At 31.7% G+C, this 57,671-nt stretch carries 55 protein-coding genes and 1 tRNA gene (2 of these 56 running past the window's edge); 38 read left to right on the top strand and 18 right to left on the bottom strand.

Annotation, left to right across the window (positions count from 1 at the left end; all coding sequences use genetic code 11):
- From EAH81_RS03570 to EAH81_RS03535, 8 genes are all read left to right on the top strand, one after another.
- Positions 1-979: the 3' portion of an arabinan endo-1,5-alpha-L-arabinosidase gene (locus tag EAH81_RS03570; protein WP_140503834.1), read on the top strand. The gene continues 5 nt to the left of window position 1, outside the view; only the last 979 of its 984 coding nucleotides appear in the window; its start codon lies beyond the left edge, outside the window; it ends in the stop codon at positions 977-979.
- 13 nt (positions 980-992) lie between these two features.
- Complete coding sequence (locus EAH81_RS03565) at positions 993-2,978, top strand: glycoside hydrolase family 127 protein (RefSeq protein ID WP_140503831.1); 1,986 nt, start codon at positions 993-995, stop codon at positions 2,976-2,978.
- Between the two features lie 392 nt (positions 2,979-3,370).
- Positions 3,371-5,356 (top strand): alpha-L-arabinofuranosidase C-terminal domain-containing protein, encoded by a 1,986-nt coding sequence (locus tag EAH81_RS03560; RefSeq protein WP_140503829.1) that lies wholly within the window; start codon positions 3,371-3,373, stop codon positions 5,354-5,356.
- 168 nt (positions 5,357-5,524) lie between these two features.
- Positions 5,525-7,216: a ribulokinase gene (locus tag EAH81_RS03555; RefSeq protein WP_140503827.1), complete on the top strand. Its 1,692-nt coding sequence runs from the start codon at positions 5,525-5,527 to the stop codon at positions 7,214-7,216.
- Entirely contained in the window at positions 7,200-7,901 is a 702-nt protein-coding gene (locus EAH81_RS03550) for an L-ribulose-5-phosphate 4-epimerase (RefSeq protein ID WP_140503825.1), read from the top strand. Before EAH81_RS03555 ends, EAH81_RS03550 begins: the two co-directional genes overlap by 17 nt.
- A gap of 147 nt (positions 7,902-8,048) precedes the next feature.
- Complete coding sequence (gene araA, locus EAH81_RS03545; protein WP_140503822.1) at positions 8,049-9,557, top strand: L-arabinose isomerase; 1,509 nt, start codon at positions 8,049-8,051, stop codon at positions 9,555-9,557.
- A 112-nt stretch (positions 9,558-9,669) separates the two neighbouring features.
- A complete protein-coding gene (locus EAH81_RS03540; protein ID WP_140503820.1) occupies positions 9,670-10,854 on the top strand; it encodes an aldose epimerase family protein in 1,185 nt (394 codons plus the stop codon).
- Between the two features lie 177 nt (positions 10,855-11,031).
- A complete protein-coding gene (locus EAH81_RS03535; protein ID WP_140503818.1) occupies positions 11,032-11,508 on the top strand; it encodes an OsmC family protein in 477 nt (158 codons plus the stop codon).
- Positions 11,509-11,672: 164 nt separating this feature from the next.
- Here the strand turns inward: EAH81_RS03535 and EAH81_RS03530 are convergent, their stop codons facing one another.
- Together EAH81_RS03530 and EAH81_RS03525 are read right to left on the bottom strand one after the other, a co-directional pair.
- Complete coding sequence (locus EAH81_RS03530) at positions 11,673-13,592, bottom strand: glycoside hydrolase family 97 protein (protein WP_140503815.1); 1,920 nt, start codon at positions 13,590-13,592, stop codon at positions 11,673-11,675.
- 704 nt (positions 13,593-14,296) lie between these two features.
- On the bottom strand, positions 14,297-14,725 hold the full coding sequence (locus tag EAH81_RS03525) for an SRPBCC family protein (RefSeq protein WP_140503813.1): 429 nt from the start codon (positions 14,723-14,725) through the stop codon (positions 14,297-14,299).
- A gap of 455 nt (positions 14,726-15,180) precedes the next feature.
- Here EAH81_RS03525 and EAH81_RS03520 point away from each other — a divergent pair, with 455 nt between their 5' ends.
- From EAH81_RS03520 to EAH81_RS03505, 4 genes are all read left to right on the top strand, one after another.
- Positions 15,181-16,029: a hypothetical protein gene (locus tag EAH81_RS03520; RefSeq protein WP_140503810.1), complete on the top strand. Its 849-nt coding sequence runs from the start codon at positions 15,181-15,183 to the stop codon at positions 16,027-16,029.
- A gap of 629 nt (positions 16,030-16,658) precedes the next feature.
- Complete coding sequence (locus EAH81_RS03515; protein ID WP_140503808.1) at positions 16,659-17,582, top strand: sce7726 family protein; 924 nt, start codon at positions 16,659-16,661, stop codon at positions 17,580-17,582.
- A 4-nt stretch (positions 17,583-17,586) separates the two neighbouring features.
- A complete protein-coding gene (locus tag EAH81_RS03510; RefSeq protein ID WP_140503806.1) occupies positions 17,587-18,510 on the top strand; it encodes a sce7725 family protein in 924 nt (307 codons plus the stop codon).
- Positions 18,511-18,523: 13 nt separating this feature from the next.
- Positions 18,524-19,543, top strand: a complete 1,020-nt coding sequence (locus tag EAH81_RS03505; RefSeq protein ID WP_140503804.1) for an RES family NAD+ phosphorylase — start codon at positions 18,524-18,526, stop codon at positions 19,541-19,543.
- Positions 19,544-19,634: 91 nt separating this feature from the next.
- Here the strand turns inward: EAH81_RS03505 and EAH81_RS03500 are convergent, their stop codons facing one another.
- Positions 19,635-20,582 (bottom strand): hypothetical protein, encoded by a 948-nt coding sequence (locus EAH81_RS03500; RefSeq protein WP_140503801.1) that lies wholly within the window; start codon positions 20,580-20,582, stop codon positions 19,635-19,637.
- A gap of 86 nt (positions 20,583-20,668) precedes the next feature.
- Between EAH81_RS03500 and EAH81_RS03495 the strand changes: the two genes are divergently transcribed.
- From EAH81_RS03495 to EAH81_RS03485, 3 genes are read left to right on the top strand one after another with little or no spacing between them, the layout of a single operon-like run.
- Complete coding sequence (locus EAH81_RS03495) at positions 20,669-21,598, top strand: hypothetical protein (protein WP_140503799.1); 930 nt, start codon at positions 20,669-20,671, stop codon at positions 21,596-21,598.
- 2 nt (positions 21,599-21,600) lie between these two features.
- Entirely contained in the window at positions 21,601-22,080 is a 480-nt protein-coding gene (locus tag EAH81_RS03490; protein ID WP_140503796.1) for a hypothetical protein, read from the top strand.
- A complete protein-coding gene (locus tag EAH81_RS03485) occupies positions 22,067-24,124 on the top strand; it encodes an AAA family ATPase (protein WP_140503794.1) in 2,058 nt (685 codons plus the stop codon). The genes EAH81_RS03490 and EAH81_RS03485 overlap by 14 nt, the downstream gene beginning before the upstream one ends.
- An 8-nt stretch (positions 24,125-24,132) precedes the next feature.
- Here EAH81_RS03485 and EAH81_RS03480 read toward each other — a convergent pair whose 3' ends face one another.
- Positions 24,133-25,062 carry an HNH endonuclease gene (locus EAH81_RS03480; RefSeq protein ID WP_140503791.1) on the bottom strand — a complete coding sequence of 310 codons (930 nt, stop codon included), beginning with the start codon at positions 25,060-25,062 and terminating at the stop codon, positions 24,133-24,135.
- A 163-nt stretch (positions 25,063-25,225) separates the two neighbouring features.
- Here EAH81_RS03480 and EAH81_RS03475 point away from each other — a divergent pair, with 163 nt between their 5' ends.
- From EAH81_RS03475 to EAH81_RS03455, 5 genes are all read left to right on the top strand, one after another.
- The gene (locus EAH81_RS03475; protein WP_140503788.1) at positions 25,226-25,981 is read left to right on the top strand and encodes a LytR/AlgR family response regulator transcription factor; all 756 of its coding nucleotides are present in this window, start codon (positions 25,226-25,228) and stop codon (positions 25,979-25,981) included.
- Positions 25,959-28,997 carry a histidine kinase gene (locus EAH81_RS03470; RefSeq protein WP_140503786.1) on the top strand — a complete coding sequence of 1,013 codons (3,039 nt, stop codon included), beginning with the start codon at positions 25,959-25,961 and terminating at the stop codon, positions 28,995-28,997. The genes EAH81_RS03475 and EAH81_RS03470 overlap by 23 nt, the downstream gene beginning before the upstream one ends.
- Before the next feature lie 108 nt (positions 28,998-29,105).
- Positions 29,106-29,672 (top strand): hypothetical protein, encoded by a 567-nt coding sequence (locus EAH81_RS03465; protein WP_140503784.1) that lies wholly within the window; start codon positions 29,106-29,108, stop codon positions 29,670-29,672.
- Between the two features lie 175 nt (positions 29,673-29,847).
- Positions 29,848-30,438: a hypothetical protein gene (locus EAH81_RS03460; protein WP_140503781.1), complete on the top strand. Its 591-nt coding sequence runs from the start codon at positions 29,848-29,850 to the stop codon at positions 30,436-30,438.
- 5 nt (positions 30,439-30,443) lie between these two features.
- Entirely contained in the window at positions 30,444-30,653 is a 210-nt protein-coding gene (locus tag EAH81_RS03455; protein ID WP_140503779.1) for a hypothetical protein, read from the top strand.
- 76 nt (positions 30,654-30,729) lie between these two features.
- On the opposite strand, the gene EAH81_RS03450 is transcribed toward EAH81_RS03455, so the two are convergent.
- Entirely contained in the window at positions 30,730-31,002 is a 273-nt protein-coding gene (locus EAH81_RS03450; RefSeq protein WP_140503776.1) for a helix-turn-helix transcriptional regulator, read from the bottom strand.
- Between the two features lie 111 nt (positions 31,003-31,113).
- Between EAH81_RS03450 and EAH81_RS03445 the strand changes: the two genes are divergently transcribed.
- A complete protein-coding gene (locus EAH81_RS03445; protein WP_140503774.1) occupies positions 31,114-31,674 on the top strand; it encodes a hypothetical protein in 561 nt (186 codons plus the stop codon).
- A 73-nt stretch (positions 31,675-31,747) separates the two neighbouring features.
- Here EAH81_RS03445 and EAH81_RS03440 read toward each other — a convergent pair whose 3' ends face one another.
- Positions 31,748-32,647, bottom strand: a complete 900-nt coding sequence (locus EAH81_RS03440; RefSeq protein WP_140503772.1) for a hypothetical protein — start codon at positions 32,645-32,647, stop codon at positions 31,748-31,750.
- 129 nt (positions 32,648-32,776) lie between these two features.
- Here EAH81_RS03440 and EAH81_RS03435 point away from each other — a divergent pair, with 129 nt between their 5' ends.
- Both EAH81_RS03435 and EAH81_RS03430 read left to right on the top strand, forming a co-directional pair.
- A complete protein-coding gene (locus EAH81_RS03435) occupies positions 32,777-33,880 on the top strand; it encodes an IS3 family transposase (RefSeq protein ID WP_140503769.1) in 1,104 nt (367 codons plus the stop codon).
- A gap of 27 nt (positions 33,881-33,907) precedes the next feature.
- Entirely contained in the window at positions 33,908-35,065 is a 1,158-nt protein-coding gene (locus EAH81_RS03430) for an IS3 family transposase (RefSeq protein ID WP_140503766.1), read from the top strand.
- Between the two features lie 54 nt (positions 35,066-35,119).
- Here EAH81_RS03430 and EAH81_RS03425 read toward each other — a convergent pair whose 3' ends face one another.
- The 3 genes from EAH81_RS03425 to EAH81_RS03415 all read right to left on the bottom strand — a co-directional run bounded on the left by EAH81_RS03425 (position 35,120) and on the right by EAH81_RS03415 (position 36,537).
- On the bottom strand, positions 35,120-35,746 hold the full coding sequence (locus tag EAH81_RS03425) for a recombinase family protein (protein ID WP_140503764.1): 627 nt from the start codon (positions 35,744-35,746) through the stop codon (positions 35,120-35,122).
- Between the two features lie 138 nt (positions 35,747-35,884).
- Positions 35,885-36,196: a hypothetical protein gene (locus tag EAH81_RS03420; protein WP_140503762.1), complete on the bottom strand. Its 312-nt coding sequence runs from the start codon at positions 36,194-36,196 to the stop codon at positions 35,885-35,887.
- A gap of 17 nt (positions 36,197-36,213) precedes the next feature.
- Positions 36,214-36,537, bottom strand: a complete 324-nt coding sequence (locus EAH81_RS03415) for a hypothetical protein (protein WP_140503760.1) — start codon at positions 36,535-36,537, stop codon at positions 36,214-36,216.
- A 137-nt stretch (positions 36,538-36,674) separates the two neighbouring features.
- On the opposite strand from EAH81_RS03415, the gene EAH81_RS03410 reads away from it, so the two are divergent.
- From EAH81_RS03410 to EAH81_RS28100, 4 genes are all read left to right on the top strand, one after another.
- Complete coding sequence (locus EAH81_RS03410; protein ID WP_140503758.1) at positions 36,675-36,992, top strand: helix-turn-helix transcriptional regulator; 318 nt, start codon at positions 36,675-36,677, stop codon at positions 36,990-36,992.
- Between the two features lie 1,093 nt (positions 36,993-38,085).
- A complete protein-coding gene (locus EAH81_RS03405) occupies positions 38,086-38,811 on the top strand; it encodes a hypothetical protein (protein WP_140503756.1) in 726 nt (241 codons plus the stop codon).
- Positions 38,812-39,061: 250 nt separating this feature from the next.
- A complete protein-coding gene (locus EAH81_RS03400; protein WP_140503754.1) occupies positions 39,062-39,745 on the top strand; it encodes a recombinase family protein in 684 nt (227 codons plus the stop codon).
- Positions 39,721-40,626 (top strand): recombinase family protein, encoded by a 906-nt coding sequence (locus EAH81_RS28100; RefSeq protein WP_140504168.1) that lies wholly within the window; start codon positions 39,721-39,723, stop codon positions 40,624-40,626. Before EAH81_RS03400 ends, EAH81_RS28100 begins: the two co-directional genes overlap by 25 nt.
- Here EAH81_RS28100 and EAH81_RS03390 read toward each other — a convergent pair.
- A tRNA-Leu gene (locus EAH81_RS03390) sits at positions 40,580-40,659 on the bottom strand. The genes EAH81_RS28100 and EAH81_RS03390 overlap by 47 nt on opposite strands.
- 299 nt (positions 40,660-40,958) lie before the next feature.
- On the opposite strand from EAH81_RS03390, the gene EAH81_RS03385 reads away from it, so the two are divergent.
- From EAH81_RS03385 to EAH81_RS03370, 4 genes are all read left to right on the top strand, one after another.
- Positions 40,959-41,900: a ribose-phosphate pyrophosphokinase gene (locus EAH81_RS03385; protein ID WP_140503753.1), complete on the top strand. Its 942-nt coding sequence runs from the start codon at positions 40,959-40,961 to the stop codon at positions 41,898-41,900.
- A 125-nt stretch (positions 41,901-42,025) separates the two neighbouring features.
- The gene (locus tag EAH81_RS03380; protein WP_140503752.1) at positions 42,026-42,637 is read left to right on the top strand and encodes a 50S ribosomal protein L25/general stress protein Ctc; all 612 of its coding nucleotides are present in this window, start codon (positions 42,026-42,028) and stop codon (positions 42,635-42,637) included.
- A 520-nt stretch (positions 42,638-43,157) separates the two neighbouring features.
- The gene (gene pth / locus EAH81_RS03375) at positions 43,158-43,781 is read left to right on the top strand and encodes an aminoacyl-tRNA hydrolase (protein WP_140503750.1); all 624 of its coding nucleotides are present in this window, start codon (positions 43,158-43,160) and stop codon (positions 43,779-43,781) included.
- Between the two features lie 138 nt (positions 43,782-43,919).
- The gene (locus EAH81_RS03370; RefSeq protein ID WP_140503748.1) at positions 43,920-44,531 is read left to right on the top strand and encodes a superoxide dismutase; all 612 of its coding nucleotides are present in this window, start codon (positions 43,920-43,922) and stop codon (positions 44,529-44,531) included.
- Positions 44,532-45,096: 565 nt separating this feature from the next.
- On the opposite strand, the gene EAH81_RS03365 is transcribed toward EAH81_RS03370, so the two are convergent.
- From EAH81_RS03365 to EAH81_RS03340, 6 genes are all read right to left on the bottom strand, one after another.
- Positions 45,097-46,995 (bottom strand): amidophosphoribosyltransferase, encoded by a 1,899-nt coding sequence (locus EAH81_RS03365; protein ID WP_140503746.1) that lies wholly within the window; start codon positions 46,993-46,995, stop codon positions 45,097-45,099.
- 84 nt (positions 46,996-47,079) lie between these two features.
- Positions 47,080-48,003 carry a PfkB family carbohydrate kinase gene (locus EAH81_RS03360; protein WP_140503744.1) on the bottom strand — a complete coding sequence of 308 codons (924 nt, stop codon included), beginning with the start codon at positions 48,001-48,003 and terminating at the stop codon, positions 47,080-47,082.
- Between the two features lie 211 nt (positions 48,004-48,214).
- Positions 48,215-48,556 carry a type II toxin-antitoxin system RelE/ParE family toxin gene (locus EAH81_RS03355; RefSeq protein WP_140503742.1) on the bottom strand — a complete coding sequence of 114 codons (342 nt, stop codon included), beginning with the start codon at positions 48,554-48,556 and terminating at the stop codon, positions 48,215-48,217.
- Positions 48,514-48,768 (bottom strand): hypothetical protein, encoded by a 255-nt coding sequence (locus EAH81_RS03350; protein ID WP_140503739.1) that lies wholly within the window; start codon positions 48,766-48,768, stop codon positions 48,514-48,516. Before EAH81_RS03350 ends, EAH81_RS03355 begins: the two co-directional genes overlap by 43 nt.
- A 73-nt stretch (positions 48,769-48,841) precedes the next feature.
- Positions 48,842-49,237, bottom strand: coding sequence for a hypothetical protein (locus tag EAH81_RS03345; protein WP_140503737.1), 396 nt, complete (start codon positions 49,235-49,237; stop codon positions 48,842-48,844).
- Entirely contained in the window at positions 49,221-49,808 is a 588-nt protein-coding gene (locus tag EAH81_RS03340; RefSeq protein WP_140503735.1) for an RNA polymerase sigma factor, read from the bottom strand. The genes EAH81_RS03345 and EAH81_RS03340 overlap by 17 nt, the downstream gene beginning before the upstream one ends.
- 448 nt (positions 49,809-50,256) lie before the next feature.
- Between EAH81_RS03340 and EAH81_RS03335 the strand changes: the two genes are divergently transcribed.
- Positions 50,257-50,604 carry a DUF6249 domain-containing protein gene (locus EAH81_RS03335; protein WP_140503733.1) on the top strand — a complete coding sequence of 116 codons (348 nt, stop codon included), beginning with the start codon at positions 50,257-50,259 and terminating at the stop codon, positions 50,602-50,604.
- Positions 50,605-50,673: 69 nt separating this feature from the next.
- On the opposite strand, the gene rnhA is transcribed toward EAH81_RS03335, so the two are convergent.
- Both rnhA and purN read right to left on the bottom strand, forming a co-directional pair.
- Positions 50,674-51,150 (bottom strand): ribonuclease HI, encoded by a 477-nt coding sequence (rnhA, locus tag EAH81_RS03330; RefSeq protein WP_140503731.1) that lies wholly within the window; start codon positions 51,148-51,150, stop codon positions 50,674-50,676.
- A 134-nt stretch (positions 51,151-51,284) separates the two neighbouring features.
- The gene (purN, locus tag EAH81_RS03325; protein WP_140503729.1) at positions 51,285-51,845 is read right to left on the bottom strand and encodes a phosphoribosylglycinamide formyltransferase; all 561 of its coding nucleotides are present in this window, start codon (positions 51,843-51,845) and stop codon (positions 51,285-51,287) included.
- A gap of 175 nt (positions 51,846-52,020) precedes the next feature.
- Here purN and EAH81_RS03320 point away from each other — a divergent pair, with 175 nt between their 5' ends.
- From EAH81_RS03320 to EAH81_RS03295, 6 genes are all read left to right on the top strand, one after another.
- Positions 52,021-52,257 carry an acyl carrier protein gene (locus EAH81_RS03320; protein ID WP_007137004.1) on the top strand — a complete coding sequence of 79 codons (237 nt, stop codon included), beginning with the start codon at positions 52,021-52,023 and terminating at the stop codon, positions 52,255-52,257.
- 240 nt (positions 52,258-52,497) lie between these two features.
- A complete protein-coding gene (gene fabF, locus EAH81_RS03315) occupies positions 52,498-53,751 on the top strand; it encodes a beta-ketoacyl-ACP synthase II (protein WP_140503727.1) in 1,254 nt (417 codons plus the stop codon).
- Between the two features lie 9 nt (positions 53,752-53,760).
- The gene (rnc, locus tag EAH81_RS03310) at positions 53,761-54,501 is read left to right on the top strand and encodes a ribonuclease III (protein ID WP_140503725.1); all 741 of its coding nucleotides are present in this window, start codon (positions 53,761-53,763) and stop codon (positions 54,499-54,501) included.
- Positions 54,502-54,626: 125 nt separating this feature from the next.
- Entirely contained in the window at positions 54,627-55,115 is a 489-nt protein-coding gene (locus EAH81_RS03305; protein WP_140503723.1) for an IPExxxVDY family protein, read from the top strand.
- Between the two features lie 5 nt (positions 55,116-55,120).
- A complete protein-coding gene (gene pyk, locus EAH81_RS03300) occupies positions 55,121-56,551 on the top strand; it encodes a pyruvate kinase (protein ID WP_140503721.1) in 1,431 nt (476 codons plus the stop codon).
- A 649-nt stretch (positions 56,552-57,200) separates the two neighbouring features.
- Positions 57,201-57,671, top strand: partial view of an arylsulfatase gene (locus EAH81_RS03295; RefSeq protein WP_140503720.1) — the 5' end (the start) only. It continues 1,185 nt past the right edge of the window; only the first 471 of its 1,656 coding nucleotides appear in the window; it begins with the start codon at positions 57,201-57,203; its stop codon lies beyond the right edge, outside the window.

Below are 57,671 nucleotides of genomic sequence, written 5' to 3'. Positions count from 1 at the left end.
ATTTTATAATAACATAAAACATATATTTTCTGCTCTTATGATGCTGATTGCTTCAGTTTCTTTTGCGCAGGAAATTGTCGTTCACGATCCGGTAGTAATCAAACAAAAAGACACTTATTATTTGTATTGCACAGGTAATGGAATCAGCGTTTTTAGTTCGAAAGATTTAAAAAACTGGAATAAAGAACCACAAGTTTTTGCAGAAAAACCCGTTTGGGCAGATGGCGTTGCGGCCGATTTCAAAAATCATATTTGGGCACCGGATATTTCGTTACATAACAATGTCTATTATCTGTATTATTCCGTTTCGGCTTTCGCCAAAAACACATCGGCAATTGGTGTGGCAACCAATACAACATTAGATCCAAAAGATAAAAATTACAAATGGGTCGATCAGGGAATTGTTATTCAATCGCAACCAAACCGAGATATGTGGAATGCAATAGATCCTAATTTAATCTTCGATGAAAACAATACACCGTGGTTGTCTTTTGGTTCTTTTTGGGAAGGATTGAAAATGGTAAAACTAAACCCGGATTTAAAATCAATCGCACAGCCACAGGAATGGCATACAATTTCAAAACGAAAAAGAACCTTCGAATTACCAGATTCAGATCCGGGCGATGGCGCACTTGAAGCACCTTTTATCTTTAAGAAAAACGGATATTATTACCAATTTCTTTCTTGGGATTTATGCTGTCGCGGAGAAAAAAGCACCTATAAAGTTGTTATTGGAAGATCTAAAAACGTAACCGGACCTTATGTAGATAAAGAAGGAAAATTATTAACAGAAGGTGGTGGAAGTATTGTAGTTCTGGGCGATGAAAATTATTTTGGCGTAGGCCATAACAGCGCTTATACGTTTGATGGAAAAGATTATATTTTTTATCACGCTTACGAAAAGAAAACCAACGGAACACCAAGATTAGTAGTCAAAGAAATGATTTGGGACAATGATTTATGGCCCGTTTTAAAATAGAATATTCCATATAATGAAAAAATATACTTTCCCGATATTAACAATTTTCTTGTCACTTGTAATCCTTATTTCCTGTAAAGAAACGAAGAACAATGTCGTGCAATCGAATAAAACTTCGGCATTAAAAGCGGGTTACGAAATTGAACCGGTAAACATTCAAAATGTAAAATTAACCGATTCTTTTTGGTTGCCTATTATTAAAAGAGTGCAGGAAATCACGATTGCTTATGGCATTCAGAAATGTAATGAAGAAGGACGTTTTGAGAATTTTTTAATCGCAGGAAAACAAAAAACAGGAACAGTAAGAGGAGAAATGCCTTTTGATGACACCGATGTTTATAAGATTATCGAAGGCGCATCGAATACTTTGATCAGCGCACCAAACCCGAAACTGGATCGTGTTCTGGATTCGTTGATTGCGATTGTAAAAATTGGTCAGGAAAAAGACGGTTACTTAACCACCTGGAGAACTATAAATCCAGCAAAACCACCAGCGCCGTGGGTTCCGGTTATTGAAGGAAAACGTTGGGAATCTTTACAAATCAGTCACGAATGCTACAATTCAGGACATTTAATAGAAGCTGCCGTTGTGCATTATGAAGCTACGGGAAAAAGAAATTTCCTTGACATTGCCATCAAAAATGCAGACTTATTAGTAAAAACTTTTGGCGACAAACCAGGTCAGGTAAAAGGAGTTCCCGGACATCAGATTGTAGAAACGGGCTTGATAAAATTGTATCAAATTACCGGAAAAGAAGATTATCTAAAACTGGCGAAATACTTTTTAGACAATCGTGGAAATCCGAACAATCATAAATTATATGGCGAATATGCACAAGATCATATTCCGGTGGTGCAGCAAAATGAAGTTGTAGGTCACGCCGTAAGAGCCGTTTATATGTATGCAGGAATGACAGATATTGCTGCAATGACAAAAGACAAAGGTTATACCGATGCCGTAAATAATTTATGGAGCAATATGGTCAACAAAAAAATGTACATCACTGGCGGAATTGGTTCAAGACACGATGGAGAAGCTTTTGGAGCCAATTACGAATTGCCAAATCTAACCGCTTATAACGAAACCTGCGCTGCAATTGGAGATGTATATTGGAACCACAGATTGCATAATTTAACCGGAAAATCACAATATTTTGATGTGATCGAAAGAACGATGTACAACGGATTAATCTCGGGAGTATCCTTAGACGGAAAAGAATTTTTCTATCCAAATGCCTTAGAATCCGATGGCGTTTTCAAATCAAACAGAGGATCTTGTACACGTCAGGCTTGGTTTGATTGTTCTTGTTGTCCGACTAATTTAATTCGATTTATTCCTTCGATTCCGGGATTAATTTATTCAAAATCAAAAGACGCACTTTATGTGAATTTATACGCTTCAAACAACGCAGCCTTCACTTTAGGAAAAACCGATTTACAGATTTCGCAACAAACCGGATATCCTTGGAACGGAAAAGTAAATATTTCGGTTAACCCGAAAAAAGAAAGCCGATTCACCATTAAATTGAGAGTTCCGGGTTGGGCAAGAAATGAAGTTTTGCCGGGAGATTTATATTCTTATAAAAAAGCTTCGAGTCAAAAAGCAACAATTAATATAAACGGAGAAACTTTAACAATTCAACCAGAAGATGGTTATTTCACCATTACAAGAAATTGGAAAAAAGGAGATAAAATCAATCTTAATTTTCCAATGGAAGTTCAGGAAGTAGAAACAAATGCAAAAGTAGAAACGAACAAAAACAAAGTCTCTTTAGAATACGGTCCAATCGTTTATGCCGTAGAAGAAATTGACAACAAAACCAATTTCGATAAAATAGATGTAACCGCCGGAGATACTTTCAAAGTAAAAAAAGAACCTAATTTATTGCAAGGCGTAAATGTCATAGAAAATTCAAAATTCAAAGCAATTCCGTATTACAGCTGGTCAAATAGAGGAGTAGGGAAAATGAAAGTTTGGTTGGATTATAAAGAGAAGTAAGAGTAAAGAAAATAGAGCAAAGAAGAAAGAATCAAGATTTAGCAATAGATTAAAGGATTAAAAAAAATCTGCTTGATCTGCCAAATCTGCGAGAAAAAATATTTAAACACATAGAGACATAGATTTTAAAATGAATAAAAAGAGTATAAAACAAATCTAGATTTGCATACATAGTCCCGAAGTTTCGGGATGAATTTAAAAAAATGAAATGCCTTTTTTCAGAATCAAAATCTATGATTCTATGTGTTTAAACCGTCAAAGATTAGAAAATAAATCTGCTCAGATCTGCAAAAATCTGCGTGAAACAAAAAAATAAAAATCCGTTTTTATCCGCGTTTTCACTTTAGTGAATCAGTATCATCCGCGTGCCATTAAAACACAAAAAAAATAAAATGAAGTCCAATTTAATTACCAAAATGACCCTTTGCGGTTTATTGCTGAACGGCTTTTTAGCTTCGGCACAAAAAAATAATCTTCAGGTAGATGCCTTAAAATCAATTACTAAAATCGAACCAACAATGTACGGAGTCTTTTTTGAAGATATCAATTTTGCTGCTGATGGAGGATTATATGCCGAAATGATCAAAAACAGATCATTCGAATTCGAAACCCCAATGATGGGATGGAACGAACCAAACAGCGACCGACACAAACTAAACCTACAATCCGGAATTGCCAATATTATTCAGTATTCGCAAAAAGGAACGAATCATAATTATTGCCGAGTGACAATCAACGATGCAAGCGGTTATGAAATGATCAACGAAGGTTTCAGAGGTATGGGAATCAAGAAAGATTTGAAATATAATTTATCACTGAAAGCTTCAAAAGTTTCAGGAGATATTTCTAAGATTAAAATCCAATTTATTGATAAAAACAAAAAGGTTTTAGGCGAAACTTCGATTGTTCCAACATCAAAAGACTGGACCAATTATACGGCACAATTAACAGTAACGGCAACGGAAGCAAAAGCACAAATCAGAATCACTTTTGAAGGAACAGGAGTAATAGATCTAGATGCGATTTCATTGTTTCCGGAAGATACCTGGAAAGGCAGAAAAAACGGAATGCGTGCTGATTTAGTACAATTATTATACGACTTGAAACCAGGATTTTTACGTTTCCCGGGAGGTTGTATTGTAGAAGGAAAAACACTGGCATTGCGTTACCAATGGAAAAAATCAATTGGAAATGTTGAGGATAGAGAAACGATGATTAACCGTTGGAATACCGAGTTTGCACATAAATTGGCACCGGATTATTTTCAGAGTTTTGGTTTAGGATTCTTCGAATATTTCCAGCTTGCGGAAGATATCGGAGCTTCACCGTTACCAATTTTAAGTTGCGGAATGGCTTGTCAGTTCAATACAGGAGAATTAGTTCCGATGGATCAAATCGACCCTTATGTACAAGATGCTTTAGATTTAATTGAATTTGCAAACGGTGATCAAACGACAGCTTGGGGAAAAGTCAGATCCGATATGGGACATCCAAAACCTTTTAATTTAAAACATATTGGAGTTGGAAATGAGCAATGGGGACCTGATTATATCGAGCGTTTCAAAGTATTTCAAAAAGCCATCAAAGCAAAATATCCAAACATCATAATTGTTTCGGGAACAGGACCATATCCTGACGGAGATTATTTTGATTACGGCATGGCCGAACTTAAAAAACTGAACGCAGAAATCGTTGACGAACATTATTATAAAGATCCGGCATGGTTCCGTAAAAATGTAACACGTTACGACAATTACGACCGTAAAGGACCAAAGATTTTTGCAGGAGAATATGCAGCACAAAGTGTAGCGATTGCAAGTCCGGATAACAAAAACAACTGGGAATGTGCTTTCTCAGAAGCCGCTTTCATGACCGGAATGGAGCGTAATGCTGAGGTTGTTCACTTGACTTCTTATGCACCGTTATTGGCTCACGTTGAAGGCTGGCAATGGACACCGGATATGATTTGGTTCAATAATTTGCAATCTTATGGAACGCCCAATTATTATGTTCAGAAATTATTCTCTAACAATAAAGGAACCGATTTAATCAACATTACAAAAGACGGAAAAGCAGTTACCGGTCAAAACGATTTGTTTGCATCTGCGGTAAAAGATCTTAATTCTAAAGAAGTAATCCTGAAAATTGTAAACGCTGCAGCAACAACTCAAAATGTTTCAATTGATGTAAAAGGAGCAAAATTAGATTCAAAAGGAACTGCTATAACTTTAAAAGGAGACGGAATAAATGATGAGAATTCTTTTGAGGCTCCAACCAAAATTAGCCCTAAAGAAAGTGAGTTTAAAGTAAACGGAGGTAAAATTCAATATGATTTTCCGGCATACTCAGTTACCGTTTTGAAAATTAAGATGAAATAATCGCAACAGAATAAATGTAAAACAAACGTTTATTTTTTGTTTTGAGTCCAAATCCCTGTTTTGATGCATTATTTGCAAAAATTAGGTGGTCTGTTTTTATTAAGTGTTTTTTATACACTTATAAATTAATTATATTTATATTTGTCATTATTATAAAATGAATTTCGAATGAAAAATTACGTTATAGGATTGGACTACGGAACAGATTCTGTTCGAGCGATGCTAATAGATACTGAAAATGGGCAAGAACTGGCGTCAAATGTTTCTCATTATAAAAGATGGAAAAACAAGCAATATTGTGACGCATCCATAAATCAATTTCGTCAACATCCATTAGATCATATTGAAGGATTGGAAATCACGATTCAAACCGTTATAAAAGAAAGCAAAGTTGATCCGTCGCAAGTACGCGCAATCTGTATCGATACAACGGGATCTTCTCCTGTTCCTGTAACTAAAGAAGGAATTCCACTGGCTTTGACAAAAGGTTTTGAGGAAAATCCGAATGCGATGATGGTACTTTGGAAAGATCATACTTCTATAAATGAAGCAAACGAAATCAACGAACTGGCAGTAAGCTGGGGCGGAGAAAACGTAACAAAATATGTAGGCGGAATTTATTCATCAGAATGGTTTTGGGCAAAAATTCTGCACATTGCGAGAGAAGATGAAGCTGTTCGAAATGCAGCGCACACCTGGATGGAACACTGCGATTTAATGACCTATTTATTAATTGAAGATAAAGATTTAAAAACTTTTAAAAGAAGTCGTTGCGCCGCGGGTCACAAAGCCATGTGGCACGAAGACTGGAATGGTTTGCCGCCGGCAGAATTTTTAGGAAAACTGCATCCGTATTTGGCAACACTTCGCGGAAATTTATATGATGAAACCTATACATCTGATTTAGTTGCCGGAAATTTAAGCAAAGAATGGGCAGATCGTTTAGGGCTTTCTACAGATACCGTTATCGCCGTAGGAACTTTCGATGCACATTCAGGAGCTGTTGGAGCAAAAATTGGAGAAAATACTTTGGTTCGCGTTATGGGAACTTCAACCTGTGATATTTTGGTTGGTTCTTATGATGAAGTAGGCACAAAAACAGTACGCGGAATCTGCGGACAAGTTGATGGATCTGTAATTCCGGGATTTATTGGTTTAGAAGCCGGACAATCTGCTTTTGGAGATTTATTGGCTTGGTACAAAGAATTATTGCTTTGGCCAACAGATCATTTATTAACAGCTTCAACAGTTTTAAATGATGCTCAAAAAGAACAATTAAGAGAAGAATTCAGCGATAAATTAATTGTGGAATTAACAAAAGAAGCTGATAAAATTCCAGTGTCAGACAGTCTTCCAATTGCTTTAGACTGGATCAACGGACGCAGAACTCCGGATGCTAATCAGGAATTAAAAAGTGCGATTTCGAATTTATCATTAGGAACAAAAGCACCACATATTTTCAAAGCTTTAGTAAATGCAATTTGTTTTGGAGCGAAGAAAATCGTAGATCGTTTTGAAGAAGAAGGTGTAAAAATCGACAGCGTTATCGGAATTGGTGGTGTTGCCAGAAAATCACCTTTTATCATGCAGACTTTGGCTAACGTTTTAAACAAGCCAATTAAAATTGCAGCTTCAGATCAGACTCCTGCTTTGGGAGCGGCAATTTATGCAGCAGTTGCAGCCGGAATTTATCCAAATGTAATTGAAGCAAGCCAAAAAATAGGAAGTGATTTTGACGGAGAATATTTTCCTCAATTAGATAAAGTAGCGGCGTATCATAAACTGTTACTCGCGTACGATCAATTAAGTGCTTACGAAGATCCAACTATTAAAATAACACAACATGAGTTCTCTTTATAAAGATTTAAAACAAGAATGTTACGAAGCCAATATGCAGTTAAATGCATTGAATTTGGTCGTATATACTTTTGGGAATGTGAGTGCAGTCGACAGAAAAAATAGTGTTTTTGCCATTAAACCAAGCGGCGTTCCGTATGAAGATTTAAAACCGGAAGATATCGTAATTGTCGATTTTGACAATAATATTATTGAAGGTTCTATGCGTCCTTCTTCGGACACAAAAACGCATGCTTACCTTTATAAAAATTGGCCAAATATTGGTGGAGTTGCTCATACGCACGCAACTTATTCAGTTGCCTGGGCGCAGTCACAGCGAGATATTCCAATCTTCGGAACTACGCATGCCGATCATTTAACAGCTGATATTCCGTGTGCGCCACCGATGGCAGATTCGCTTATCGAAGGAAACTATGAACACAATACCGGAATTCAGATTTTGGATTGTTTCAAAGAAAAAAACCTTTCCTACGAAGAAGTAGAAATGGTTTTAATTGGAAATCACGGTCCATTTGCCTGGGGAAAAAACGCAGCGAAAGCCGTCTACAACAGTAAGGTTTTAGAAGTCGTAGCCGAAATGGCGTATCTGACTTTACAAATAAACCCAAACGCACCAAGATTAAAAGATTCCCTAATAAAAAAACATTACAACCGTAAACACGGAAAAGATTCGTACTACGGACAATAGTGAATTTTAGATTTTAGATTAACGATTTTAGATTTAGGATTCAACTTCAAACTTGAACAAAAATAACAAAATAATATTCAACAAAGATTTTCGACGGTTTCAGAACTTGAAACTTGAAACAAAGAAAACTTGAAACAAAATAAAGAAATGATAGATATATCTCAAAAAGAAGTTTGGTTTGTAGTAGGAAGCCAGGAATTATACGGACCAGAAACATTAAAATTAGTGGCGGAACATGCTGCGATTATGGCAAAAGGTTTAGATGCTTCATCACACATTCCGGTAAAAATTGTTTGCAAAGACACTTTAAAATCGCCTAAGCAAATTCTGGATTTATGTTTAGAAGCAAACTCGACAAAAAACTGTATTGGGATTATTGCCTGGATGCACACTTTTTCTCCGGCTAAAATGTGGATTGGCGGATTAAGTATTTTAAAGAAACCATTATGCCATTTGCATACACAATACAATGCCGAAATTCCGTGGGGAACTATCGATATGGATTTCATGAACCTGAATCAATCGGCGCACGGAGATCGTGAGTTTGGTTTTATCATGTCAAGAATGCGTAAAAAACGTAAAGTAGTTGTAGGACATTGGGAAGATCCTCGCGTTTTAAATAAACTAGGCGTTTGGACAAGAGTAGCTTTGGGTTGGGATGAACTTCAAAACTTAAAAGTAGCCCGTATTGGAGACAATATGCGTGAAGTTGCCGTTACGGAAGGTGATAAAGTAGAAGCTCAGATTCGTTTCGGAATGTCTGTTAATGGATATGATTCTTCGGATGTGACGAAACATATCGAGAAAGTTACGGATCAACAATTAAATGCTTTATTGGCAGTTTATGAATCTTCTTATTCATTAACTGATTCTTTAAAAGAAGGCGGAGCGCAAAGAAGTTCATTAGTAGAAGCAGCAAAAATAGAATTAGGCTTAAGAGCTTTCCTTGAAGAAGGAGGTTTTGGAGCCTTTACAGATACGTTTGAAAACCTTGGAGTTTGGAAGCAACTTCCGGGAATTGCAACACAAAGATTAATGGCCGATGGTTATGGTTTTGGTGGCGAAGGCGACTGGAAAACCGCTGCAATGGTTCGTGCATTAAAAGTAATGAATGTTGGTCTTGAAGGAGGAACTTCTTTCATGGAAGATTACACCTACCATTTCACGCCACAAAAATCGTATGTTTTAGGATCTCATATGTTAGAAATTTGTCCATCAATTGCAGAGGCAAAACCTTCTTGCGAAGTGCATCCGTTAGGAATTGGAGGAAAAGAAGATCCTGCACGTTTGGTATTTAATTCTCCTGCAGGAGCTGCAATCAATGTTTCGTTGATTGATATGGGGAATCGTTTCCGTTTGATCGTAAACGAAGTTGAAGCGGTTAAACCAATGGCTGATTTACCAAAATTACCGGTGGCGAGAGTTTTATGGGATTGTAAACCAAACCTTGATATCGCAGCAACAGCCTGGATTTTAGCAGGAGGAGCACATCATACCGTTTACAGTCAAGCGATCACAACAGAATATATGGAAGATTTTGCAGATATCGCTGGAATCGAATTATTGGTTATTGACGAAAAAACAACCGTTAGAGACTTTAAAGATAAAATCAATGCCAATGAAGCGTATTATCATTTGTTTCAACATGGACTTTAGTTGAAGGTACAAAGGTTCAAAGAGGCAGAGGTTTAGAGGTCTTAAAATTTTGTCGCTTTTAATTTTTTTATATCTTACATTTCACTTTTCACAATACTAAAAACTATTATTTATGAATGTATTAAAACGTTGCATTTTCGGAATCAGTCTTATGAGTTTGGCGGCAATTTCAGTTCAATGCAAAAGCGATAAAAAAATGGATGCTACAACAGTTTCTTCGGATGAAAAAGCTACAGTTACAATCGAAAAATCTTCTTATGGAACTACTGCAAAAGGAGAAAAGGTAGATAGTTATAAGTTGAAAAACCAAAATGGGATGGAAGTTGATATCATCACTTTTGGAGGAAGAATTACAGATTTGAAAGTACCTAATAAAGAAGGTGTTTCGGAAAATGTAGTAATTGGATTCAATTCTTTGGGACAATACGAAAAAGAAAATCCATTCTTTGGAGCTTTGATAGGAAGATACGGAAACCGAATTGCTAAAGGAAAATTTTCGCTTGACGGAAAAGAATATCAATTAGCAATTAATAATGCGCCAAATGCTTTGCACGGTGGACCGCAGGGATATTTTAACGTTGTTTGGAAAGCTGATGAGGTTAAATCAGGAAACACGGCTTCTTTGAAATTATCTTATTTAAGTAAAGATATGGAAGAAGGTTATCCGGGAAATCTACAAGTTTTTGTGACTTATACTTTGACAAACGATAATCAGTTAGAAGTACTTTATGAAGCAACGACTGATAAGAAAACAGTGGTGAATTTGACTCAGCATTCTTATTTCAATTTATCAGGAGATTTCTCAAAAACAATCTTAGATCACGAATTGACTTTAAATGCTGATAAATTAGTTCCTGTAGATGCTACTCTTATTCCAACAGGAAAATTAGAAGATGTAGCCAATACGCCTTTCGATTTCAGAACACCAAAATTAATTGGAAAAGACATCGAGGTTAAAAACGAACAATTAGAAAGAGGAAAAGGTTACGATCATTGCTGGGTATTGAACAATCCTGAAAAAGGAAAAACAATCATAGCAAAAGTGTATCACGCAGCAAGCGGAAGAGTTATGGAAATGACAACTGATGAACCCGGAATTCAGTTTTACTCCGGAAATTTCCTTGACGGAACTTTACCAACGCGTGATGGAAAAACATACGCTCACAGAACTGGACTTTGTCTGGAAACAGAACATTATCCGGATTCTCCAAACCAGAAAAACTTTCCAACAACGGTTTTAAACCCGGGAGAAAAATATAAGACTAAAACTGTTTTTAAGTTCTCAGTAAAAAAATAGTTTTAGAATTTGTTTAGTAATTTTAGTAATTCTCTACGAAACCTCGAAAGTTATGCTTTCGAGGTTTTTTGTTTGTAGTTAATTTTGCCACAAATTTCACGAATTAGCACGAATTTTTTTTAACCCATCGATTTGCGTAAATTCGTGGAATTCGTGGCGAAAAAAACAATAATAATTATGGCAATTAAACATCAATTTCAAGCAGAAGCAAACTGGGTATCAAGGCAAATTCAAGAAAATTCAGCAAAGAGATTTTATAGTAAAAGCCATCAAATTAATATAGAAGGAAAACCTATTTTAAATGTGTCAGCAGCAAAAGCCTTCAAAGGCGATCCAGAATTATACAATCCCGAAGATTTATTGTTAAGCAGTTTGGTTTCCTGCCATATGATGTCATACTTATATGTCTGCTATCAAAACGGAATCGAAGTTTTGGAATATTCAGACAATGCCGAAGCAACGCTCGAAGTTTCTCCTGACGGAAGTGGACGTTTTACAGAAGTGCGGTTAAATCCTAAAGTAAAGATTTCAAGTCACGATAAGATTGAGTTAGCAATAGAGTTACACACAAAAGCAAATCAATTGTGTTTTATCGCGAACTCTTGCAATTTTCCTATTTCGCACAATGCGACATGTGAAATTTTTACCATATAAGTTATATAGTTCATTTAATTGCTTTGTCTTAAATTATCGATTCCTAAAATCGTTTGTTTTTGCGCAATCTTGTCATCCTTATGAAGGAAGATCTCTTGGTTACTCACATCCTAAAGCACGACAAATTAAATGAACTTATATAACTTATATGGTAGAAAAAAACTTTATATTTTTACCACAAACCCACCATTTGGCTTCAGTTTTACAGTCAGTTTTTGATTTTTAGAAATAAATTCTTGTTTAAAACCTTTTTCATCTTCCAGAATAATAAAGCCTTTTTGGTTTTTTACAAAAGACAAATCAACTTTGATTTCTTTCGGGGAATTTTCGCCATTAATACCCACAATGTGCCAAGTGTTTCCACTTCTTCTTGCCATTATAATATATTTTCCCGGAAATCCACTAATGAATTTTGAATCGTCCCAATTCGTTGGAATATCTTTTAAATAATCGACAACGTAAGACGGCATTTTAGCCATTCCTTCCGGTATTTCTGCAATATGTTGAATACCCGATAAAAATAAAACCGGCAAAGCCAATTCAAAAGCAGGAGTTGTTTTTCTATTAATATTCGGAATTTTATCTAAAGCCATCGGAGTGAAATCCATTGGGTCAAAAGCATTTCTGGCAAAAGGTAACATGGCACAATGACTCGGTTCTAAATCTGCAATTTCCTGGAAAAAGGTAATGTATTCATATCCTTTTACAGCTTCGGTAGTCACTAAATTCGGATAAGTTCGTTGCCATCCGCGAGGCAAAGTTGCACCGTGCAAATTGATCATTAGTTTATAATCGGCAGCATCTTTTAGCATATCATGGTAATATGCAATCATCGATTGTCCGTCGCCTCCAAAAAAGTCAACTTTAATTCCAGCTATGCCTAAATCGTTGAGTCTTTTAAATTCGAAAGCTCTGTTTTCATGGGTCAATAATTTATTCTTTGGGTGATATTCGGTGCTATTCCAGGAACCGGATGAATTGTACCAAACCAATAATTTTACATTTTTAGTTTTTCCAAAAGCTACTAATTCCTTCATTTTCTCATCACCAATTCTCGTATCCCAATCAGCATCAATCAAACAATAAGGCCAATTCATTTTCGATGCATATTCAATAAACTGATGCGTGGTTTCATAGTTTACAGAATCATCTTTTAATAAAACCCAGCTCCAGGATGAAAGACCGCCTTTAATAAAAGAAGTATCCATTTTTATAGCAGGATCGGCAAGGTCGGTTCCTAAAGTACTTTCAGTAATCGTATTCAAAGAACCAATCGTTATAATGCGCCACGGTGTAATCCAAGGTAATTCCGATTCTGGATTTAACGCGCCATTTGGGAAAATTTCTTCTTTTTGAGGAAAAGTAACCTGCATGGCTTTTGCATTTTCATTATACACCAATCTTGTTCCGCAATATTTATTGTGTAAACCAGTTTCGGTGATCAAAACCCAATTGTTGTTAGTTTCGAAAAGTGCGGGATAAACCCAACCTTCGCCAATTGCCGGTTTCGTATTTACAGGAACACCCATTGCATAATGTTCTTCGTAAGCCGGATTTGTTTCTTTCCAACCAGTTTTGGCTTTAGACATAGGTTGTAGCCAGGCTTTCGCCGAAGAGTCAAAGTTATAAGTCGTTTTTTCTTCAACTATTTTTTTGAGTTCTTTTGATGCTGAAGGGAAGTTATATCGAAGCGCAACACCATCTTTAGAAAGCTGGAAAATAATTTCCATCGGTTCATCTTTAGAATTCTGAAGGCTGACAATATATTGATTGGCTGAGTACGAAATATCTTTTCGTTTTCCCTGAAGCATCGAGTAGTGGTCCGTTACTTTTTTTGGTTCAGAGATTTTAATCAGTTTTAAATCGGAATAGAAATTAGCGTCTTCACGAATAATTCCAAGTTCAGAAGTATTAAGAACAATTTTGTCATTATATAATATGGTGTAAGTTGGAGTGTTTTTCGAATTCATTTCGAAGCCTATTTTTATAGTCTTCTCAGAATTTGTGAAAAATGAATTTGGTTTTTTTTGAGCAAATGAATTGAGAAATATCCCAAAAATGGTTAGTAATAATAGTCGTTTCATAATTAAGTGTTTATTTTACACTTACAAACATAGCAAAATAATTTTAATATAAATTGGTTGTTGAGAATAATTTAATAGGTTGGGAATGAAAGGGAATATTGTCTTATTATAGTATTAGATGTGTTGCGCAAAGCGTATTATTGTGAAAAGATTAATTATGAAAAAAGTTAACGAAAAAGATTTTGAAGATAGTTTGAAAAAATATGAGGTTAGTGAACTTGTAAAAAAAGCAATTGATGAAGCTTTATAAGATATTGCTAATGGAAGAGTTTATTCTCATGAAGATGTTATGAAAGAAACTAAAAAACGCTTTCCTCATTTATTTAATAGATACTATTGAATTGCAAAATTTATTTGTTGATTATGGTTTTGCGTATTAACAGGATGTTTTTATTAATGTTATTTGTTGGTAATACATAGACTTATCATAGGTCTTGTAGAAAATAATATTTAACTTAGAAACACTTGTTATGGGAAAAATTGAAGCAATTAAACTAGGCCCGAAGCCTAACACACCTGATGGAACTCCAGATGAAAGAAGGCGAGTTACTCCACCAAATCAGCCAAAGCATCCTGATTTGAAACCTCATATCCATAAGCCAAAGGATTAAGAGATTAATTTTAAAACAAAAAGAGACAGATTTTGAGCTATCTCTTTTAATTTATCTTAGAAATAGAATAGTTTTTTGTAGTATTTACCAAACCTAAAATTTCCGCTTTTGATAAGGTGTTCCTTTACCATCTTCGCAATAACTTTTGAGGCTTAAAAGGAACATTGCCCAATTGTAATTACACCATTGGTAAAATTCGGTTAGTTCGCGCCAATCGAAATGTTTTAGAACAACTGCCGTTACTCCGTCTTTCTCTCTTAGATCGAATGAAATGCCAGTTCCAATCCATTCCGGATCAGAATCTACACATTCCCATAGTATTCTTTTGTTTGGGGACAATTCCAATATTTTCATTTTTGTAAGATCATTATCTCCAAAACCAAATTCATTGATAAACCCCAGTTCTGGTTTAACAAGCAATTCCTCTGTCCAAACAGCACCAAGTCCTTCTTGCGTTGTTAGTGCCTTATAGACATCTGCGATAGGAGATTTGATATAATTGATGTGTTCTATTTTTTCCATTTTATAACTGTTATAATTTGTAAATACAAAGTTAGCAACTTTTATGTTGCTATAACAAAGAGGTTTAAAACGAAAAAAAGGGATGAATTTAGTTTTATAAAAAGGTTTAAAACCAAAAAAACCTCTTCTTTCGAAGAGGTTTTTGTACCCTTTACAGTTGAATTGTCGAATTTATTTATTGAGGATTTGAAAAAATTATCTTACGCGTATAAAAAATTATTGATTAGTAAGTTTTAGAAATAGCTTTTTATAGGGTCATTTTCAGTTATCGAGTATTATTGAAAAAGGAGTATAAATACGTATTGTTTGGTATTGCGTAATTCATTACTCTTGTTAGCCATGATTAATATTTTGTTTAAATATGGTTTTCCGTAAAAGGATGATGAATATATTTAAGTTATTTGCTTTAAAGATTGGAATAACTTATTTGTAGTAAAAAAGAAAAAAACCTTAATATGCCTCGAAAAAAAAGAAAAATAGGATTTTATTATTTATGTCTTATTAATGAAGATTTAAATTTAAATGAATCCTTTAAGAATGTCATTAACTATATTAATGGCTTAGACAAAACTCATAAAAATTTCAGTTTGGGCAATAATAAGTTTTGTATTCTTGATAGTGTTGTTTTTTATCAGAATGATAATCAGACAAATGTAATTTTTAAAAGTGCTACTCATAGTTACAGACCAAATTTAATTCATAAAGAAACTGTTGATGAAAGAGAAAGTCCTAAGGATATAGCAGAAGGTGAAATTGAGAAAACACATTTAGTAACTAATTTTGTCAATAATGATTTGATTCTTTTGTTAGAAAAGCATTTACATGGCATCTCTATTAGTCAGTTCGTAAGATATTTGAACCATTACGGAGCTCAATTGGATGAACCAATTCAATTTAAGTTTGAAACTGTAGTAAAAGATAACTTTTTAGAAGAAATTAACAATTTATCTCGCGTTACATGTGCAGATATATATGTCGATAAACAGATGTTGGGAGGTGAAGCATTGAATTATTCAGATAATTTGAATGAAGTTAAGCATGAAGTTATTTTATCTGTTAAATCTAAAAAAATGGAATCAATTGCAGATTTTGCAAGAGATACTTTTGCTTTTTTAAATGGAGGTAATAATAGTGTCAGAAGAATAAGGCTAGTAGGTCGTAATATGGATAATAATGAAGTTATTATTAATACAGATTTTATTGAGCGTCAAGAATATATTTCACCAGAAATAAATGAAATAACAGGTGAACCAGTAACCCACGAAGTTTTTAATGAAATGAATCTTGCAATCCAAAACTTTTAAAGTATGTATTTAGAGTTTATACTTTTATTTCTTGATTATTTTAAAACTTTAAACAAAAGGATAATAATTTATGAATGGTTTTTTCCCATTCTATTTTGTTTACTACTATTTTTTTTTAACTGTAAATATGATTTATCAGCTTATAAAATGTTTAAAGACAACTCTATAAATATTTTGGGAGTTCTATTAGGTTTTTCGATTGCGGTAATTACTATAATTACTACGGGAGGTGGTAAAAATCTCGAAGAAATAAAGAGGATTATTACAAACTTTAAAAAAGGAAGGAAAAACATAACATTATATGAATTAATTCTAATTAATTTTACATACTCAGTTATTTTAGAGATATTAATAATAATTGGCTGTCTACTAATGCCTTTGATTTCTAATTTGTTTCAAATTAATCATAGTGTTAAATTAGTAATATATTCCATAATGGTTTTTTTAGTTGTACATATTCTGCTTGTGACAATGAGAAATTTGACAGATTTTTATTTAATAATTACAAAAAACAATAATGAGTAATTTAATTACTTAATTTATTTATCCATTCACAATAAATACATTTCAGTAAAATTGTTTGCTTTTTTCTATAGCATATCCAATACATTAAATTGTCTTTAAAGCAAATGATTAAATTACCTTTGCAAAAACAATCTGCAAGTAGAGAGAAAATGAAAAATAAAAATAAAAATATAGAATTGAATAGAATGAGGAGCTATTCTTCAATCTTTTCAAGTACATATTTTTTAAAGTTATTACGGAATGATGATTATTCGTTTATAAATTCTAAAATCGCTATGTACGACCAATTAAAGGTTGGAAATGGTATTAGTACTTATTATGATTATATCCGTTTTGTTTATAAAGAGTTAAGTAAACAATATAGAAATGAGTATGTATATAAAAATACTTTTATAAATGAATTGCTTATAAACTCTTATGGGGTAAAAGATACTATTGCAATAAATGAGTTTAGAGTAGGAGGCTCTATAGCAGATATTGTTTTATTTAATGGAACAAGTAAAGCTTTCGAAATTAAAACGGAATTAGATTCAAATAAAAGGCTTAATGGGCAACTATCAGATTATCGTAAGATTTTTAAAGAATCTTATATTGTTACTCATGAAGCATTAATTGATAAATACTTAAAAGAGGATGATTCCGTCGGAATAATTGCTTTAAATAACTATCCAAGGTCTCTAAAAATGACTGAAATAAGACCTGCAAAAATAAATTTAGACATAGACCCAGAAAGCATTATCCGTTCAATAAGAACGAATGAGTATAAATCAATTATTAATCAATATTATGGAGAACTACCTAAAATGAATAGTTTTAATATGTTTGATATTTGTAGTGCTTTAATAAAACAAATTCCTTTAGAAGACTTAAATATATTGTTTATTGAACAATTAAAGAAGCGTAAATCTAATACCATAAATATAAAATCTTTTTTTAAAGAATTAAGACAGATTGGATTAGCATTGAATATTGATGACAGAACTTATCAGATTTTAGTTGAAAAATTAAATAAACCAATACAAATTTAGAACTATGTATTATCCATATTTAAGAGGAAGGCAATTTGAGTTAATTGCATTAAGAGAATTTGCAGGTTGTCGAGGAGGGCGTAACAATGTGATTCCAATAATCGAACCCGTCAAAAAAACTTTCAATAGCATGAAGATTGCCTTGCCGATTCTAAGAGATGCAAATGTAAAGTTTGCCTTAATACTAAATCCCCAAGTAGGAGAAATTGATAATTATAGTCAAATAGTTGAGGGTTTAGGGGATTGTTTAATAGGAGAAGACAGTTGGATTCCTGCCTTTGTTGTTTCAAATAATTATTATGAAATAGAGAAACTGATTATTGAAACGGGTTATTCAAATGTAATGATAATCTGCAATGGATTAACGGATACAAGTAATCATAGTTTTAATCAGTTAATTTTTTCTGAAAATGTGAAATATATAGTTCTTTCTCAAGAGAACAGGACTTTAAAAAGAACTCTGTTAGGACAGGATAAGCATCTTATTAGATTAGATGATAAATTTAGTGGACAAAAACGAAATAGTGATTATTTAGAAATGTCTGCGGAAAAATTCTCTGAAGAACATTTATTTTATAAAGAAGAAGGGTATTCGGGCTTTTCAGACTATACAGTCCTTGTTAGTGACTTTATTGAAGGAGGGAGCGCTCCCTTTGCAGTTGCCATACACTTAACTTATAAAAAAGACAATAATGAGGTTTGGATAAGACATTTTACATCTACGAGTAATTTTGATAGGGCTGATATACAAGGTAAATTTAAAGAAGCTTTGGAAAAAGCTGTTAAATTTATTGATTCAAATAATATTCATAACGAAGCAACAAATGAGTTGAGAAATTATCTTAAAGAGTCTAAATATCCAGGGCTTGGAATGGTAAAAAAGATTGCTATAAAAAACCACCTAGAATTAATGAATCAGATTATTTAATTTTACTAAAATTATGAATGTTTGTAGTAATTGTTTCAATGATAGTGATTTAAAAAGATTTATAGAGTCAAATTCATCTTCAAGAGGTAATTGTAATTTTTGTGAAATCAAAGTTGATTCCGAGCTAATAAGTATTGATGAACTATTAGATTTTTTTGCAGAATTTTTAAATTCTTTTGAAGAATCTGATGACGGAGTTTCTTTACTGCAATTAATAGATAATGATTGGGGGCTATTTGCAAATAAAGATAAAGGACATAGTATTTTAGCAGAAGTTCTATCCAAATTAGGTTCTACAATTGATATTCCAACCAAAAATGTTGTTTATGAGCACGAGATAATTGAAAGTACTTCCTTTTGGACATTATTAAAAGAAGATTTGAAATGGGAAAGGCGTTTTTTAACAAACTTGAATTTATTTGAAGAGTTGCGATGGGATAAATTTTTTGCACGGAATAACTCTCTACCTGATGGAGAAATACTTTTTCGGGCAAGAATTCATTCCAATGATGCACAAGTTGCTTATAATTTAAATGAAATGGGAAGTCCGTCAAAGGAAAAATCTAGTGCAGGAAGAGCTAACCCACAAGGAATTCCATATCTGTATTTAAGTACTTCGGAAAGTACAACTTTCTATGAGACCAGAGCCACTTATCTAGATGAAGTAAGTGTCGCTAAATTTGTTGCAAAAAAAGGGGAGGTCATTTCGTTAGTTGATTTTACAGAAAGTTTGAGCCTTTTTTTAAATATTGAGAACATAAAAGAATATGTTAAAAGCGTATTATTAAAGAAAAGCATAAGTGCTGACCTATCCAAACCATTAAGAAGATATGATTCTGAATTAGAGTATATTCCAACACAATTTATTTGTGAGTTTATAAGAAGTCTTTCTGATGCTGATGGAATAATGTTTAATAGTTCATTACATGTTGGCGGAAAAAATATTGTTCTTTTTAAAGAGAATAAAATGGAATGTATAGAAGTCCTAACTTATAGAGTAACAGATGTTAAAATTGCTCATCAATTAATTTAAATCAAATGATTTTGCAGATTGTATTAACCGCTTCATTTTCTAAAATTTCATGGTAGTGTCTCACTTACACAGTTAGTGAAACACTACAAAATTATTTTTTTGTCTCTTCGTTCCAGCAAGTTAAGCATACCCATATTTCTTCGTCTCCTAAATCTTCGTCTTCAAGCAAGTATTTTACATTGCCTTTGCAATCTTCCTTAATACAATCCTCTCTTATTACTCCAAAATCCGTTCGACAAATAATACAAGACATATCTGTTGAATTTGGTTGATTAGGGTTTAGAAATGCCCATTTACTATCGGGTCTTAGAATTCCTTCTTCGGTTATTTCTTCAGCTTTTTCAATGCAAAATGGACATAAATATTCTCTTGCAGTTATGTTAACAGAAAAATGTTTTTTTAATTCTCCTTTTCCTAAGAAAACATTTAGATATTCTATTCTCATATATTGATTGGAGTCTTGCCATTCAACATGAGAATCATCATGTTCAAATCCCGGATGTTCATAAAACTTATTCAATACCGAATCCCAAAAGCTATCTTTTCCTAGCAGATAAGTAAATGAATTTAAAATTAATTTTAATACATATTCAGGCGTTAGATTTTCTGTGCCTAATCCATGAACAATCTTATTACGCTTAATTCTTATATCTTCATAGTGGGTTGGAAAATCATCATGTATTTCTTTTAAATTAACACAAGCATAGAATGTTTTTAATAAGTCATCTCCACCAATTGTATTGAAATCAGAAAAAGACTCATCTCCGCTATTTGGTAAAGTTTTCCAATCACTTCTTTTTCTATCAATTAAAAGTAGGGGAGATTTTTTGCAAATTTCAGATTTTAGTAATCCTTCAATTCCTTGATGAATTAGTACAAGAGAGGTTCTTAAAACAATCTGATTATAATTCCAAATTTTATCGCGAGGAGTTTCGGGACTTAATGCATTATCTACATTGCAAATATTATCATAGGCTTGAAGTAAACATTCGATGCCTACATTTTGATATTCACTTGAATTAGGTATATCTTTTATCACTTGATAACATGTTTTTTAATTGCTTACAATATAAACATATTCTTGATAAAATTTTATTAATTTTAGAACCTAATTAATTTCAAAGAATGATAAAAACTGAATTCGGAACATTTGATGGAGACAAATGGGAATATATTTGTCAAATTTGTTTTAAGCAGAATTTTAGAGAAGAAGTTTATATCGAAGTTAAAGCAACGCCTGGCGATTATGGAATAGAAGGCTTTACTCGTACTGGTAAAGTTTTTCAATGTTATTGCCCTGATGAAACATATTCAAGCTCTGATTTATATGAAAAACACAGGGATAAAATAACTAAAGATTTGAAAAAGCTTAAAACCTATGAGAAACAGTTAAAGACTTTTTTAGGAGACACTAAAATCAACAAATGGTATTTTGTTACTCCTCTTCATAGCAAGAATGACATAGTTGCGCATTGTACATCAAAGAGAGATGAAGTTAAATCTTGGCAGTTATCTATTGTTGATAATGAAAATTTTGAAATTATTTTTGAAGATATTAATTTTCTTCACCCACACCTAGCACTAGCTTTAGATTCTACGAATCAAAAAATTAATTTATCTCCGAATGATGAAATCACTGAGGGAGAAAAGTTAAAATGGAAAGATAGTGAAATATCATTAGTTGAAAATGCTCAGAAAAAACATTTATCAAGGTTTGATAGCAGTGCAAATAATGTCGATGAAAGAGTAGATATATTAACTGAAAAAACAATTGCATCTTTTTTAGGAGGAAATATATTATTGAGAACGTGGGAAAACCAATATCCTACCGAATATGAAAAATTTTTAGCAATTGTTAGTCTAGTTGAAAATGAGGTAGTCGAAAAATGTATGTTTCCTGTGGAAGATAAAAATCAGTTATATTTTAGCTTTAAAGATTTAGTTACTGATAAACTTAATATTGCGTTTCCAAAATTAGAACAGGAAATGATTATCAATCTAACAAATCAAGTAATGGCAGACTGGATTTTGAGATGTCCAATAAATTTTGAATAATTATGAGTGATTTTGAAATTAAAAGTTTGAAATTTTCTAAAAAGCCAATTTCTATTCCTGCAGATTATAGACCAATGTATAAAATTGCCCAAATTGTAATGATTTTAAGCCTTACTTGTACTGGAAATAAGTCTAGTTTATTGAAATTGCACCTATTGAGTTGGGCATTAAAAAATGATAAAAATAAAGATGAAGTATTAGAGCTGATTAAGAATAATTATGTTGCAGAAATGACAGTGTGGGGTATAGAACCTGCACTCAACAGAGCGTTATTATTTTGTGTAGCAGAAGAGATTTGCAAAATTGAAGGGGGTAAGTATTTATTGATAGAAAAAGGTAAAGAATTTTTTAAACTGATTAAAAAAAACGATGTTTTTCATGAAGAATTAGAGTTTTTGAATTTTGTTGGGAAAAGAAAAATAACAGATAATAGAATAGAATCTATTTCAAATAAATGGTCATTATTCAATGTTGAAAATTAATAAAATTAAGTTTGAAATAAATACAATATCAGGATTGTATGGCTCACAATATCAGTTTACGGAAGGATTGAATATTGTTAGAGCTAATAATACCAGTGGTAAAAGTAGTCTCTTTCAGGCAATAACATATTGTTTAGGTTTTGAAGAGATTATTGGAGGAAAGAATGAAAAGACTATGCAGTCGGTTTTTAGAGACCAAGTAGAATTTCCTGAAGGTTCTTTCCATCAAGTAATACAGTCCTTCGTTTATCTTGAAATTGAAAATGACAAACAAGATGTTATCACTGTCAAGCGAAGTGTAGCAAGCAATTCAGGTAGGAAACCACAACTTGTAGATGTTTATTTTGGTAAATATATTGATGAAAGTGAAGGTAACATTGTTGATTTTAAACCTATGTACATTCATGACAAGGGTGGTGCAACGGATGAAATTTATGGGTTTCATTTATTTTTGGAGAACTTTTTAAATTGGAATCTTCCTAATGTTTTAAGTAATTCTGGAGATTCAAGAAAGCTTTATATACAGCAGATAGCTTCATCTTTTATGATTGAGCAAAAATCAGGCTGGTCTGATTTTTTTGCAACAATGCCATATTACAGTTTAACAAATAAAGAAGCTAGAGCAATAGAGTTTTTATTAAAATTAGATGTAACAGAAAATAAAAAGAGAAAACAAAGAATTGCTTTTACAAAAAGATTAATTGAAGAAAAATGGATATCACTAAATAATCAATTCGTTAGGCATGCTGAAAAAGGAGGAGGAAAAATAATTGGTATTGAACAAAAACCTATTATTATAAACGATTACAGTAAAATTAATGTTTTGCTGACTAAAGACGAAGTTGATTATTCAATCTCAGATTACATTGATTTACAAATAGAAGAATTAAAAGCGACTGAAAATAAATCTATTTATTCTGTGGGGCAAAATATTTCCAATGATGAATCTCAATTAGAGAAATTAAATCTTTTTATAAATAAACTGTCGTTAAATTTTGAATTATTATCAACGGAATTAAATTTTGATGTAGATAAACTTCGTAGTTATAGAAATCAGTTAGACTTGCTTAAGGATGATTTACGAAAAAACAAGGGAGCTTTAAAAGTTAAAAATCTAGGCTCAGATTTTAATTTACAAATTGCTAATAATAACTGTCCAACTTGTAATCAAGATTTAAAAGATTCGCTATTACCTTTGGAAGTAGAACAAATTCCAATGCGCTTGGATGAAAATATTGATTTTATCGATGCTCAAATAAAAATGATTTCAGTTTATATTGATGGTCAGAAGAGAACAATCAAAGAAAAAGAAAAAAAGTTGGATGCTTATAGGGCAAAGTTATCAGAAGCCAGAGCCAATGTAAGACAAATTAAAAAAGAATTAATTTCTGATGAAAGACTTCCATCCATTATTGAAATTGAAAATCGTCTTAACCTAAAAAAAAGAATAGAGTTTTATAGTAAATATCTGGAAGATTTCAATCTTTTACTAGAAGATTTAAAAAAACTTTCTAAAGAATGGGAAAAAATTATCTCAGACGAAAATGGATTGCCTAGAAATTATTTCTCAAGTTTGGACAATGAAAAATTAAACTTCTTAGAACAGAATTTTAAAATTTTACTTAAGGAATTTAGCTATACAAGCCAACAAAGTGAGGTAATTCATTTGTCTAGGGAAAACTATTTACCTGTTATACGTAAACCATTTGGTGACGAAACAAAAGATTATGATATAAGATTCGATTCGTCTGGGAGTGACTTTATTAGATGTATTTGGGCTTACACATTTAGTTTGTTAAATACTTCTATAAAATTCAATGGTAACCATCCAAGATTGATTATGATGGATGAGCMGAAGCAACAGGATGCCGCAATTGAAAGTTTTCATAATTTTTTAAAAAAGATATCTCAATACAAAGATTCTCAAATATTAATTTTTGCTTCTTTTGAAAATTCTGATGAAGCATTTACCACAGCAACAAAAGATGTTGATTTTAACTTAATAAAAATTGATGGGAAATTAATTCAACCTATCTCAAAATAATATAGTTATCATCGAGGTATATTAATTTCGGCATCTTCAAAAGAAAAATGCAGTATTTCATTATAAGTTATAGAGTTTTTTTCAATTAAATCAATTGCTTTAAAATTAAATACAGTTTTGTTTTTGTCATAAATGACTGAGGGGAATAAGTTTAAATTGGGGGTTTTTAATTTTGCTTTTTGATAATCAAACGTATTTGATAAGGGAAGAAATATTTGAACGACAACATTCCCAAAACCAATTATACAAGTCATTTCGGGTAAAAAGTGATTTTTATAATAGATTCTTTTTGCAGAATATAATTCAGCAAAAGGTTTTCGGAATTTCCCCGCTTTTATCACAGTGATAAATGCAGTGATAAATGCATCTGTTTCATTTGACTTGTCTAGAATCCAATCGAACACATTTTTATAGTCTTTGATTTTTTCACTAGGTAAAAGTGACAACGCAATTTTAACAAGAGATTTATAAACTAGAAAAGGTTTATGAGGGGGCTTTCTAAATGTTATTGTGAAAGTCTTGTTCTCTTTACTAATTTGATAATCATCGAGGTTCTGTAAGATAACATTTCGTTTGTTGTCATTGACTGTTATAATAGTTCTTGTATGTTCATTTCCATCTTCCGTTCTTGATTGAAAGGTTGGAACTTTTTTTTTCCCTTTTACCCCCATTATTGTTAAATAAGGTCTGAAAAATATAGATAAATGGGATTCAAATCCACTAAATTTATTATTACATTTATCACATTCGTCATAACTTATAATTTTATTTTCGCCCATAAGTTCAGGAATAAGATGAGCTTCAGTATTAAAAGTTGTATGTTGTTCATCTAAATTGCAAAATCTACAGCTCTTTGGATTATTAGAAATTGCTATAAATGTTTTTGTAGATTCTATTAGTTCATATTTTTGCCAAAAATCTAATACATTTTTATTCATAATAAAAGAAGTAGTTAATTTTAAAAAAAATGTTTTCTTAATTCGTCTAAGATAGTATATTCTATTTTTTTTGCACAATAGATTTATAATCCGATTACTCCACTTTAATGTACGTTTACTAATTGAATCTTATCAAATAAATAAAATATTTTACATTTATCAAATGATTAAAACTATAATTGTAGACGATGAATACAACGCAAGAGAGTTCTTAGAAAAACTTTTAACGCGTTATTTTCCAAATAAATTTCTAATTCTTGATAAGTGCGAAAGTGTTGATGAAGCTATTGTATCTATAGAAAAATATAATCCAGAATTAGTTTTTCTAGATGTTCAAATGCCTAATAAAAACGGTTTTCAACTTTTGAAAGAATTAAACAAAGTAAAATTTGAAGTTATTTTTACTACCGCTCATTCTGAGTTTGCAATTGATGCTATAAAATGCAGTGCTTTAGATTATCTGTTAAAACCAATCAATTATATCGATTTGTTGGAGACTATTAAAAAGTATGATAGCAAACAAAACAAAGCATCGCAAGAAGAAAAACTAAGATTGCTTTTAGAAAATATTGATACTGGTGGCTCAGAATACAATAGGATAGCATTACCAACGGAAAATGGATTTGAGTTGCTTAAAACGAACGCAATACTGTATTGTGAAGCAGATAGTAACTATTGTAAAATTGTTTGCTTAGATGGCAGAAATATTACTTTGTCTAAAACTTTGAAATACATTGAAGAGCTTCTTCCAAGTTCCATTTTTCAAAGAATTCATAAATCATATTTAGTAAACCTGAATTATGTTACTCGATTTAACAAAACCAATGAACTCCTTGTAGAACTTAGCAATGGGGAAAGTCTTCCTGTATCTGTTAGAAAAAAAGAAGAATTTATAAATGCTATCATTCAGAAAAAGTAATCTTTTATTTATACTGCTTTGTTTTGTTGAAATAGCTTTTTCACAAAAATTTCCATCAGAGAATTTCTCTACAATTGATGGACTGCCAAATAATAGTGTTTATTCTATATATAAGGATAGCAGGGGAATTCTGTGGGTTGGAACAGCAAATGGATTATCGGCAATTCAAAATGGAGGAGTAAAGAATTACTATGTTTCTGATGGATTGGCTCATAATAGTTGTTGGGCGATTGTTGAAGATAGAAATCATAACATGTGGTTTGGTAGTCATGGAGGAGGTTTAACTTTTTATAATGGCAAAAAATTTGAAGTTTTTGATAAGAAGAAAGGACTAATTCATGACAAAATCCGACGATTATTTATTCATAGGAACTTCCTTTATATAGGAACAGAATTTGGAATTTCTGTCCTTGATATCAATTCTAAAAAAATCATTTTTAGTAAAAAAATTATTGGACTCAGAAATCTATTTCAGGTAATGAGTTTTGTTGAAATTAATTCTGAAGTATATTTTGGAACTTTTAATGATGGTTTTTGGAAAATTGATTTAAAAGCAAAAAATATAAAACTTGTAAATCACAAACAGCCTGATATATTTTCAATTTACAAAAAGAGAGACAGCCTTTTTATTTGTCACGGAGATGCAATTAATGAATCTATAAGTAGGATTAGTGTAAAAGATTATTTGGCAAATAAAGATTCTAATATTCATTTCGGAACTAGTGTTTTCTGGAATTTTACTACAGATAAAAGAGGTGTGACATATGTTGCGGGAAACGGAATTAATTTTGCTACAGGCGGAATTTATAAAATAATCAATAACAAAATTATTAACCAAAATGATGTATATGGAGTTGAAAGTTCAGAAGTTTGGAGTTTGTTTTACGATTCCAAAACGGACAATCTGTATGTAGCAACAATTAATAAAGGATTGTATAAAATAGACATAAAAGAACAAATTAAGTATTATTCTGCCTCAGATTTTAATAAATCAAGACTAGACATAGTATCTATAGCGAATTTTCATAATAAGAATTTAATGTTGCATAAAGCGGGATTGATTTTTTTAAAAGAAAATGAGATTCAAAATGAAATTTCCAATCAAAACTTTTTTGAGTTTGCCCAAAAAAGTTTTAAAACCAAACCTCAATTAAAACACTTTGAATACTTTACCCCTTTTGCAAAGACTAGTTTAAATGCATTTGAGTTAAGGGGACTTAAAATTATAAATTCAATAATTTGGATAAATTCAACTATTGGATTGTTCGGAGTAAACGATAAAGGGATTATTGAAGAATATTATCCTTATTCAAGTAGTGCTTTTGATTTTGAGAATCCTAATAAAATTATATTCCAAGTTGCTTATGGAAGATTTTGCACCGCAGAAAACTTTAAATATAGTAGTGCTTATAAGGAATATGAATCAAATAATTTAAATAATCCTAAAGAAGGATTTGCTATTCTGAAAATTCAGGATAAGCATTTTATAACTTCGTCTTCTAATGGATTATATAGTTATAAAAACGGAAAATTTTATTCATACTATTTCAATAATATTTGGAAAGAAAATGAATTGGTTCAAGCTAAAATAAATGATAATAAAGAGCTTGTAATTGCAAATTCTTTTGGCGATATTTTTATTATTGATGTTTCAAAAGGATTTAAAATCATTAAGAAGATTGACCGTAAAGAATTAATTGGAAATTCAATCTCGTTTTTAGAATGTTATAAAGATTGTTTATTTATTGGCACAGAAAAAGGACTGAATATTTATAAAAATGGTACAGTTCGTTTAATTGATGAAGAACAAGGATTGACTGGTAAGACTTTTACATCCTCAAATATTAATGGTACAGTTTTGAAAATGGGAACTCAAAATGGTTATTATGAGTTCGATTTTAAAAATTACTTTTCAACAAAAAGCACAGCCAGAAAAATTAAAATTACGGGAATTGAAATCAACTTTGAAAAGATAAATCAAAATCGTTTTAAATGGTTAAGTTATAATTCGGATAAAATTGAATTACCATATAATAGGAACACGATTTCCATTGCATTTGAACCTCAATTTGCACAATACCCTAATAAGTTAGAATACCGATATAAGTTATTTGGATTAACTAATTCTAATTGGAGTAAATGGACAAAAGATAAAAATATTAATCTTACTTATCTGCCAGATGGTAATTATAAAATTAGATTATTAACCAAAGATTTATACTCTGGTCAAATATCTTCAAATGATATTTTAAATATTGTAATAACTCCGCCTTTTTGGAAAACTTGGTGGTTTTTAATAAGCTGTTTTATTTTTATTTTTGTATGTGGATACTTCATTTATATTAATCGTATTCGTCTCATAAAAAAGCAGGAACGAGCAAAGGCGGAGGTTCAAAAACGCTTAGTGGAAACAAAAATGGAGGCATTGCAAAGTCAAATGAATCCTCATTTTATCTTTAACGCAATGAACTCTATCCAGAATTATATCATTGATAATAACACAGATGATGCCTTAATGTATATGGGAGAATTTTCGAAGATAATTCGTCAAACATTAAATAATTCCTCAATTCAAAAAATTGCATTATCTGACGAAATTGAATATCTGAAATCTTATGTTGCCCTAGAAAACATGAGATTTAGAAATCATATTCAGTTTGAGCTTATCGTTGCTGAAGAATTAGATTTATTTGAAGTTGAAATTCCTCCAATGCTAATTCAACCATTTATTGAAAATGTATTTGTCCATGCATTTGATTCTCATTCAAAAAAACCAAAATTAATTCTTTCGTTTAACAAGCAAAATAACTTTTTGTTATGTAAAATTATTGACAACGGGAAAGGAATGCAATTAATGAATTTAAATAGGCTTCACACATCAAAAGGAATTGAATTAGCAAAAGAACGTATTGCCTTATTCCATACTGATAATTCTAATCCTATAGCTATTATTTCCAAGTTAAATGAAGGGACAACAGTAGAATTACGTCTTCAATGCTATAATTTTTACGATTAATCATAAAATCTTTACGAGAACTAGTTGTTCAAAATTTAATATGTCTATAGAGGTATTTTTGGTTCATATTAATCTTAAAACAATACTATGGATAATTTAAAATTACTTATGAAGATTTTTTTCTGCACTTTTCTTATGACAATGTCATATAGTTGTAGTAGTGATATTGATGATATAAATGAAGTTATTAATGCTGATGGCGTTAATAAAGATTCAAAAGTTTCATTGAAAATTAATGATATATCTTATCAAGAATATTTCGATTCTAAACCTCCAACATATCAAAATACACACACTTTTAAATGGAGTAAAAAGCAATATAACGAAGGGTATTCTTTAAGTGGTTACATTGTTTATATCGCCTCTGCTACTGAAATTTCTTTAGAAGGCCCAGGATATATAACTTTTGACATTGGAAGTGATGTAAAACAGGGTCAGATTTATGATGTTAAGTCTTCTAATTTTGATTTCAGGATAAGTTTCGGAGGGCTTTCAAATAGTTTTTATAGCTTACAAAACACTACAATTGGGCAATTAAAAATAACGTATTTTGATGGTGTTACAATGAGTGGTGAATTTACTTTTAGCAATGTGGGGCGTTGGAAAAGCGATAATAAAAAAGAAGATGCTAAAATATCGGGCACTTTTACAAAAATTGAAGAAGACAAATCTTAAGCATTCTTAAAATGGAATTCCAAAACTATTCAGAGATGAATAGTTTTTGCTTTTATCCAACGTTTAATTGTAAAACCTTTACGATAACTAATTCATAAAACATTAAAACTCCCGCAGATTTATTTTCGCTAAAAATTATTATTAAGAGCCTATAAAATCAATTAAAAATAAAGAAATGGATAAAAAAGAATTATTCCAATCAATGATTAATATATTAACTGAATTTCAAATTATTTGCGAATTTGACAATGGAGATATAGTTATAAACTTCTTGCCAATTGCTTCAGCAGAATTATGTGATTTTGAATATGCGATTTTTCACGAGAAAAAATGGTATAAGGTAGTTGTCTCGGAAAAAGATTCAAAAATTAAAATATTTGAACAAAATGATAATGTTCAAGAAACGGTTTTATCCATTTTAAAAGATGATTCTATAGAAAATGAACCTGTCGAATTAATTGACCTTGCAAAACATTTCGTTACTAAAACTAAAGAAATTAATTTAGAAGGAGAATTAAAAGGTAAAACTATTTGGGTGGAGGAGACAATGTTTGGAAAGTTGCTTGGCTTTACTAATAATGATGATGAATTTATTTCAATGGGTATTGAAATCGATTCTGAATTATATTTTAGTCCGAATTTTACAGAACACAATGATTTTGCATTTTTCTGTAAAATTACTAAGAGATATTACGATGCTTTTGTCAGAGATGAGAGTGGCAAGTATGAAGGATTAACATCAAATGGACAAAAAATTAAATTTTAAATATTATGAGAAGAATAGAATTAGAGCATTTGATAATATATATGCGTGTTCAATATGAAGATAACGCAGAAATAAATTCAGATACAATTCTGGATGAGTTTAACGCTACTGCAAGAGACATATTTACTGTTAATGATGATATATTTAATGAAAACATTGATGATGTTAGGGAATTCATTATGAGTGATATTAGTATATATACTTTAATAGATTAGTTTTCTTGACAGACACTACAAAAAAAAGCCACTTCAATTATGGAGTGGCTTTTTTGTGTTATTTAAAATCACTGATTTATTCAGTTGAAGGTAGAGTTAATTCAAAATTAAATATTTCACTTGGAGTAACATCTAATGCTCGGGCAATTTTGAATATAGTACTGACAGTAGGATTTATTCTTACAGTTTCTATTCTAGCAATTTGGGACAATGTTAATTCAGAACGATAAGCCAGCTCTTCTTGTGATAGTCTTTTTTCAGCGCGTATCTCTTTTAATCGTTTAGCTAACAATTCCAAACCTTCTTGGTCGAAGATTAATTTTCTCGATTTTGTATCATTCTTTTCCACTTATCAAAAAGAACATATAAAAAACAAAATCATTATAGCACAAGTGCTATAATTTGTATATTTGTGAAAATATTAAAAAAAATCATGTTATTAAATTTTAACTAAAAACAAATGAGAAAAATATTAAATGCCGTTTTAAATTTTAAAAACTACCATCGGCTTCTAGTGATGGCAATAGTTTCCTTATTCGCAATCAGTTGTAATGATTTGCCAGCTGACCTACAGGCAAGAAAAACTGCTTGTATTAAAGAGAATGAACGATTGATAGCAAGAGAAGATACCATAAAGATGGATTGGGAATATGAAAAAATAATTGTAGACTATACTAAATTGAACGAGGATATCAAAAGCTATACGTCTGACTGCAATAAAAGAGGAATATCAAAAAATAATGATGAACTCATAAATGGAATCAAATACAGAATAGCCACCTTCCAGAAGAAGTTAAAAGAAAAAGAGGAAAAACCAACTTATGGTTATAGTTCTTCGTCAACCAGTTCTTCAAGTAAAACATGTTCATGGTGTAAAAAATCGTTTAGCGGAACGCATTACACGCATCTCGGAAAAATATCGGAATGTTACAGTACTGATTCTTCAACTTCTATAGGAATATACTGTTCAATGAAATGTTGCAGTGAAGCCAGAAGAAGTACATGTCCAACCTGTAGATAGTTCAAAAAAAAGCAACTCAAATAGAGTTGCTTTTTAATTTTAATTTAAATTTTCAGAATCTTATCTTAAGATTCTAATCATTTATTATAGGGATTTTGCAACCTATAATAGAATCTTTAACAATTTCCTCTCTCAATTTTTTGTTGTCAGTACATGAAGAATCATCTAATAAATCATCAAACTTAAAAATTCTTATTTCGCTTGGTCTTGGTTTACCGTTTCTGTCTTTAATAAGCTGATGACACTTTACAAAAATATATTTATCATTTGAATACAGTATTTCAAAAGTTGCTGAGTTTTCAATTTTTTTAGCTTTACAAATCAAGTTGTCTATATTTTTTAATTCAGCAGGAAGTAGAAAGACATCATGAAATTTCACCATGAATTCAAATAACATTGTTACTTGGATAAATACTAAGATTACACCAAAAATAGGAGCAACTTTTCTGAAGTGGTGAAGTAATTCAACATGTTTACAGAAGTATATTGAAAGATTTATAGAGGCAAAAGCGAAAAGTGTAATTAATATATTTACAGGAAAGTATAGAAATAAGCTTGGTATTTTTTCGATATTCGCTATGAAATAATCATTGGAATATTTGGCAATAATCAGACAGCCAAAAACTAAGATTAGAAATAATATTGATAAAAGAATCTTTCCTCTTTTTACAGTAAAGACATTTTTTTCTGTATCATCAGTATTAGTATCATCATCGAGTTTTTTCCAAAAATAGAATAGGATAAAAACTGAAATCGAAAATATTGTTAAAAATAATAGTACAAGTAATCCGTCAGGTATAATTTGACTTACAGAAAAAAAGCGAATAAATGAAAATGAAATTCTTGAAAGTTCAATTAACTGCCACATACCGCCTAATAAAGCGGGTAAAATTACTATCAAGTTAAGATTGTTTTTTAAAAATTTAAGAGGCGATTTTTTAAAATTCCAATATATTTCTACAAGTTCATTCATTTGGTTTATATATTATATTTCTTTCCAAAGTAACATAATATATTGAACAATTGATTTGTTATTTTACTACATATATTTGCTTGTCATTATATTTCTTAAATTCACATAATAGAATCTGAACTTAAAAAAATGAAAAAAGACTGTAGAGTTTACGACCGTAACTTTAAAGAGAAAGCAGTCCTATTAGGATATGAAATCGGTCTTACAAAAGGAGCCAGAAAGCTTGGCATTAATCCTCCACTTATGACTCGATGGAGACAAGAATTTGTTGAATTTGGAACAACAAGTTTCTGTGGACGTGGTAATTGGAGATTAAATCCAAAACAAACAGAATTTTCCAAACTAAAAAGGAAACTTAAAAATGAGCTTAAAGAATTAGAACTTAAGCTTGAAATTTTTAAAAATGCAAGTAAATACACTTCAGAAGGAAAGTTAACTATCTATGACTTTATAAAAAACCATTCCGAAAAATACACAATTACAAAAATGTGTAAAGTTTTGGGTACAGATAAAACTACATTTGACAAATGGAAAAGTCAAGCAATTTCGCCAAGACAACGTAGAGTAAATTTATTGCAAAAAGAAATAACTTCTATATTTTATGAATATAAAGAGCTATACGGGGGGGCAAAAATTGCCGCAGAATTGCAGAGTCGAGGGGTTAAAATTAAAACAGGTCAAGTTTGTGTCCATATGAGAAAACTAGGTCTTGTTAGCAAGATTAGAAGAAATTACCGACTTAAGACAAATTCACTTAATAGCCCATATAAGTTTCCAAATATTTTAAATCAGCAATTTACATTTGAAGAACCATCTAAGGCATGGATATCTGACATAGCCCGAATCCAAACATCCAATGGATTTTTGTTCTTAACAATTATTATGGATTTATATGACAGAAAAATTATTGGATGGAACCTTAGTAATGGATTAACCATAAATGAAACAACAATGCCAGCATGGGAAATGGCTGTCAAAAACAGACAACCAGAGAAGGGATTAATATTTCATTCCGATAGGGGTATTCAATATGCTAACAAAATCTTCAGCCATAAATTAGACCACTATAAGTTTATTAGGAGAAGTATGAGTCGAATAGGAAATCATTCTGACAATGCTGTGTCAGAAAGTTTTTTCAAATCCTTTAAATCTGAACTGGTTAATTTAAATATGCTTCTTACCAGAAAACAAATGCAAGAAAAAATAATTGAATATTTCGAAAATCGACAATAGAAAAACTTTCATCACAAACTTCAGTTTATGATAAAATATGAACGTAATTTCAAAGTAAATGCAGTTAAATTAAGTTATGAGCGTGGTAAGGGACAACTTGCATTTCTTGCAAGAGAGTTGGGTATTGCTCCAAGTTATTTGTACAAATGGCGACAAGATTTTGAAAAATTTGGAACAGGAAGTTTTTCAGGATGTGGACATCCAAATTTAACTCCTGAACAAGCTGTCATCAGAGAGCTTGAAAGAAAAATTAAAGATTCAAAAATTTCTCTTCAAATTTTAAAAAGAGGAACTAAATACGTTTCGCAAGGAAAAATAATGACTAAAAATTTCATTGAAAACAATAAATCTGAATTTTCAATTGCAAAAATGTTAGCTGTGCTGGAAGTATCGGAAACCACATATTATAGAACAAAAAAACAAGAGCTTACGGATACAGAAACTCGAGTAATTTTATTGAAACAAGAAATTACATCGATATATTATGAATTTAAACGAAGATATGGATGTTTCAAAATTACAAGAGAACTTCAAAGCAGAGGGTTTAAAATAAAAAACTCTTCAGTAAAGAAGTATATGAGAATGTTGGGGCTACGTCGAAAAATTAAAAGAAAGTTTAAGGTAACGACTGATTCGTTTCATAACCATTATGTATTTCCAAATGCTTTAAATAGACAATTTACAGTAACTGAGCCTGCTAAAGCTTGGGTTTCGGATATAACCTATATACAAACAATAAAAGGCTTTATGTATCTTACAATTGTTATGGATTTATTTGACAGGAAAATCATAGGATGGAATTTAAGTACAAAAATGAGTACTAAGGCAACAACTTTGCCCGCTTGGGAAATGGCTGTTAATAATAGGAAAATTACAAAAGAATTAATTTTCCATTCCGATAGAGGGGTTCAATATGCTAACAAACTTTTTACTGATACATTAAATTCAAGTAAATTTGTTAGACGAAGTATGAGCCGTAGAGAAAATCATACCGACAATGCTGTTTGTGAAAGTTTTTTCACTTTTTTCAAAGCTGAAATGCTTGTTGGAAATAAACTGCTATCAAGGAAACAGATGAGAGTGGAAGTTTACGAATATATTGAAAATTGGTATAATAAAAAAAGAAGGCACTCATTTTTAGGCTATAAGACGATTGAAGAATTTGACAAAGCTTATCTTGGATAATTTATATACGGAATTATCTTTGAAATTCTTATATTAAATGTGATAATTGTATGATTACTTCATTTGTCTAAACTGCATTACTTTTTTTACTTTGATAATAGTAGCTGAGGATGCTCTTGTAATTTCAGAAATTTCTCGAATAGTTAATCCTTTTTGAAGTTTTTTGACAATAGTTTGGTGTCTTAGTAAAAGCTTTTCGTCAGTTTGGATGCTTCCCAATTTTCTACCTGTGAATTTGCCTAGAGCTTTACCGATTGCTACACCTTCGGCGGTTCTCGTTTTAATACGGTTCCTCTCCATTTCCCCTATACTTCCCATCACTGAAATCACAAGTTTTGCCATTGGATTTTCCTGGCCATTATCCAGAAGGGTTGAGAATCCTTCTTTTAAAGATTTAAGATTAATGCCGTTTTGAGTAAATAATTCAATAGTATTCAGAATATCTAATAAATTTCTCCCAAGTCTATCGACTGAATCCACTACGACAGTACAGTAATTATTTTGACTTGTAATTTCATCAAACATTTTTATTGCCTCTGGACGTTGCATGAATGGAATATTTCCTTGAATTTTTTCAATGAAAACATATTTTGCATCATAGCCAATGTGATTTTTGAAATTTTCAATTTGGCGACTTGAATTTTGTTGAGCAGTTGAGATGCGAGAATAAAAGTAATACATAACTAAAAATTTATTGATTTTTGTTTCAAAATTAGACTCCGAATTATTTTAAATCATATGACTCATTTAATAATACTTTAGAGAAGTTTGCCTGCTTTAATTTATGGTTATAGGCTAAAACTAAAGCAGGAATGAAATTTACTTACCTTCAATCCAATCTATAACAGGAACTAACATATCACAATATGCTCCTTCAAAAGTTTTAACTACTTCCCTATTTTTGTTGATGAATATTATTGTGTAATCGTCAACCCAACGAAGACAAATTTTTACCCATCCTTTGTGCTTTAATCCATTTACTTGAAAAGATAATCCACCTTCAAATTCTTTGCTTTCACTAATTGCGGAAAAACTTTTAGCTCCCCATGCCATTAAAGCACTTCTGTCTGCATAATTAATTTGTTCTAGTATTGTATGTGCAATTTGCATCGTTCTTGATTTTGTTTCCATATTTTTTCGTAATTACGTTAGTCTAATGCTCCAAAGCTTTTTATATATTCTTCAGGTGTTTTAGGATTCCAGAAGCTTTCAAATTGAATTGCAGTAACAGAATTTGTTCTGATTAGTTCTCCAAGATTTTTAATTGATTTTACGGATAGTGTTCCGCAATCTGTCCAAACTTGATTTATTCTAAAATCATTTCCTTTTGACTCTTCGTTTAAAACTGCATTACCAAAATCCTTTAGGCTAAAATATGGTCTATAGCCATTTTGAGTTACCAATTGAAGAGTTAGCCCTTTTAGGCTTTCTTTGATTTCTCTTAATTCTAATTTAAAGTCTGTTGCGGTCATAAATCAAGTATTGCTTTATTATTACATTACAAAGTAAAGTAATATTTTATTTAAAAGCAAATATTGTTTTATTTTTTTAAAGATAAAGTAAGTCTTGCTTTATTTTTTGATTACCTTTGGATTGTAAAAAAACTGAAATGGAAATATTACGACTAAAACAATTGATGAATTTGAAAGGAATTTCTAGAGAAGAACTTGCTAGTAGGGTTGGTGTAAGCATGACAACAATCTCCAATATTTCATCAGAGAAAAATTTGCCAACAATAAATTTATTGCTTCAGCTGGCAGAAGCACTCGATGTAGATGTAAGAGAGATGTTCATTCCCACTAAAGGGACTTCTATTGCTCAAAGTGAGATTGAGGAAGCCAAAAGTTTTATTGAAAAAGGTTTAATGATTTTAGAAGGAAATAAAACTGAAATAGGCCTAAAAGCTAGTTTAAGCTTAAAAAAATAAAAAAAATTACTTTTTGGTATAAAGAGAACTCGACTAAACGCTCTATTACCTGCAAATAAAGGGGTTTTTGGGCTAAAAACGTCTTTTAATACGTGCTCTTTTATTTCAAAATTGTATCAAAATATGTCAAAAAAATGCTGTTTAAGTACATAAAATAGCCGTTTTTGTCTAAAAATATTTTTTTGGCATCATAGGTAATAAATGCGGTGTTTTTATTTTTTGTGTATATAAAAGAGAGGTAACGAATAAAAGCATTTTGGTAATTTGATTTCTATGGGGGGAGGGCTACTCCTAGGGGGGGGCTATGTAGAGGGGGTGCTATCAAGAAAGGAGTGATATAGAAAAAGGATTGGTATAATGTTTTTACTAAGATGTTATTAGATTCTTAATATATTGGAATTTATATTGGTATAGTTTTTTAAGATATAATATCCAACTGTTGCCGTAGGCTAATTTTTTGTTTTTGATAGTGTTTTTTAACAAAGAAGAAAATACTTCACTATAATATAAGTTATTTTATTCTTATACTTTTTCTTATTTTTAATGTTATTTGTATTCTTATTTTATTACTACTCAGAAGGTATAGTGTGTCGGTTTCAGATAGTATAGCGTTGTGTTTTTGATGGTAGTACTATGCTAATTGGTAGGTAGGGTTATGCTATTTTGAATCAATTCGGGCAATATATGAGAAAATAAAATAACACCAAAATTTATTTTTATTGGCTATCCCTAAATTCCGAAGTATATTTGTTATAAGTCAGTAAAGTGCGTTATTTGAGTGATTAACGTTTGACTACTAAAGGAGTTTAATACCTAAAAAGGACAACTGTCTGGTAGATTAAATTCGGGTTTTGAAAAAACTAGAAACTAATTAAATCTTCAATCTGAAATGGTTCTTAAGCCGTTCATGAAGATTTATTTAAAATCATACAATATTTTATTTTATAGTGTCAATCAGTCTGATTGATGCGAATATTAATCCAAATAAATCCCCAAGTTCAATTGAGGATAATAATATTATAATGCAATGTTTAAAAATAAAAAAATAGAATCTGAAGGGTTAGATAATTTCCTCCGTTTATTTCCTAAACTAATGAAAAATAAAGAGCTAACTCTTCTTCAGAAAGTAATCATAAGTGATGTGATATCTAGACAAATCCAGGGACAGCCATACTTTAAAACAAGTGCTGTTCTAGCGAAAGAGTTGGGGGTTTATAAAAAGAAGACTATTCAAATGAATTTCCAACATTTGGAGAGTTCAGGTTATTTGAATACTCAACCCTATAATGATGGGAATCATGCCAATGATTTACGTGAGGCTGAGGTTGTTCAAATTGAAAAATGGATATTTTCAGATGATTTCCTTGAAAAATCAAAGATTAGAATTCTGCCACTAGTTAAAAAAAATAAGGATGGAGATTATGCATGGGATAGAAAAAGAAGAAGGAGTAAATTAGTTTTTGCCGAGGCTCAACAGTCGGAATTTTTCAAAGATGTTTTGTGTGACAGTGTTGAGATAAAAGAAGAGTATTCCGAAGACCAAAATGAGATGAATACTACTCATATTACTGAGGCGAAGGCTCTTCATAAAGGCTATCCTTTAATAAGTTTAGAAAATGATGTAGATAATGGATGTTCAATAGGAGAATCTTTTATTGAACAATATAAGTCTACTGGTAGTCTTCCGTTTGAATTCATGTATGTAGATTATGGAGGAGGGACAATTTTTGATGATGAGGTACTTAGAATTCCTAATTCATCAAAGTATTTCTTGAAATCGACATTGATGATGATAGATGAGACATTATTTCCAGAATAATTTATGGAAATAAAAAAGTGTTTACTGGTTGTAAGCATTCTTATTGGGATTTTGTCCCAATAATTAATCTTCCGCCCTAATAACAATTGAGATGGGTGTCTGAGAGTAAAATTGTTAAGTATAACAGAGTGTAAAAAAAAATTAAATAAAAATGGTGTTCGTTACACTGATGAAGAAGTAAAATTAATTAGAGATGTACTTTATAAATTCGCTGAAGTGCATTTTAAAAATAAAATAAAAACAGAAAAAAATGAATAATAATATAAACGTAATAATATATTGCCGTGTGAGTACGGATGAGCAAGCTCAAAGAGGGTTTAGTCTTGATTACCAAGAAGAATCATTAAGAAGATACTGTGACGCAAGAAACTATAATATTGTAAATGTATATAGAGAAGACCATTCTGCTAAAAATTTCAATAGACCAGAATGGTCAAAATTAAAGACTTATGCAAAAGCCAATAAAAGAGAAATTCATAAAGTCTTTTTTGCCAAGTGGGATAGGTTTTCTCGCAACGTTGAGCAGGCATTGACTGTTTTAAGAGAGTTTGACTCAATGGGGATTGAATTAAATGCATCTGAACAATACCTAGATACGAGCAATTCAGATAATAAGATGGTGCTGTCAATATATTTGACAGCAGGGGAGGTTGAACGGGATAAGATATCAAGTCGAACCATAGCAGGAACTTATCAATGTAAAAAAGATGGATATTTTACAGGAAAAGCTCCGTACGGTTATAATAATTTCCGCAATGAGCTTAAAAAGTCTACGTTAAAAGCCAATGATTATTCAATTTTCGTCAAAAGAGCATTTCATGAAGTAGCTATAAATATTGAACCTGTAGAAGTTATCCGAAAAAGATTGAGAGCAGATGGAATGAAGTTGGAAAAAGCTCCTTTAGTGAAATGCTCAAAAATATCATTTATATAGGTAAGATATCGGTTCCCGAATACAAGAAAGAACCTGCGATGGTCGTTGATGGGAGACATGAAGCTTTAATTGACATTGAGACATTTAATAAAGTACAGGATGTCTTTAAAAGAAAAAGATGGCATGGAATAAAGCCTTCTCACAAAAATTTAGAATTTCCAATGCGTGATTTCTTAATTTGTGAAGTTTGTGGAGGTCAAATTACAGGTAGTTTATCTACAGGTAGAAATAAAAAATACGCTTATTATCATTGCAGAAATAAATGTGAAACTAGGGTTCGTGCTGAGCATGCACATTCTAAAATTGGTAATATACTAGCAGAATTAGGAATTAATGAAAGCGCAAAAGGGCTGTATGTCGATATTTTAAAAGATTCCGAGTCTCAAATTAACGGAGATAAAGAAAATCAGTTAAAGCTAAAAAAAGAGCTTCAAAGGACTTTAAAAGCTAAAATAGAAGATGCAGAAGATATGTTATTGGCAAAAGATATTGATAAAGATAGATTTAATAGTATAGTATCTCGAATTAATAAAGAATTAAACATTGTCAATAATGAAATTGAAATTCTGGGACTAAAAACGGATTCGATAAAGTCGGATATTGAATCAGGGCTTGAGTTGCTTATGAATTTACAAGAATTCTTTGCGAATAGCGATTACGAAGGGAAAAGGATATTGGCAGGGGGTGTATTTTCTGAAAAACTAATTTTTGGAAATGAAAATTGTCGAACCACTAAATTGAATGAGGTAATTGAGGTTTTGACTAGGAATAGCGCGACTTTAGAAGGTATTAAAAAACGAAAAGCCGTCAAAAATGACAGCTTTTCCGTTAATGTACCCGGAGCCGGAGTCGAACCGGCACGGTTTCCCACAGGTGTTTGAGACCAGCGCGTCTACCAATTCCGCCATCCGGGCTTAGCAGACGAAAAAATAATCAAATAAATAGATTATTTCAACGCAATAGAATAAGGTAATTATGATGTCATAACTGTGCTTATTCCTTTAACACGGTGCAAATGTAAAAAATAAAATTAAAAATTCTAATAAAAATACTTAATTTTTTCCTTTCAGTGTCCAATAAATTTTCTAAATTTGCACCTCGTTAAAACGAAGCACACACAACTAACTACACCCGAGGCAAATACATTGATCTGGCTAGGACAAAAGAAATAGCCGAATTGATGGAGCGTAGCGGAATAAAACAACAAATTATAATGTCGCACCTAGAACCAGAAGCTAAAATTTTTGCTTGTTCACAAAGTGTTTATCTTGCAGAAAAAATTGCAGAACAATACGGAATTCCGTTAGGGAAAGTAACGATGTCAACGTATAGTGATGGAGAATTTCAACCATCTTACGAAGAATCAATTAGAGGATTACGCGTTTTTATCGTGTGCTCAACTTTTCCAACTGCCGATAATTTGATGGAATTGTTATTAATGATTGATGCTGCAAAGCGTGCATCAGCAAGACATATTACAGCTGTTATGCCTTATTTTGGTTGGGCAAGACAAGATAGAAAAGACAAGCCAAGAGTTCCGATTGGAGCAAAATTAGTAGCTAATTTATTAGATGCTGCCGGAGCGACAAGAGTAATGACAATGGATTTGCATGCAGATCAAATTCAGGGGTTTTTCGAAAAACCAGTAGATCATTTATTTGCATCTACAATCTTTTTACCATACGTAGAAAGTTTAAAATTAGAAAATTTAACCATTGCATCTCCGGATATGGGAGGTTCAAAAAGAGCATATGCTTACTCTAAGTTTTTGCAATCAGATGTAGTAATCTGTTACAAACAAAGAAAAGCAGCCAACGTTATCGACACTATGGAACTAATTGGTGAAGTAAAAGGCCGTAACGTAATATTAGTAGACGACATGATCGATACTGGTGGAACATTAGCGAAAGCGGCAGATTTAATGATCGAAAAAGGAGCATTAAGCGTTAGAGCAATTTGTACACACGCCATTTTATCAGGTGACGCGTACGAAAAAATCGAAAACTCAAAATTAAGCGAGTTAATAGTTACCGATTCTATTCCGTTAAAGAAAGAATCAAAGAAAATCAGAGTAGTGAGTTGTGCACCTCTTTTTGCTGAAGTTATGCACATGGTACACCACAACAATTCCATTAGTGGAAAATTTATAATGTAAGAAGCAATAAGCTTTAAGCTATAGGCTGTAAGCATTGTTGACACATTTAAAAAAAAGCATAAAGCCTAGTGCCTAAAGCTTAAAAACAAATTAGAATATTTATTAATAACTATATTTTTTTTACAATGAAATCGATTACAATTAAAGGATCAGAAAGAGAAAGCGTGGGCAAAGTGTCAACTAAAGCCTTACGTAATGCTGGAGCGGTTCCTTGCGTGTTATACGGAGGAAATCAGGCAGTACACTTCTCAGCAGACGCTGCAGCGTTCAAAAACTTGGTTTACACTCCAAATGCACACACAGTTGTGATTGAGCTTGGAAAAGGAAAATCATTTAATGCAATTTTACAAGACATTCAGGTTCACCCGGTATCTGACAAAATTTTACACATTGACTTCTTTCAATTATTTGATGACAAAGAAATCACTATGGAAGTTCCGGTAAAAATCGTTGGTGTATCTAAAGGTGTTCTTGCAGGTGGTGTTTTACGTTTAAACACACGTAAATTAAAAGTTAAAGCTTTACCTAAAGATCTTCCTGATTTTGTTGAAGCTGACATTACTCCACTTGAGATGGGTAACAAATTATATGTTACTAAAGTTGGTTCTCCAGAATACAAAGTGATGCACCCGGAGAACACTGTTGTTGCTCAGGTAAGAATTTCTCGTGCTGCTATGAAAGCTGCTCAAGAAGCTGCAAAAGCTGCAAAAGCTCCTGTAAAAGGAAAGAAAAAATAATTTTTTTTCAAATCAAATATCAAAGCATCAATCGAAAGATTGGTGCTTTTTTTGTTTTTAGAGGTTCTGAGTTTTCTTTAGTGTTGATTTTTTTAGGAGCAGAAACTTTATGGATTTTCAAGACCAGACGTTCCTGCCATACGCTATATCTTTTTCTTGCTAAAGAAGCAATAAAAAGGATGCCGCTTCTGTCAAGGGCTAGCGAGAAATTTAATTTTTTATTAGAAAAGAGCTTCAAAGGTTCAAAGAGACAAAGAGACAAAGAGACAAAGGAACAAAAGGATCAAAGTTTCTAGTATATCAAGCTGACATAAATGCGTGTAAAAGCGTGTTGGTAAATAAAAAATTCGCGTAAATCTGCTTAAATCCGCGTCATCTGCGTGCAATTCTTATCAACCTTGCTGTGAAATATTTTACTTAGTGATTTTTTTGGTTAAAAAATAAATTATCTAATTAATACATTTTCTAATTATCTAATCAACCAATTGCCACATTCTCTAATTAATCTTATTTTTGCCTCATGATAAAATGGATAACAAAACTGTTTTCATCACAAAAAGAAGAGAACATAGACAATATGAAAAAATATTTAATCGTAGGACTGGGTAATATTGGAGCCGAATACGTAAATACACGACATAACATAGGATTTAAAGTCGTGGATTTTTTAGCTAAAAAAGAAGGGATTTCTTTTGAAACTGCAAAGCTGGGTGCTTTGGCAGAATATAAATTCAAAGGAAGAACCTTTTTTCTGCTTAAGCCAAACACATACATGAACTTAAGTGGCAAGGCAGTAAAATATTGGATGGACAAAGAAAATATACCATTAGAGAATATATTGGTTATTACAGACGATTTAAACCTGTCTTTCGGAACTATCAGAATCAAACCAAAAGGAAGCGACGGAGGTCATAACGGATTGAAAAATATCAATCTTGTTTTAAACACGCAAGAATATACCCGTTTTAGATTTGGTATTAGCGATCAATTCAAAAAAGGACAGCAAATTGATTACGTTTTAGGGGATTGGGACGAAGAAGAAAAAGCAAAATTACCGGAACGATTAGAAGTAGCTTCAGAAATAATTAAATCTTTTGGAACAGCCGGATTAGAAAATACAATGACAACTTTTAACGGAAAATAAAGATTTACAACTGTTTAACTATTGAAAAATCAAATTATCAGTTAATTAAATCGAATTATAACGAAATAGTATTTTCTATTCCAAAGTTAAATGTTTAAATTTGGAATAAATTATTATAAATCATAAAATCATAATATCATGGCTTTTGAATTACCACAATTACCTTATGCATATGATGCACTAGAACCACATATTGATGCTCGTACAATGGAAATCCATTATACAAAACACCATAATGCATATACTACAAATCTAAACGCAGCAATTGCTGGAACAGATTTAGAAGGAAAAACAATCGAGAATATCTTAATCAATTTAGATAAAACAAACGCGGCTGTACGTAATAATGGTGGAGGTTTCTACAACCACAATTTATTCTGGACAGTTATGTCTCCAAACGGTGGTGGATTACCAACAGGTGATTTATTAGCTGCAATCGAAGATTCTTTTGGAACTTTTGACGAGTTTAAAGCAAAATTTGCTAAAGCTGGTGCTACACAATTTGGTTCAGGATGGGCCTGGTTAACAGTACAAAAAGGTGGTAAACTAGAAGTTGTAGGTACTCCAAATCAGGATAATCCATTAATGCCAGAAGTTGCTGGTAACGGTGGAACTCCAATCTTAGGAATGGATGTTTGGGAGCATGCTTACTATTTGAACTACCAAAACAGAAGACCAGATTATATTGAAGCTTTCTTCAGTGTAATTAACTGGACAGAAGTAGCTAGAAGATTTGCTTTAGACAAGTAAGATAAAAGAGTAAAGAATATAGAAAAAAGACGAGTGCCAAAAGGTGCTCGTCTTTTTTTTGTATTCTTTACTCTTTTAAAGAAAAATAAAAAAGACGGATGGCTTGATCGCTATCCGTCTTTTTTTTGCATATTAATTATGTTCAACAATCTTTATTCTTTGCTCTGTTTTCTTTCTTCTAAATATAAAATAAAAAAGGCGAAATCTCTTTCGCCTTTTTTGCCCCAAATCTACCATAAACTTAACCTACTAATGTTATGGTTCAGTAAATGTAAGACAGCTATTCGTATGAAAAAAATTTATTAGATGAATGGTAAATATATCCGACGAAAGGAATGTATTTTCTTATTAATGGGTGTAAATTCTTGTGGTAGAATTACTTGACTTTATTCCAATAAAAAAGGTGGAATTCCTTCCACCCTTTTTGCCCCAAATCTACCATAAACTTAACCTACTAATGTTATGGTCTTCCAAAAGTATTGTAGCTTTTCAATTTTACCAAACAAATAAGATGAACGGCAAAAAAAACCGATGAAATGCATAATTTAACCTTTTGTTAATACTTTTAGTACGCTCTTGCGTCTTTTCCTTCGTAAAAATTCATGAATGCTCTGTTCACAACACGGTTTCCTCCCGGTGTAGGATAATCTCCGGTAAAGTACCAATCTCCTAAATTTTTAGGACATGCAATGTGTAAATCTTCTACTTTTTGGAATATGATTTTTACTTCAGCGTTGATTTCCGGAGAGCTCAACATTTCGGCAATTTTATCTGAAACTTCTTCAGGAGTAAATGGATCGTAAATTGCAGTAACGTAATTCACAACATCAGTATCAATGTAGTTTTCCTGTGCTTTACATTTTGCATAAACTTCGTCTACGATATGATATAAGTTTCTTTCTTTTAATAAAGCCAAGGCTGCTCTAAAAGCCACAAGACCTTCCAGTTTTGCCATATCAATTCCGTAACAGTCAGGATAACGAATTTGTGGTGCTGATGAAACGATTACAATACGTTTAGGATTTAAACGATCCATCATTTTAATGATACTCATTTTAAGAGTCGTACCACGTACAATACTATCGTCAATGATAACCAGGTTATCTGTTGGTTTAATTACTCCGTACGTAACGTCGTAAACGTGAGCAACTAAATCATCACGGCTACTGTCCTCAGTAATAAAAGTTCTAAGCTTGGCGTCTTTAATAGCAACTTTCTCTGTACGAATTTTTACTGCCAATAATTCCTGTAATGTTTCGGCAGTAAGTGTATTTCTATTAGCTAAAATATAATTGTTTTTTCTCTGATTTAAGAAATCCTGAGCAGCTTCTACTAAACCATAAAAGGAAGTTTCGGCTGTATTAGGGATATAAGAGAAAACGGTATTGTCTGTATCACTGTCAATTGATTTAAGAACTGCAGGTAAAATTAATTTTCCTAAGTTTTTACGTTCTTGGTATATTTCAGCATCACTTCCTCTTGAGAAATAAATTCTTTCAAAAGAACACGCTTTCTTAACGGTTGGTTCCAAGATTTGCTCCATCGAAACTTTTCCGTTTTTTTTGATAATCAAAGCATTTCCCGGTTCGATTTCCTGAACGCTTTCAAAAGGTACATTAAAGACAGTTTGAATAACAGGTCTTTCAGAAGCGACTACTACAACTTCGTCATCCTGATAGAAATAAGCTGGACGAATTCCTGCAGGATCTCTAAAAACAAATGCATCACCATGACCTAATAATCCTGCCATTGCATAGCCACCATCAAGATTTTTAGCTGAACGTGCTAATATTTTTGCAATATCCAATCGGTCTGCAATTACCGGAGAAGCTTCTCTTTTAGAATAACCCTCTTGTTTGCAGTCTTGATAAAGCTGCATCACTTCTTTGTCTAAGAAGTGACCAATTTTTTCCATAACTGTAACAGTATCTGCCATTTCTTTTGGATGTTGTCCAAGTTCTACTAAATTTTCGAAAAGCTCTTTAACATTTGTCATGTTAAAGTTACCTGCTAAAATTAGATTACGGTGCATCCAGTTACTTTGACGTAAAAATGGATGTACGCTTTCGATGCTGTTCTTTCCGAAAGTTCCGTAACGAACGTGTCCTAAAAATAATTCTCCTATATAAGGAATATTTGCTTTTTGTTTGGCAACATCATTTGCATATTCAGGATGAGAAGTCATCTCTTCGTTGATACGCTCATTGATTTGTTTAAAAACGTCTTGTATGGGTTGTGCGTGATTGGAACGAACTCTGCTGATATAACGTTCTCCAGGTTCAACATCTAATTTGATGCTTGCAAAACCTGCTCCGTCTTGCCCACGGTTGTGTTGCTTCTCCATCATCAGGTACATTTTTTGTATCCCGTAAAAAGCAGTTCCGTATTTTTCTTTGTAATATTCAAGCGGTTTAAGAAGTCTAACTAAGGCTATACCACATTCGTGTTTTAAAGCGTCGCTCATTGTGTTTTGTATTTTGTGTTGTTGTTGTAAGTTGTGTGTATTAACGTAATAAAAAAGCCCCGTTATTAGCGAGGCTTTCGGGCATTATATTTCTATGTCAAACTGAGTTAACGACTTAAATTGTTGTAATCGAATCGCTACTTCTGCTTTGCTTAATGTTTCCATCCTTTCAGTTCCAAATTTCTCCACACAAAATGAAGCTAAATTTGAACCGTAAATAATTGCGTTTTTCATGTTGTTAAACGAAATGTTTTCGCTTTGTGCAATGAATCCTGAAAAACCACCTGCAAAAGTATCTCCTGCTCCTGTTGGATCAAAAACATCTTCTAGCGGTAATGCCGGAGCAAAGAAAACCTCTCTATTATGGAATAAAAGTGCTCCGTGTTCTCCTTTTTTGATCACCACATATTTTGGTCCCAATTCCTGGATTTTGTTAGCCGCTTTTACTAATGAATATTCACCTGAAAGTTGTCTTGCTTCTTCGTCATTGATTGTGATCACGTCTACACGTTTAATTACATCAAGTAATTCCGGTAAAGCGCAATCCATCCAAAAGTTCATAGTGTCTAAAACAACTAATTTTGGTTTTTTCTCCATTTGATCCAAAACACTGCTTTGTACTAATGGATGTAAGTTTCCTAACATCACAACATCAGCATCTTTATAGTTTTGAGGTACTTTTGGTTGAAAATCAGCCAAAACGTTTAGTTCCGTTACAAGAGTGTCTCTGGAATTTAGATCGTTGTGGTATAAACCGCTCCAGAAAAAGGTTTTTCCGCCTTTTACAATTTCGATACCAGAAATATCAATATTTTTTGAAGTTAAAAGATCTAAATGTTCTTGTGGAAAATCGTCGCCAACTACAGAAACAATGGCCGATTGTAAGTTAAAAAACGATGCTGATAAACCAATGTACGTTGCAGCACCACCTAATATTTTATCTGTTTTTCCGAAAGGAGTTTCAATCGCGTCGAAAGCAACCGTTCCAACAATCAATAATTTATTCATTTTATGAATTTCGAATTAGGGTGCAAAGATACTTCATAAGTTACAATATTGCAACGGTTTAGGTTCTCAAAATTTTCATAAAAAAATAATATCGTTTTCGGAGCTAAAACTATTGTAAATGAGAGAATTATACTTCAATCTTTTGAAGGATTAAAATATGTTTTTAGGTTTTAAATTGCAAGTTTTATTTTCGAAAAATGCTTTGAAAATTTTATTTGAGTTGTCTAAAAGATGAAGTTTTTCTTTTTCCGCTTAAAACGCCAAGGATCGTAACGTGACTGTTTTTGAGCTTAAATATAATTAGCCAGGTTTTGTAAGTGGCTTCTCTGTAAATTTTCGTTTTAGTTGGAATATTTTCGCATTCAGAATAAATCAAAGGATTGTGAATTATTTTATTCATTGCTTTATTTATACCGGTACCAATTTTAACCGCATTTAAAGGCTGGTGTTTTTCGAACGCAATATAATCCACAATTTCTTCTAAATTTTGAAAATATTTTTCAGATATTTCTAACGTATATTGTTTTGAATTTTCAGCTTTTTCTCTTCCCATTTTTCATTAAATTTTTCTAAAGACATTGTTGGAGATTTTTCAGCAATTTCTATCCATTTTGCAAATTCTTCTGGGGATAAACTACTTTCAATTTGATCGTTTTCATCTTCAAAATCAATAGATACTTTCAATGCTTTTCCAACATAATTTTTTGGAATCTCAAAAGAAAGATTAACAATTTTATCTTTGGGAGTAATGGTTTTTTGTATCATTTTATAAAAATTAAAGGCTTTACAAAATTACAACAAATTGAATTTCAAATTAGTTAAAGTTTTGTTTTTAATTCTACAATTCATACTTCTTATCAAAATAATTCTTCAAAATTCCAATCTGAACCAAAATCATAAAAGGAACTATTAATAGCGCATATAATATATTCTTAGAAATATGAATTCCAGAAAATAGAGCAGAAGCTTTATCTGAATATATTTTGGCTATTTCAAAATTAGAAATATCATTATTTGAATAAACAGAATAAGCAGTCAAAGCAACTAAAGTTATACCAATAAATACCCATGTTGTTTTAGATATTAAAGGTTTGTAAGCTTTGACTTTGCTCTTTTCAAGTTTTAAAACCTGAGACATTATTCTTGAAGTAAAGTCAATAGAAGGTGATTCCAAAGTGTTTTCGGACATCATTTTATCAATAAGATTCTCTATGTTTTTATCGCTCTCTTTCATAACACGCTACTATTTCTGGTTCTAATTGCTTTTTCAAAATTACAGCTAATTTTTGTCGGCTCCTAAATAATTTTACTTTGACATTATTAGCATTAATGCTCATGATTTTTCCGATTTCTTCTAAACTCTGATCTTCAAAATAAAATAAAGTTAGCAGAAAATTCTCTTCACTTGGTAATAAATCCAAACAATTCTGAATCGTTTGCTTTCGTTCTTTTTCTTCCAAGGCACTTAAAGCATTATCCATCGTTTTAATTAAATGTGCCGAAAATTCGTCTATAGATATATTAAGGTCTTCTTTTTTATTTTTCTTCAAAGAATCCAGACACGTATTATAAGCTATCTTATAAATCCAGGTCGAAAATTTAGAATCACCTTTAAACTTACCTAAAGAATTATAAATTTTGATAAAAGTATCTTGGGCAACTTCTTCGGCTTCTTCTCTGTTTTTGATCATTTTTAGAGCCAATGTATAGATCATATTTTTATAACGATCAACCAGCACGGCAAACGCATTGGTTTCTCCCTGCAAAATTTTATCGATATAATGTTGATCAGGTATTGTGCTCATATTATATAGGACGACGCGTTCTATGTTTAGGTTACAAGATTTTGAGAATAAATTCCAAATTTTTCAAATTCCAAATTCCAATATATAATAGGTGTAGATCTTTGTCAAAGTTTTAAACTTTGACAAAGATTAACTTCAATATTTGTCATCTCGACGAAGGAGAGATCACACTAGAAGCTCCGCAAACTAAATCACCAATCGTTGTCGAGTTTCGCGTGTGATCTCTCCTTCGTCGAGATGACAAATATGCCGATGCTAATTTTGTCTTTTTTAAACTTTGTCAGAATTTTAGCTTTTTGAAAAATAATTATAAACTCAAAATTAACTCATAATCAGTAAGTTTTGAAATTTAGAATTTAAAATTTGAAAATTTTTCAATTTTGTTGTAACCTCAATTCAAAAGATGTCGTCCTATGGGTATATCAATCAATTAAAAAAATATAAAATTATGGGACCTGACATTTTAATACCAATAAGCATGTTTCTGATGATTTTCGGAATTGTTTATCTTATTTACTCCACAAGAAACAGAGAGCGTTTGGCACTTATAGAAAAAGGAGTCGATGCGAGTATCTTTTTAAAAGGAAGAACTAATGGAGTTCCTGCCTGGAAAATCCTTATTTTGAATACGGCTTTTCTTTTAATAGGTATTGGACTTGGATTTTTTATTGCTTTATTTCTTACGACTTACACACAAATGAATTCAGATGTTGTGTATCCGGCGACAATCATCACGATGTCAGGAATTGGTTTGCTTGTGGGATTTCACAGAGCAAAAGATTTGGATAAAGAATAAGATCGTTTAAGTTAGTACCATTAACGATTATAACGCGCCGGAAATACTTGTTCCCGGCGCGTTTTTGTTTTATGATTTTGAGCCGATGGTTTCGTAATAAACATCGACAGAAAGATTTTTTTGCATAGCTGCCATAACGGCCAATTCGTCGCAACGCTCATTTTGTGGATGGTTGTTGTGACCTTTGATCCATTTAAAATCGACTTGATGTTTGCGATAAATGATTAAAAAACGTTTCCATAAATCAGGGTTTTTTTTGCCTGTGTATCCTTTTTTCTCCCAGCCAAAAACCCATTTTTTTACAACAGAATCAATTACATATTTAGAATCTGAAACTATTAAAACCTTCATATTCGGTTTTTTTAGTTTTTCAAGACCAACTATTACCGCCAATAATTCCATTCTATTATTAGTCGTAAGACGAAAACCTTCGTAGAATTCTTTTTTATGAGGTGTTCCAACCAATTCCATTACTACACCATAACCTCCATTTCCGGGATTTCCTTTTGCAGCGCCATCAGTATATATATGTACTTCGTGATTCATTTTAGACTTCTTAGATTTTTAGATTATTAGACTTCTTAGATTTTTTTTGGACTTCTTAGATTTTTAGATTCCAGACTTCTTAGATTAAATATTTATAATCTAAGAAGTCTTATGTCTAAGAAGTCTAAAATCTATTATTCTAGTAATCTTGAAATAATTTCCGGAAAATACTTTTGTTCCAGTTCGTGAATCTTTTCGGCCACTGTTTCTGCGGTATCTTCGTCTGTAAGGGTTACGATTTTTTGAAAAATGATTCCGCCTTCATCATAATGTTCATTTACAAAATGAATAGAAATTCCGGTTTCTTTTTCTTTATTATTAACTATAGCTCTGTGTATGTGCATTCCATACATTCCTTTACCTCCGTAATTTGGTAAAAGCGCCGGATGAATGTTGATTATTTTATTAGGATATTTCTCGATTATATTTTCGGGAAATTTCAATAAGAAACCTGCAAGAACTATCAGATCCGGGTCGATTTCTTGTATTTTTTGTAATACATTTCGTTCCAAAAGTTCGGTTTTTGAGAAGATTTCGACTGGAATTTGATGATTTTTTGCTCTTTCGATAACTTTTGCCGAAGCATTATTTGTAAAAACCGAAACGACGCGGGCAATTTTGGTTTTTGCAAAATATTTTATGATGTTTTCAGCATTAGTTCCTGATCCTGAGGCAAAAACAATAATTTTTTTCATAATCAAATTTAGTTTGAGAATGCAAAAAACGGAATAAAAATCGAAAATAAATAGTATTAAAAAGTCTTTCTTGAAATTAATTTTATAAATTAGTGTTACATTTATAAACTAAATAGTTGTTTTAAAATAAAGTTTTTTATTTTTGCCAACAAATTAAATTCTAAAATTAAAGATTATGTCAGACATTGCATCAAGAGTAAAAGCGATTATCGTAGACAAATTAGGTGTTGACGAAAACGAAGTTGTAACAGAAGCAAGCTTCACTAATGATTTAGGAGCTGACTCATTAGACACTGTTGAGCTTATTATGGAATTCGAAAAAGAATTTGATATTCAAATTCCAGACGATCAAGCAGAAAACATTGCTACTGTTGGTCAAGCTATTTCTTATATCGAAGAAGCTAAAAAATAATAATACCGCACCCGATTTCTAAAAATCCCAATTTTTGAAATTCCAAATTCCAAATTGGAATTAGATTTTTGACTTTTGAAATTTTTAAGAATCGGGTGTTATTATTTTTTTTAAAATTTAAATTTCGATTGATTTTCAATCAAAAAGATATATTTATATTGTAATGCCCATGGCTCTTAAGTAAACAATACAGTTAAGAAAGCGTGGGTTTTATTTGTTTAAAGTACAAAATACATATTTATGGCGTTAAAGCGAGTTGTTGTAACAGGATTAGGTGCTCTTACTCCTATCGGGAATAATATCCAGGATTATTGGGAGGCACTTGTGAATGGGGTTAGCGGAGCCGCTCCTATCACGTATTATGATACAGAGAAGCATAAAACGAAATTTGCCTGCGAAGTAAAAAACTTCAATATTGAAGATTACATGGATCGTAAGGAATCTCGTAGATTAGATAAATTCGCTCAATATGCTGTTGCTGCAAGTGATGAAGCTATTAAAGATGCTGGACTTACTAATGATAATATCGACAAAACAAGAGTTGGTGTTATTTGGGGAGCAGGAATTGGTGGTTTAGAAACTTTTCAGGAAGAAGTAATTTATTATGCAAAAGGGGATGGAACTCCTAAGTTCAATCCATTTTTTATCCCTAAAATGATTGCCGATATTGCACCAGCACACATTTCGATGCGTAATGGTTATATGGGACCAAATTATACTACTGTTTCTGCATGTGCATCTTCTGCAAATGCATTAATTGATGCTTTCAACTACATTCGTTTAGGAATGTGTGATGTTATTGTATCAGGTGGTTCAGAAGCTGCTATTACCATTGCTGGTATGGGAGGTTTTAACTCAATGCATGCTTTATCAACAAGAAACGAAAGTCCGGAAACGGCTTCAAGACCTTTTGACGCTACCAGAGACGGTTTCGTTTTAGGAGAAGGAGCAGGAGCTTTGGTTCTTGAAGAATACGAACATGCAAAAGCAAGAGGAGCAAAAATTTATTGCGAAGTTGGTGGAGGCGGAATGTCATCTGATGCTTACCATTTAACTGCACCACATCCGGAAGGAATTGGTGTTATTGCAGTAATGAAAAATACATTAAGAGATGCTGGAATGACTCCTGAAGATGTTGATCATATCAATACTCACGGAACTTCTACTCCGTTAGGAGATGTTGCCGAATTAAAAGCGATTAGTGCTGTTTTTGGTGAGCATGCAAAAAATATCAATATAAACTCTACAAAATCAATGACAGGACACTTACTTGGTGCTGCCGGAGCTATTGAGGCAATTGCTTCAATTTTAGCAATGCAACACAGTCTTGTTCCTCCAACTATTAATCATACAGTAGTTGACGAGAACATTGATCCGTCATTGAATCTTACCTTAAACAAACCTCAAAAAAGAGAAGTAAATGTTGCTATGAGTAACACTTTTGGTTTTGGTGGACACAATGCATGTGTATTGTTTAAAAAATTAGTTGACTAATTTCTGTATATGAATTTTATCAAAAAAATATTTTCTAAATCCCGTTCTCTAGAAGACGGGATTTTTTTTGACACTATTCAGAAAATCCTTGGTTTTCAGCCTGCTAATATCGATTTTTATAAGAAAGCTTTTACGCATCGATCTTCAAATAAATTAGACGAATCAGGACATCCAATAAATTACGAACGATTGGAATTTTTAGGAGACGCTATGTTAAGTGCTGTAATAGCAGCACATCTTTTTAACAAAGCACCAAATGGCGACGAAGGTTACTTGACTAAAATGCGATCTAAGATTGTGAGTCGCGAACATTTGAATGAATTAGGTAAAGATTTAAATCTGGTTCGGTTTGTAGAAAGCAAAGTGCCAATTCAGCATTTTGGAGAAAATATTCATGGTAATATTTTCGAGTCACTAATAGGAGCAATTTATTTAGACCGAGGATACTCATTTTGCGAAAAGTTTATTCAAAAAAGAGTTGTTACACCTTACGTTGATATTGCACGCCTGGAAGGAAAAGTAATTAGTTATAAAAGTTTAGTTATCGAATGGTGTCAGAAAGAGAAGAGAATCTTTCATTATGATATTTTTGAAGATAATGGTATAGATGGCCAACGCTTATTTGGCGTTAAATTAAGTATAGACGATAAAGTAATCGCAAGAGCGCGTGCAACTTCAAAAAAGAAGGCAGAAGAAAAAGCATCACAAAGAGCTTATTTTGCATTTCAGGAAAAAATAGATAAGAAATAACGACAAATTTATCGTAACTTTCTTAAAGCTATAACGTTTTCGTTTATAAATTAACAAAAACATACACATCAGAACTATTGAAGCTTCGATAGAAATGGTATATTTACACCTTGATTTTTCATGATATGGCTATTCATAGATTGGATTTAGACGAATTTGACGAAATTGATTATTATTTAATGGCAATTCATACTTCCTTAGAAGATTATAGATTGGCTTATTTTATCAATAAAAACCTTCCGATAAACTTAAGTAAGAGCAAAAACGAGATCCATGCTCAAACTAAAGAAGGCGAGGCAAATTTTTCGAGATTTTATTATTATGATTCTGAGAAGGCTATTTCATGGAATTTAATTCAGAATAAAAATGAAATCATTTCTGTGAGTAAGAATGATCTTCAAGATTTGTTTTCCAATGAGACAAGTGAGGTCTCCACAACAATTCATTTACTTCCTGAATTCAAAAAAGTAGATTTTTTCCTGAAAATAGAAAATAGTGAAGAGACTATTGATTTTTCAGAAATTCAACAACAATTAAATACCATCGAAAGTATTGCAGCAATTTATGTTGTAGATACTAACAAAATAAAATCAAAAAACAATCTAATTTTTTAAAAAAAATGTTAACAAACAAGAAAACCAAAATTGTTGCTACACTTGGGCCTGCATGTAGTACGAGAGAGATTATCAAGGATATGATCGATGCAGGTGTTAATGTGTTTAGAATCAATTTTTCGCATGCAGATTACGAAGGTGTAAAGGATAAAATTAATATTATTAGAGGTCTAAACGAAGAGTTTGGTTACACAACTGCAATCCTTGGAGATTTGCAGGGACCAAAACTTAGAGTGGGTGTAATGGAAGAAGGAACGGTAGTAAATGATGGTGATATAATTACTTTTACAACTGCTGAAGATATTATAGGAACAGCTCAAAAAGTGTTCATGAAATATCAAAATTTCCCAAATGATGTTAACGCAGGAGAGCGTATTTTGCTTGATGACGGTAAATTGATTTTCGAAATTATTTCTACAGATAAAAAAACAGAGGTTGTTGCTAAAGTAATTCAGGGTGGAGAATTAAAATCTAAAAAAGGGGTTAATCTTCCAAATACTAAAATTTCTTTACCGGCTTTAACTGAAAAAGATATTGCTGATGCAATTTTTGCTATTGAGCAAAAAGTAGATTGGATCGCACTTTCGTTTGTAAAAACACCACGCGATTTACAAGATTTACAAGAATTGATCGCTAAGCATTCAGAATATAAAATTCCGATTATTGCTAAAATTGAAATGCCGGAAGCTCTTGAGAATATAGATAAAATTATAGCATATTGTGACGGTCTAATGGTAGCACGTGGAGATTTAGGAGTTGAACTTCCTGCACACGAAGTACCATTGGTACAAAAAGATTTGATCCGTAGAGCAAAAACGGCTAGAATTCCGGTTATCGTTGCTACACAAATGATGGAGACAATGATTACAAGTCTGACTCCAACAAGAGCTGAAGTAAATGACGTTGCAAACTCTGTAATGGATGGAGCTGATGCTGTAATGTTGTCTGGAGAAACTGCTACTGGAAATTATCCGGTACAAGTAATTCAAAAAATGACACAAATTTGTGAGGCTGTTGAGGATTCTGAATTAATTCATGTTCCACAAAACACGCCACAAATCAAAACAAAACGTTTTATCACTAAAACAGTTTGTCACCAAGCGGCTTTATTAGCTAATGAAATTAAAGCAAAAGCAATTTGTACTTTAACAAATAGTGGTTATACAGCTTTCCAAATTTCTGCATGGAGACCATCTGCACATATTTTGGTATTTACATCAAACAAAAGAATATTGACACAATTGAATTTGTTATGGGGAGTAAAATCATACTTCTATGATAAAGACGAAAGTACAGATGATACTGTAACTGATGTTAATGAAATTGCAAGAGAAAAAGGATTTGTTGTAAAAGGAGATTATTTAATCAACCTTGCAGCGATGCCAATTAAAGATAAAGGAATGGTTAATACCATGAGAGTTTCTGAAATAGAATAGTTTTCTTTTTTAAAGATTACCCTAAAGCCATTCGATACGTCGAATGGCTTTTTTTATGCTCAATTTTGACATTTGAGGGAAAATGTAATTACTTTTTCTACAAATATTTATACTGAATCAAGGCGTATAAGCAAGTATTTTTGAGGCTAATTTTAGCTAAAAACCCTTAGTTTTTTTTCAAAAAGAACCAAATTAAATGTAAAATCATTTTTTTGGCAAAATGCTGCTCGCTTTTTAATAGCTTTTCCTAAAAAATAGATTAATAATTTAAAGTTTTATCCTTCGAACTTTATTTTTTCTCTTACAAAACGCAAAATCTAACTTCCTAATTAAATGATTTTTGAGTGTTTCATTTTATAAAATGAAACATCATGGAGCAAAAAAAAATATTTTTAACGTTTCATTTTATAAAATGAAACAATGTCAAGCCCTATAAATACGATTGTTAACTTTTTTATTAGCTAATTTTGAGAAACTTAAAAAAAAGTTAAGAAAATTCCTGTTTCAAATTCCCTACAATTAATGATGTTTAAAATTTGAAACATTCCATTAAAATTTGAAATAAATTTTCCTTTTCTAAAAATTAAAAAGCCTTTTATAGGTATATGAATCCAATAACAAAAAAGAATTATTAACAAATTTTATCATCATGAAACAAATCAGATTTAAATGTGGATTTAAGAATGCGATAATACTATTTGCATTAGCGGGTCTTTCCAGTACACAAATGGATGCCCAAAACGCAAAAAAACCCAATATTTTAATTATTTGGGGAGATGATATTGGTATAAGCAATATTAGTGCGTATAGCGATGGATTAATGGGGTACACAACTCCCAATATTGATAGACTTGCGAACGAAGGAGAGCGTTTTTTACATTATTATGGAGAACAAAGCTGTACAGCAGGACGTGCTGCATTACTTACAGGACAACACGGTCTTCGTACTGGTTTGACTAAAGTAGGATATCCGGGTGCACCAATGGGTATGAGTCAATTAGACCCATCTATTGGAGGTATTATGAAAAATTTAGGTTATGCTACAGGTCAGTTTGGTAAAAACCACGTTGGTGACCGTAACGAGAACCTTCCAACAGTAAATGGTTTTGATGAATTTTTT

This window comes from Flavobacterium pectinovorum (assembly GCF_006438875.1).
In the GTDB taxonomy this organism is placed as follows: domain Bacteria; phylum Bacteroidota; class Bacteroidia; order Flavobacteriales; family Flavobacteriaceae; genus Flavobacterium; species Flavobacterium pectinovorum_A.
This window is presented reverse-complemented; position numbering and strand designations above follow the sequence as displayed.

What these genes read in the sequence shown, in the direction of transcription:
- EAH81_RS03465 (WP_140503784.1), top strand. Translation starts at nt 29,106, where the DNA reads ATGAAGATTTTTTTCTGCACTTTTCTTATGACAATGTCATATAGTTGT.
- EAH81_RS03540 (WP_140503820.1), top strand. Translation starts at nt 9,670, where the DNA reads ATGAATGTATTAAAACGTTGCATTTTCGGAATCAGTCTTATGAGTTTG.
- EAH81_RS03555 (WP_140503827.1), top strand. Translation starts at nt 5,525, where the DNA reads ATGAAAAATTACGTTATAGGATTGGACTACGGAACAGATTCTGTTCGA.
- EAH81_RS03345 (WP_140503737.1), bottom strand. Translation starts at nt 49,237, where the DNA reads ATGAAAGAGAGCGATAAAAACATAGAGAATCTTATTGATAAAATGATG.
- EAH81_RS03370 (WP_140503748.1), top strand. Translation starts at nt 43,920, where the DNA reads ATGGCTTTTGAATTACCACAATTACCTTATGCATATGATGCACTAGAA.
- EAH81_RS03380 (WP_140503752.1), top strand. Translation starts at nt 42,026, where the DNA reads ATGAAATCGATTACAATTAAAGGATCAGAAAGAGAAAGCGTGGGCAAA.
- EAH81_RS03435 (WP_140503769.1), top strand. Translation starts at nt 32,777, where the DNA reads ATGAAAAAAGACTGTAGAGTTTACGACCGTAACTTTAAAGAGAAAGCA.
- EAH81_RS03365 (WP_140503746.1), bottom strand. Translation starts at nt 46,995, where the DNA reads ATGAGCGACGCTTTAAAACACGAATGTGGTATAGCCTTAGTTAGACTT.
- EAH81_RS03470 (WP_140503786.1), top strand. Translation starts at nt 25,959, where the DNA reads ATGCTATCATTCAGAAAAAGTAATCTTTTATTTATACTGCTTTGTTTT.
- rnhA (WP_140503731.1), bottom strand. Translation starts at nt 51,150, where the DNA reads ATGAATCACGAAGTACATATATATACTGATGGCGCTGCAAAAGGAAAT.
- EAH81_RS03360 (WP_140503744.1), bottom strand. Translation starts at nt 48,003, where the DNA reads ATGAATAAATTATTGATTGTTGGAACGGTTGCTTTCGACGCGATTGAA.
- rnc (WP_140503725.1), top strand. Translation starts at nt 53,761, where the DNA reads ATGAATTTTATCAAAAAAATATTTTCTAAATCCCGTTCTCTAGAAGAC.
- EAH81_RS03410 (WP_140503758.1), top strand. Translation starts at nt 36,675, where the DNA reads ATGGAAATATTACGACTAAAACAATTGATGAATTTGAAAGGAATTTCT.
- EAH81_RS03455 (WP_140503779.1), top strand. Translation starts at nt 30,444, where the DNA reads ATGAGAAGAATAGAATTAGAGCATTTGATAATATATATGCGTGTTCAA.
- EAH81_RS03530 (WP_140503815.1), bottom strand. Translation starts at nt 13,592, where the DNA reads ATGAAACGACTATTATTACTAACCATTTTTGGGATATTTCTCAATTCA.
- EAH81_RS03405 (WP_140503756.1), top strand. Translation starts at nt 38,086, where the DNA reads ATGAAAAATAAAGAGCTAACTCTTCTTCAGAAAGTAATCATAAGTGAT.
- EAH81_RS03400 (WP_140503754.1), top strand. Translation starts at nt 39,062, where the DNA reads ATGAATAATAATATAAACGTAATAATATATTGCCGTGTGAGTACGGAT.
- fabF (WP_140503727.1), top strand. Translation starts at nt 52,498, where the DNA reads ATGGCGTTAAAGCGAGTTGTTGTAACAGGATTAGGTGCTCTTACTCCT.
- EAH81_RS03535 (WP_140503818.1), top strand. Translation starts at nt 11,032, where the DNA reads ATGGCAATTAAACATCAATTTCAAGCAGAAGCAAACTGGGTATCAAGG.
- EAH81_RS03385 (WP_140503753.1), top strand. Translation starts at nt 40,959, where the DNA reads ATGTCGCACCTAGAACCAGAAGCTAAAATTTTTGCTTGTTCACAAAGT.
- EAH81_RS03560 (WP_140503829.1), top strand. Translation starts at nt 3,371, where the DNA reads ATGAAGTCCAATTTAATTACCAAAATGACCCTTTGCGGTTTATTGCTG.
- EAH81_RS03335 (WP_140503733.1), top strand. Translation starts at nt 50,257, where the DNA reads ATGGGACCTGACATTTTAATACCAATAAGCATGTTTCTGATGATTTTC.
- EAH81_RS03475 (WP_140503788.1), top strand. Translation starts at nt 25,226, where the DNA reads ATGATTAAAACTATAATTGTAGACGATGAATACAACGCAAGAGAGTTC.
- EAH81_RS03420 (WP_140503762.1), bottom strand. Translation starts at nt 36,196, where the DNA reads ATGGAAACAAAATCAAGAACGATGCAAATTGCACATACAATACTAGAA.
- EAH81_RS03520 (WP_140503810.1), top strand. Translation starts at nt 15,181, where the DNA reads ATGCCTCGAAAAAAAAGAAAAATAGGATTTTATTATTTATGTCTTATT.
- EAH81_RS28100 (WP_140504168.1), top strand. Translation starts at nt 39,721, where the DNA reads ATGCTCAAAAATATCATTTATATAGGTAAGATATCGGTTCCCGAATAC.
- EAH81_RS03320 (WP_007137004.1), top strand. Translation starts at nt 52,021, where the DNA reads ATGTCAGACATTGCATCAAGAGTAAAAGCGATTATCGTAGACAAATTA.
- EAH81_RS03495 (WP_140503799.1), top strand. Translation starts at nt 20,669, where the DNA reads ATGATAAAAACTGAATTCGGAACATTTGATGGAGACAAATGGGAATAT.
- EAH81_RS03305 (WP_140503723.1), top strand. Translation starts at nt 54,627, where the DNA reads ATGGCTATTCATAGATTGGATTTAGACGAATTTGACGAAATTGATTAT.
- EAH81_RS03425 (WP_140503764.1), bottom strand. Translation starts at nt 35,746, where the DNA reads ATGTATTACTTTTATTCTCGCATCTCAACTGCTCAACAAAATTCAAGT.
- EAH81_RS03430 (WP_140503766.1), top strand. Translation starts at nt 33,908, where the DNA reads ATGATAAAATATGAACGTAATTTCAAAGTAAATGCAGTTAAATTAAGT.
- pyk (WP_140503721.1), top strand. Translation starts at nt 55,121, where the DNA reads ATGTTAACAAACAAGAAAACCAAAATTGTTGCTACACTTGGGCCTGCA.
- EAH81_RS03440 (WP_140503772.1), bottom strand. Translation starts at nt 32,647, where the DNA reads ATGAATGAACTTGTAGAAATATATTGGAATTTTAAAAAATCGCCTCTT.
- EAH81_RS03565 (WP_140503831.1), top strand. Translation starts at nt 993, where the DNA reads ATGAAAAAATATACTTTCCCGATATTAACAATTTTCTTGTCACTTGTA.
- EAH81_RS03550 (WP_140503825.1), top strand. Translation starts at nt 7,200, where the DNA reads ATGAGTTCTCTTTATAAAGATTTAAAACAAGAATGTTACGAAGCCAAT.
- EAH81_RS03515 (WP_140503808.1), top strand. Translation starts at nt 16,659, where the DNA reads ATGATTAAATTACCTTTGCAAAAACAATCTGCAAGTAGAGAGAAAATG.
- EAH81_RS03355 (WP_140503742.1), bottom strand. Translation starts at nt 48,556, where the DNA reads ATGGGAAGAGAAAAAGCTGAAAATTCAAAACAATATACGTTAGAAATA.
- EAH81_RS03445 (WP_140503774.1), top strand. Translation starts at nt 31,114, where the DNA reads ATGAGAAAAATATTAAATGCCGTTTTAAATTTTAAAAACTACCATCGG.
- pth (WP_140503750.1), top strand. Translation starts at nt 43,158, where the DNA reads ATGATAAAATGGATAACAAAACTGTTTTCATCACAAAAAGAAGAGAAC.
- EAH81_RS03350 (WP_140503739.1), bottom strand. Translation starts at nt 48,768, where the DNA reads ATGATACAAAAAACCATTACTCCCAAAGATAAAATTGTTAATCTTTCT.
- EAH81_RS03460 (WP_140503781.1), top strand. Translation starts at nt 29,848, where the DNA reads ATGGATAAAAAAGAATTATTCCAATCAATGATTAATATATTAACTGAA.
- EAH81_RS03490 (WP_140503796.1), top strand. Translation starts at nt 21,601, where the DNA reads ATGAGTGATTTTGAAATTAAAAGTTTGAAATTTTCTAAAAAGCCAATT.
- EAH81_RS03510 (WP_140503806.1), top strand. Translation starts at nt 17,587, where the DNA reads ATGTATTATCCATATTTAAGAGGAAGGCAATTTGAGTTAATTGCATTA.
- araA (WP_140503822.1), top strand. Translation starts at nt 8,049, where the DNA reads ATGATAGATATATCTCAAAAAGAAGTTTGGTTTGTAGTAGGAAGCCAG.
- EAH81_RS03505 (WP_140503804.1), top strand. Translation starts at nt 18,524, where the DNA reads ATGAATGTTTGTAGTAATTGTTTCAATGATAGTGATTTAAAAAGATTT.
- EAH81_RS03480 (WP_140503791.1), bottom strand. Translation starts at nt 25,062, where the DNA reads ATGAATAAAAATGTATTAGATTTTTGGCAAAAATATGAACTAATAGAA.
- EAH81_RS03415 (WP_140503760.1), bottom strand. Translation starts at nt 36,537, where the DNA reads ATGACCGCAACAGACTTTAAATTAGAATTAAGAGAAATCAAAGAAAGC.
- EAH81_RS03340 (WP_140503735.1), bottom strand. Translation starts at nt 49,808, where the DNA reads ATGAGCACAATACCTGATCAACATTATATCGATAAAATTTTGCAGGGA.
- purN (WP_140503729.1), bottom strand. Translation starts at nt 51,845, where the DNA reads ATGAAAAAAATTATTGTTTTTGCCTCAGGATCAGGAACTAATGCTGAA.
- EAH81_RS03525 (WP_140503813.1), bottom strand. Translation starts at nt 14,725, where the DNA reads ATGGAAAAAATAGAACACATCAATTATATCAAATCTCCTATCGCAGAT.